The organism is Flagellimonas maritima (assembly GCF_003269425.1).
In the GTDB taxonomy this organism is placed as follows: Bacteria; Bacteroidota; Bacteroidia; order Flavobacteriales; family Flavobacteriaceae; genus Flagellimonas; species Flagellimonas maritima.
This window is the reverse complement of the sequence record NZ_CP030104.1, coordinates 2,885,001-2,942,671: the sequence shown is the minus strand read 5'-3', so window position 1 is coordinate 2,942,671 and position 57,671 is coordinate 2,885,001. Positions and strand designations below refer to the sequence as shown.

General features: G+C 37.0%; 52 protein-coding genes and 1 pseudogene (2 of these 53 cut by a window edge). 29 read left to right on the top strand and 24 right to left on the bottom strand.

What is annotated here, in order from left to right:
• The 3 genes from HME9304_RS13055 to HME9304_RS13045 form a co-directional block, all read left to right on the top strand.
• Positions 1-1,409, top strand: partial view of an amidohydrolase gene (locus HME9304_RS13055; RefSeq protein ID WP_112379005.1) — the 3' portion only. 19 nt of this gene lie to the left of the window's left edge; the window shows 1,409 of its 1,428 coding nt (coding positions 20-1,428); the start codon falls outside the window, past its left edge; the stop codon is at positions 1,407-1,409.
• 65 nt (positions 1,410-1,474) lie between these two features.
• Positions 1,475-1,969 carry an RNA polymerase sigma factor gene (locus HME9304_RS13050; protein WP_112379004.1) on the top strand — a complete coding sequence of 165 codons (495 nt, stop codon included), beginning with the start codon at positions 1,475-1,477 and terminating at the stop codon, positions 1,967-1,969.
• A 6-nt stretch (positions 1,970-1,975) separates the two neighbouring features.
• Positions 1,976-2,617: a hypothetical protein gene (locus tag HME9304_RS13045; RefSeq protein ID WP_417935257.1), complete on the top strand. Its 642-nt coding sequence runs from the start codon at positions 1,976-1,978 to the stop codon at positions 2,615-2,617.
• Here the strand turns inward: HME9304_RS13045 and HME9304_RS13040 are convergent.
• Positions 2,614-3,426 (bottom strand): lysophospholipid acyltransferase family protein, encoded by an 813-nt coding sequence (locus HME9304_RS13040; RefSeq protein ID WP_112379002.1) that lies wholly within the window; start codon positions 3,424-3,426, stop codon positions 2,614-2,616. The two genes, HME9304_RS13045 and HME9304_RS13040, sit on opposite strands and share 4 nt — an antisense overlap.
• A gap of 36 nt (positions 3,427-3,462) precedes the next feature.
• The gene (locus HME9304_RS13035; RefSeq protein WP_313789977.1) at positions 3,463-3,975 is read right to left on the bottom strand and encodes an NUDIX hydrolase; all 513 of its coding nucleotides are present in this window, start codon (positions 3,973-3,975) and stop codon (positions 3,463-3,465) included.
• 127 nt (positions 3,976-4,102) lie between these two features.
• Between HME9304_RS13035 and HME9304_RS13030 the strand changes: the two genes are divergently transcribed.
• Positions 4,103-4,816 carry a peptidylprolyl isomerase gene (locus tag HME9304_RS13030; protein ID WP_112379000.1) on the top strand — a complete coding sequence of 238 codons (714 nt, stop codon included), beginning with the start codon at positions 4,103-4,105 and terminating at the stop codon, positions 4,814-4,816.
• On the opposite strand, the gene HME9304_RS13025 is transcribed toward HME9304_RS13030, so the two are convergent.
• Positions 4,817-5,428: a trimeric intracellular cation channel family protein gene (locus HME9304_RS13025; RefSeq protein ID WP_112378999.1), complete on the bottom strand. Its 612-nt coding sequence runs from the start codon at positions 5,426-5,428 to the stop codon at positions 4,817-4,819.
• Between the two features lie 2 nt (positions 5,429-5,430).
• Positions 5,431-6,156, bottom strand: a complete 726-nt coding sequence (locus HME9304_RS13020; RefSeq protein WP_112378998.1) for an RDD family protein — start codon at positions 6,154-6,156, stop codon at positions 5,431-5,433.
• Between the two features lie 35 nt (positions 6,157-6,191).
• Here HME9304_RS13020 and HME9304_RS13015 point away from each other — a divergent pair, with 35 nt between their 5' ends.
• Genes HME9304_RS13015 through HME9304_RS12990 form a run of 6 tightly spaced genes read left to right on the top strand, consistent with a single transcriptional unit; the run spans position 6,192 to position 12,367 of the window.
• Complete coding sequence (locus tag HME9304_RS13015; protein WP_112378997.1) at positions 6,192-7,166, top strand: stage II sporulation protein M; 975 nt, start codon at positions 6,192-6,194, stop codon at positions 7,164-7,166.
• Positions 7,141-8,082 (top strand): hypothetical protein, encoded by a 942-nt coding sequence (locus HME9304_RS13010; protein ID WP_112378996.1) that lies wholly within the window; start codon positions 7,141-7,143, stop codon positions 8,080-8,082. Before HME9304_RS13015 ends, HME9304_RS13010 begins: the two co-directional genes overlap by 26 nt.
• On the top strand, positions 8,079-8,798 hold the full coding sequence (locus HME9304_RS13005) for a hypothetical protein (RefSeq protein ID WP_123877485.1): 720 nt from the start codon (positions 8,079-8,081) through the stop codon (positions 8,796-8,798). The genes HME9304_RS13010 and HME9304_RS13005 overlap by 4 nt, the downstream gene beginning before the upstream one ends.
• Positions 8,799-8,803: 5 nt before the next feature.
• The gene (locus tag HME9304_RS13000) at positions 8,804-10,015 is read left to right on the top strand and encodes a DUF4350 domain-containing protein (protein ID WP_112378994.1); all 1,212 of its coding nucleotides are present in this window, start codon (positions 8,804-8,806) and stop codon (positions 10,013-10,015) included.
• Between the two features lie 4 nt (positions 10,016-10,019).
• Entirely contained in the window at positions 10,020-11,021 is a 1,002-nt protein-coding gene (locus HME9304_RS12995; protein ID WP_112378993.1) for an AAA family ATPase, read from the top strand.
• Between the two features lie 11 nt (positions 11,022-11,032).
• Positions 11,033-12,367: a DUF58 domain-containing protein gene (locus tag HME9304_RS12990; protein WP_239023277.1), complete on the top strand. Its 1,335-nt coding sequence runs from the start codon at positions 11,033-11,035 to the stop codon at positions 12,365-12,367.
• Here the strand turns inward: HME9304_RS12990 and HME9304_RS12985 are convergent, their stop codons facing one another.
• The 3 genes from HME9304_RS12985 to mnmA are packed head-to-tail and all read right to left on the bottom strand — an operon-like array spanning position 12,368 to position 15,029.
• Positions 12,368-12,862 (bottom strand): YfiM family lipoprotein, encoded by a 495-nt coding sequence (locus tag HME9304_RS12985; protein WP_206170475.1) that lies wholly within the window; start codon positions 12,860-12,862, stop codon positions 12,368-12,370.
• Between the two features lie 27 nt (positions 12,863-12,889).
• Positions 12,890-13,834 carry an NAD(P)H-dependent flavin oxidoreductase gene (locus HME9304_RS12980; protein WP_112378991.1) on the bottom strand — a complete coding sequence of 315 codons (945 nt, stop codon included), beginning with the start codon at positions 13,832-13,834 and terminating at the stop codon, positions 12,890-12,892.
• Positions 13,835-13,838: 4 nt separating this feature from the next.
• Positions 13,839-15,029 (bottom strand): tRNA 2-thiouridine(34) synthase MnmA, encoded by a 1,191-nt coding sequence (gene mnmA / locus HME9304_RS12975; protein WP_112378990.1) that lies wholly within the window; start codon positions 15,027-15,029, stop codon positions 13,839-13,841.
• 434 nt (positions 15,030-15,463) lie between these two features.
• Between mnmA and HME9304_RS12970 the strand changes: the two genes are divergently transcribed.
• Together HME9304_RS12970 and HME9304_RS12965 are read left to right on the top strand one after the other, a co-directional pair.
• Entirely contained in the window at positions 15,464-17,353 is a 1,890-nt protein-coding gene (locus HME9304_RS12970; RefSeq protein WP_112378989.1) for a fasciclin domain-containing protein, read from the top strand.
• 75 nt (positions 17,354-17,428) lie between these two features.
• Positions 17,429-19,927: a fasciclin domain-containing protein gene (locus HME9304_RS12965; protein WP_112378988.1), complete on the top strand. Its 2,499-nt coding sequence runs from the start codon at positions 17,429-17,431 to the stop codon at positions 19,925-19,927.
• A 293-nt stretch (positions 19,928-20,220) separates the two neighbouring features.
• On the opposite strand, the gene HME9304_RS12960 is transcribed toward HME9304_RS12965, so the two are convergent.
• The 3 genes from HME9304_RS12960 to HME9304_RS12950 form a co-directional block, all read right to left on the bottom strand.
• The gene (locus HME9304_RS12960) at positions 20,221-20,781 is read right to left on the bottom strand and encodes a DUF6515 family protein (protein ID WP_112378987.1); all 561 of its coding nucleotides are present in this window, start codon (positions 20,779-20,781) and stop codon (positions 20,221-20,223) included.
• Positions 20,782-20,872: 91 nt separating this feature from the next.
• Positions 20,873-22,741 (bottom strand): membrane protein insertase YidC, encoded by a 1,869-nt coding sequence (yidC, locus tag HME9304_RS12955; RefSeq protein ID WP_112378986.1) that lies wholly within the window; start codon positions 22,739-22,741, stop codon positions 20,873-20,875.
• A gap of 69 nt (positions 22,742-22,810) precedes the next feature.
• Positions 22,811-24,445 (bottom strand): CTP synthase, encoded by a 1,635-nt coding sequence (locus HME9304_RS12950; RefSeq protein WP_112378985.1) that lies wholly within the window; start codon positions 24,443-24,445, stop codon positions 22,811-22,813.
• A 228-nt stretch (positions 24,446-24,673) separates the two neighbouring features.
• Between HME9304_RS12950 and HME9304_RS12945 the strand changes: the two genes are divergently transcribed.
• Positions 24,674-25,567: a lipocalin-like domain-containing protein gene (locus tag HME9304_RS12945; RefSeq protein ID WP_112378984.1), complete on the top strand. Its 894-nt coding sequence runs from the start codon at positions 24,674-24,676 to the stop codon at positions 25,565-25,567.
• A gap of 15 nt (positions 25,568-25,582) precedes the next feature.
• On the opposite strand, the pseudogene HME9304_RS12940 reads toward HME9304_RS12945, so the two are convergent.
• Positions 25,583-25,813: pseudogene (locus HME9304_RS12940) on the bottom strand (DUF3820 family protein); the annotation flags it as partial.
• A gap of 44 nt (positions 25,814-25,857) precedes the next feature.
• Between HME9304_RS12940 and HME9304_RS12935 the strand changes: the two are divergent.
• Positions 25,858-26,715, top strand: coding sequence for a hydroxypyruvate isomerase family protein (locus HME9304_RS12935; RefSeq protein WP_112378983.1), 858 nt, complete (start codon positions 25,858-25,860; stop codon positions 26,713-26,715).
• Between the two features lies 1 nt (position 26,716).
• Here the strand turns inward: HME9304_RS12935 and HME9304_RS12930 are convergent, their stop codons facing one another.
• From HME9304_RS12930 to guaA, 6 genes are all read right to left on the bottom strand, one after another.
• Entirely contained in the window at positions 26,717-27,787 is a 1,071-nt protein-coding gene (locus tag HME9304_RS12930) for a serine hydrolase domain-containing protein (RefSeq protein ID WP_112378982.1), read from the bottom strand.
• 67 nt (positions 27,788-27,854) lie between these two features.
• Positions 27,855-28,667, bottom strand: coding sequence for a helix-turn-helix domain-containing protein (locus tag HME9304_RS12925; protein ID WP_112378981.1), 813 nt, complete (start codon positions 28,665-28,667; stop codon positions 27,855-27,857).
• 51 nt (positions 28,668-28,718) lie between these two features.
• Positions 28,719-29,249, bottom strand: a complete 531-nt coding sequence (locus HME9304_RS12920) for a DUF922 domain-containing protein (RefSeq protein WP_112378980.1) — start codon at positions 29,247-29,249, stop codon at positions 28,719-28,721.
• Complete coding sequence (locus HME9304_RS12915; RefSeq protein ID WP_112378979.1) at positions 29,237-29,641, bottom strand: OsmC family protein; 405 nt, start codon at positions 29,639-29,641, stop codon at positions 29,237-29,239. The genes HME9304_RS12920 and HME9304_RS12915 overlap by 13 nt, the downstream gene beginning before the upstream one ends.
• Positions 29,631-31,769: a PBP1 and LysM peptidoglycan-binding domain-containing protein gene (locus HME9304_RS12910; protein WP_112379824.1), complete on the bottom strand. Its 2,139-nt coding sequence runs from the start codon at positions 31,767-31,769 to the stop codon at positions 29,631-29,633. Before HME9304_RS12910 ends, HME9304_RS12915 begins: the two co-directional genes overlap by 11 nt.
• Positions 31,766-33,298 (bottom strand): glutamine-hydrolyzing GMP synthase, encoded by a 1,533-nt coding sequence (gene guaA / locus HME9304_RS12905; protein ID WP_112378978.1) that lies wholly within the window; start codon positions 33,296-33,298, stop codon positions 31,766-31,768. The genes HME9304_RS12910 and guaA overlap by 4 nt, the downstream gene beginning before the upstream one ends.
• 267 nt (positions 33,299-33,565) lie before the next feature.
• Here guaA and pgmB point away from each other — a divergent pair, with 267 nt between their 5' ends.
• Together pgmB and HME9304_RS12895 are read left to right on the top strand one after the other, a co-directional pair.
• Complete coding sequence (pgmB, locus tag HME9304_RS12900; RefSeq protein WP_112378977.1) at positions 33,566-34,225, top strand: beta-phosphoglucomutase; 660 nt, start codon at positions 33,566-33,568, stop codon at positions 34,223-34,225.
• An 11-nt stretch (positions 34,226-34,236) separates the two neighbouring features.
• Complete coding sequence (locus tag HME9304_RS12895) at positions 34,237-36,273, top strand: glycosyl hydrolase family 95 catalytic domain-containing protein (protein WP_112378976.1); 2,037 nt, start codon at positions 34,237-34,239, stop codon at positions 36,271-36,273.
• A 144-nt stretch (positions 36,274-36,417) separates the two neighbouring features.
• Here the strand turns inward: HME9304_RS12895 and HME9304_RS12890 are convergent, their stop codons facing one another.
• Both HME9304_RS12890 and bshC read right to left on the bottom strand, forming a co-directional pair.
• Positions 36,418-37,791 (bottom strand): glycosyltransferase family 39 protein, encoded by a 1,374-nt coding sequence (locus HME9304_RS12890; RefSeq protein ID WP_164674842.1) that lies wholly within the window; start codon positions 37,789-37,791, stop codon positions 36,418-36,420.
• Positions 37,792-37,793: 2 nt separating this feature from the next.
• The gene (bshC, locus tag HME9304_RS12885; protein WP_112378974.1) at positions 37,794-39,398 is read right to left on the bottom strand and encodes a bacillithiol biosynthesis cysteine-adding enzyme BshC; all 1,605 of its coding nucleotides are present in this window, start codon (positions 39,396-39,398) and stop codon (positions 37,794-37,796) included.
• Positions 39,399-39,556: 158 nt separating this feature from the next.
• On the opposite strand from bshC, the gene HME9304_RS12880 reads away from it, so the two are divergent.
• The 8 genes from HME9304_RS12880 (at position 39,557) to HME9304_RS12840 (ending at position 49,937) form a co-directional block, all read left to right on the top strand.
• Complete coding sequence (locus HME9304_RS12880) at positions 39,557-42,031, top strand: M14 family metallopeptidase (protein WP_112378973.1); 2,475 nt, start codon at positions 39,557-39,559, stop codon at positions 42,029-42,031.
• A gap of 178 nt (positions 42,032-42,209) precedes the next feature.
• A complete protein-coding gene (locus HME9304_RS12875) occupies positions 42,210-42,776 on the top strand; it encodes a hypothetical protein (RefSeq protein WP_123877482.1) in 567 nt (188 codons plus the stop codon).
• A 329-nt stretch (positions 42,777-43,105) separates the two neighbouring features.
• Positions 43,106-44,209, top strand: a complete 1,104-nt coding sequence (locus tag HME9304_RS12870; protein ID WP_112378971.1) for a helix-turn-helix domain-containing protein — start codon at positions 43,106-43,108, stop codon at positions 44,207-44,209.
• An 83-nt stretch (positions 44,210-44,292) separates the two neighbouring features.
• Complete coding sequence (locus HME9304_RS12865) at positions 44,293-44,796, top strand: lipocalin-like domain-containing protein (protein ID WP_112378970.1); 504 nt, start codon at positions 44,293-44,295, stop codon at positions 44,794-44,796.
• Positions 44,797-44,991: 195 nt separating this feature from the next.
• Positions 44,992-46,236, top strand: a complete 1,245-nt coding sequence (locus HME9304_RS12860) for a carboxypeptidase-like regulatory domain-containing protein (RefSeq protein ID WP_239023276.1) — start codon at positions 44,992-44,994, stop codon at positions 46,234-46,236.
• A 127-nt stretch (positions 46,237-46,363) separates the two neighbouring features.
• Complete coding sequence (locus HME9304_RS12855) at positions 46,364-47,416, top strand: S66 peptidase family protein (protein ID WP_112378969.1); 1,053 nt, start codon at positions 46,364-46,366, stop codon at positions 47,414-47,416.
• Between the two features lie 251 nt (positions 47,417-47,667).
• Positions 47,668-48,843 (top strand): type III secretion system chaperone family protein, encoded by a 1,176-nt coding sequence (locus tag HME9304_RS12845; protein WP_112378967.1) that lies wholly within the window; start codon positions 47,668-47,670, stop codon positions 48,841-48,843.
• Between the two features lie 17 nt (positions 48,844-48,860).
• Positions 48,861-49,937, top strand: a complete 1,077-nt coding sequence (locus HME9304_RS12840; protein WP_112378966.1) for a trypsin-like peptidase domain-containing protein — start codon at positions 48,861-48,863, stop codon at positions 49,935-49,937.
• 232 nt (positions 49,938-50,169) lie between these two features.
• Here the strand turns inward: HME9304_RS12840 and rocD are convergent, their stop codons facing one another.
• A complete protein-coding gene (gene rocD / locus HME9304_RS12835; RefSeq protein WP_112378965.1) occupies positions 50,170-51,447 on the bottom strand; it encodes an ornithine--oxo-acid transaminase in 1,278 nt (425 codons plus the stop codon).
• 232 nt (positions 51,448-51,679) lie between these two features.
• Here rocD and rlmD point away from each other — a divergent pair, with 232 nt between their 5' ends.
• From rlmD to HME9304_RS12815, 4 genes are read left to right on the top strand one after another with little or no spacing between them, the layout of a single operon-like run.
• Positions 51,680-53,092 carry a 23S rRNA (uracil(1939)-C(5))-methyltransferase RlmD gene (rlmD, locus tag HME9304_RS12830; RefSeq protein ID WP_112378964.1) on the top strand — a complete coding sequence of 471 codons (1,413 nt, stop codon included), beginning with the start codon at positions 51,680-51,682 and terminating at the stop codon, positions 53,090-53,092.
• A 28-nt stretch (positions 53,093-53,120) separates the two neighbouring features.
• A complete protein-coding gene (locus HME9304_RS12825) occupies positions 53,121-53,627 on the top strand; it encodes a DUF6452 family protein (protein WP_112378963.1) in 507 nt (168 codons plus the stop codon).
• Complete coding sequence (locus HME9304_RS12820) at positions 53,608-54,381, top strand: DUF6048 family protein (protein WP_112378962.1); 774 nt, start codon at positions 53,608-53,610, stop codon at positions 54,379-54,381. Before HME9304_RS12825 ends, HME9304_RS12820 begins: the two co-directional genes overlap by 20 nt.
• A 38-nt stretch (positions 54,382-54,419) precedes the next feature.
• On the top strand, positions 54,420-54,761 hold the full coding sequence (locus tag HME9304_RS12815) for a VOC family protein (RefSeq protein WP_112378961.1): 342 nt from the start codon (positions 54,420-54,422) through the stop codon (positions 54,759-54,761).
• 28 nt (positions 54,762-54,789) lie between these two features.
• On the opposite strand, the gene HME9304_RS12810 is transcribed toward HME9304_RS12815, so the two are convergent.
• Complete coding sequence (locus tag HME9304_RS12810) at positions 54,790-55,020, bottom strand: hypothetical protein (protein WP_112378960.1); 231 nt, start codon at positions 55,018-55,020, stop codon at positions 54,790-54,792.
• Positions 55,017-56,183, bottom strand: a complete 1,167-nt coding sequence (locus tag HME9304_RS12805; RefSeq protein ID WP_112378959.1) for a THUMP domain-containing class I SAM-dependent RNA methyltransferase — start codon at positions 56,181-56,183, stop codon at positions 55,017-55,019. The genes HME9304_RS12810 and HME9304_RS12805 overlap by 4 nt, the downstream gene beginning before the upstream one ends.
• 55 nt (positions 56,184-56,238) lie before the next feature.
• Here HME9304_RS12805 and HME9304_RS12800 point away from each other — a divergent pair, with 55 nt between their 5' ends.
• Positions 56,239-56,928: a ZIP family metal transporter gene (locus HME9304_RS12800; RefSeq protein ID WP_112378958.1), complete on the top strand. Its 690-nt coding sequence runs from the start codon at positions 56,239-56,241 to the stop codon at positions 56,926-56,928.
• A 5-nt stretch (positions 56,929-56,933) separates the two neighbouring features.
• Here the strand turns inward: HME9304_RS12800 and trhA are convergent, their stop codons facing one another.
• Positions 56,934-57,569: a PAQR family membrane homeostasis protein TrhA gene (gene trhA / locus HME9304_RS12795; protein ID WP_239023275.1), complete on the bottom strand. Its 636-nt coding sequence runs from the start codon at positions 57,567-57,569 to the stop codon at positions 56,934-56,936.
• Between the two features lie 9 nt (positions 57,570-57,578).
• Positions 57,579-57,671, bottom strand: partial view of an amidohydrolase family protein gene (locus tag HME9304_RS12790; protein ID WP_112379822.1) — the 3' end only. Its footprint extends 1,245 nt past the window's final position; the window shows 93 of its 1,338 coding nt (coding positions 1,246-1,338); its start codon lies beyond the right edge, outside the window; it ends in the stop codon at positions 57,579-57,581.

Here is a 57,671-nt window from a genome sequence, read left to right as displayed (position 1 = left end):
TTGGCATTACGGCAGTCTTGTTCACTTTTTCTTCCTATTCGCAAAAAGATAGGGACAATGTTTTAAAAAATTTAGATTCCAAATCTGAGAAATATGGAGCTATCGCTATGGAAATATGGGAGCTTGCCGAAATGGGTTATTTGGAAAATGAGAGTTCGGCATTGTTACAAAAGACATTATCCGATGAAGGTTTTTCCATTAAAAAAGGAGTGGCAGGGATTCCAACGGCCTTTACGGCCGAATATGGCTCTGGTTATCCCATAATTGCCATTTTAGGTGAATATGATGCACTGCCGGGCCTGTCCCAGCAAGCTGTGCCAGAGAAAAAATCGGCAAATAAAGAAGCTGGGCATGCTTGCGGGCACCATCTTTTTGGAACTGCATCTACAGCAGCGGCAATCGCCGTAAAAAATTGGTTGAATGAAAGCAAAACCAAGGGTACTATCCGCTTTTACGGCTGTCCGGCAGAAGAAGGTGGCTCTGGCAAAGTTTATATGGTAAGGGAAGGCCTTTTTAATGATGTGGATGTTGCACTCCATTGGCACCCTAGTTCACAAAATGCGGCCAGTGCAGGTGCTGCCCTGGCAAATAAATCGGCCAAATTCAGATTTTATGGTACTTCTGCCCATGCAGCGGGTGCACCGGAAATGGGTCGCTCCGCACTTGACGGGGTCGAGGCCATGAACAATATGATAAATATGATGCGGGAACATATTCCACAAGAGGCCAGAATACATTATGTAATAACCGATGGCGGTAAGGCGCCGAACGTAGTTCCCAATTTTGCCGAGGTCTATTATTATGCAAGACATAATAAAAGGGATATAGTAATCGATATTTTTGACCGAATGTTGAAAGCCGCTGAAGGCGCAGCCTTAGGAACAGGAACAACGATGGATTATGAAATGATAGGAGGTACTCACGAACTTTTGCCCAACCTCACTTTACAGAAAATAATGCATGACAACTTATCAAAGGTCGGGGGAATAACATACACGGATGAGGAAAAATCTTTTGCTGATAAAATCTCTACCAGTTTGGGCTATAAAGAATTGAACATGGACAGAGCAACCAAAATTCAACCTTATAAAGAAGAAGCAAGAGCTTATGGATCTACAGATGTAGGGGATGTGAGCTATACGGTGCCAACGGTAGGTATGGGAGCCGCCACATGGGTTCCAGGCACCCCTGCCCATAGTTGGCAAGCTGTTGCCGCAGGTGGAATTTCCATAGGAACCAAAGGGATGATGGTTGCCGCCAAAACACTTACACTAACAGCTATAGATCTTTATAAAAACCCAAAAGTAGTTGAGCAAGCAAAAGTGGAACTGGAAGAAAAAAGAGGCAAAGATTTTGAATACATACCCCTTTTGGGCAATAGACCACCTGCACTGGATTATAGAAAATAAATTTTCTTTGTGATTGTAACAATTTCGACTTTGCGGGTACTTATAAGACAAACTTACCAACCTTAGTGAATAAAGAACTTGAACATCGCTTTGTAACGGAGCTTGAGAACAATCAAAATATTGTTCACAAAATATGTACGCTCTACACAAACGATAAAAGTTCCCACAACGACCTATTCCAAGAAATAACGATTCAACTTTGGAAGGCGTATCCCAAGTTCAGGGGGGATGCGAAATTTAGTACTTGGATGTACAGAGTAGCATTGAACACAGCCATAACACTTTATAGAAAATCGAAAAAAAGAATTCAAACGCAAGATTATGATTCAGTAATTTATAAGATAAAGACGGACGACTATGATGATACCGAGGAACAACAGTTAAAGTTAATGTACGATGCGGTAAAGCAGTTGGGAGATATTGACAAAGCTTTGGTTTTTCTGTATTTGGAGGACAAGAACTATTCCGAAATATCTGAAACACTGGGAATCACCGAAGTTAATGCAAGGGTAAAAATGAACCGAGTGAAAAACAAATTAAGAACCATACTTAATCCTTAGAAGATGATGGATGAACTGGAACTCTTAAAGAAAGACTGGCAGAATAAGGAAGAACATCTTCCCAAACTGTCATATGACGAAATTTATAAGATGATTTGGAAAAAATCGTCATCCATAGTAAAATGGATATTCTATATAAGTCTTATCGAATTTATATTTTGGGCGGGAATAAATATCATCTTCAGTGATCCAGAATCAATGCAAGACTTGAAAGCTATGCACATTTACAATGCTATGATGGTTTTGAACTTTGTCAATTATGCGGTAATTCTATATTTTATTTATAAGTTTTATAGGAACTATAAGAAAATCTCTTTTACAGATTCTTCTAAAAAATTGATGAGGACCATATTAAATGTCAAGAGAACCGTAACTCAGTATGTATGGTTCAATCTTATCATTTTCACAGCCACCATGGTAATAAGTATTTATGGTGTGCTCATTTACGGGGAACAAGGTAAAGAAATTATGGATATTGCACTGGAGCAAGGCAGTGAAACCACTTTTTGGTCTCTTGTAATCCTTATCTCAATTGTTTTTATAGCTATTTTGCTATTGCTGATTTGGCTTTTTTATAAACTGCTTTATGGAATACTTCTCAGAAGATTGAAAGCCAATTACAATGAGCTTAAAAAATTAGAAGTTTAGTCGCCCTTATAACTGTATGTTCTTTTCTTGTGATCAGCTTCGTATTCGGCAAGTTCTTCTTCTGGGATAACTTTTAAGAAAGATGGATGCTGCTCAATAGCATATTCCAGTTTTTCCATTATCGCTTCTATGGATTCATTCTCGTAATCAATTTCCAATGGCTCCTTTATATGCATGGATTGAAGTATTCCCTTCTTTTTTACACGCAATCCCTTTTTGTCGAATGAACGTCTAAATCCGTCGATTACAACAGGAACAACAACAGGCTTATATCTTTTTATAATATGTGCAGTTCCTTTGCGTAGCGGTTTCCAAGGTGTGGTTGTTCCTTGTGGAAAGGTAATTACCCAACCATCTTCCAAAGCCAGGGCTATGTTACTTATATCACTGAATTTTACCTGTCTTTTGACATCCTTTCCGTCTGCCCTCCATGTTCTTTCAATACTTATGGAACCTGCATAGGCTAAAATCTTGGCCAGAATACTTTGCTTCATGGTTTCCTTTGCCGCAACGTAGTAAATATTCAATTTGGGGTTCCACAAGTATCCCAAATTTTTTATGGAATCATCCCTTCCTTTTAAACTGGCATTAAATACATGGAACATGGCCACTACATCGGCAAAATAGGTTTGGTGATTACTTACGAACAGCACGTTCGTTTCAGGTAAATCACGTATTATTTGCGAGCCTTCTATTTCCAATGTATTGAATCCTTTGTAACGTTGGTGGGTAATCATACCCGCTATGCGGATCAACCATCGCTTTAAAAATAAAATATGCCCAAAAGGATTTTCTTTAAATAGACCCATAGATTGTCTGTTGCTAGCTAATTTACAAAATAGCCATTAAAGCACTTGCTCTAAAAGCTCTTTGATTTCACTCATCATCATCGCGGTTGCTCCCCAAACTGTATAACCATTTAATTTATAGGCAGGTACATCAATCTCATGCGCATAAGAAGTACTTAATTTTTCTTCTATCAGGTTGGAGGAATCCAAAAAATCACGCAAATATACCTCTACTATGTCTTCAACCTCGCTTTCCTGTATCACAAAAGGGCGTGGTTTTGAATAAATACCAATAAAAGGCTGTACTATAAAATTACTGGGGGGAATGTAGACTTCGCTCAATTGTTTTAATACCTCTATGGTATCTGGGACCACCCCAACTTCTTCGTATGTTTCACGTAATGCAGTGTCCAAAAGATTTCTGTCCTCCTCCTCCACTTTTCCACCAGGAAACCCAATTTGGTTGGAATGTACTCCCCTATAGGTTTTTCTTAGTATTAACAATAGTTTGGTTTCCTCATTGGTATCTGGATAAAAAAGTGCCATTACACCTGCCTTTCTTGGTTTCATTTTTTCGATCTCTTTTGATTTTAACCATTGGATTCGAACCAAAGGAGACATTTTATAATGTGAATCCATTCCGGGTAGTGGGAGATTTTTTATTTTTAAAGCTTGTTGATAAAACTTTTTAAAATTCATGATACTAAAACAATCGGCTTTACTTACAAGTATACTATTATTTTTTGTTGTCGCTTGCGGCGAATCTCCTAAAAATAATAGGACCGCTACAAAGAAAGCTGAAGTACAAATAGATACCACAAAGGAAAATGGTACGGCCCAAGTAAAAGAAGAGAAAGATACTTTTCTGTTAAGTGAAGAAAATGCCATTGACTTCTTTTTTGAATATGCCAAAAATCTAAAAGTAGATAAGGTCAAACTGACCACGAGCATGGGTAGCTTTACGGTACAGTTATATGATGATGTTCCCTACCACAAGGCAAATTTTATTTATTTGACACGAAAGGGATATTTTGACAATACCCAATTTCATCGAATAGTCAAAGACTTTATTATACAAGGTGGCAATTCAGATGATATAGAAACGCCCAGAAAACGAAACAAAATAGGAAAATATCTTCTTCCGCCCGATGCGAAAAAAGGTCACAAACATCACAGGGGCACTATTTCGATGCCCAGCAGTGAGCGGGACAATCCACATAAGTTGGCATCTCCCTATGAATTCTTTATCGTTGTAAAAAAAACCGGCTCTTACCATTTAGATGGTTCATATACTCCATTTGGGAGAGTAATACAGGGAATGGATGTTGTGGATGCCATAAGCAATGTTCCCGTAGGTGATGGTGATTGGCCATGGCAAAACGTTTATATTCTAAAAGCAGAAGTTCTTTGATCAGATTTCTTTTTTATATATGTTTGGCAATCGTATTTTAAATTTTACGGCGACAAGCCTTAAGGAAATCACAATACAAATAGCGGCTACATATGCGTAATCCTCCTTTATGGGAAATCGGGTAAACAAAAAGTAACTGGCCCCACCCAAAATACAAGCAGTCGCGTATATCTCCTTTCTGAATATAACCGGTATCTCGTTACAAAGTATGTCTCTGATAACTCCCCCAAAACTGGCAGTCATGGTCCCCAGGGCAATACATATAATTGGCGAAAGATCTGCTTGCAGACCTTTTTCAATACCAAGCATCGTGTATAGGCCAATACCTATGGTATCAAATAAAAACAAGGATTTTCTGAAGTATTTTAATTGATTTACAAAGATGACCCCAATAATTACAGTAATAAGTATAGTCGCCACATATGTTAAATCACGCATCCAAACTACAGGCGTATTTCCTATGAGCAAATCTCTTAGAGTTCCGCCTCCTATTGATGTAACAAAGGCTATAATAACAACTCCAAATAAGTCCAATCGTTTTTCCATGGCAACAAGAACCCCAGAGATGGCAAAAGCTACCGTACCCAAAATATCAATGGTTTGATAGAACATAATTACATTTTTTGAGTGTAGTAGCTATAATCCTTTAGAACTGTATCCAAAAATGGAATGTCATATAGCGTAGAATTTGTGTTTAAAATACTTTCAACTTTAACCCTTAGTGCTGTAAGTGTTTTAAAATCATTGCTTTTTCTCGCAATTCGGAACGTATCTTTTATAAGTCTCACATCCTTGTCCGTAAGTAAGGTAACATTAGTAAACTGAGGAACGTAGGTTTCATTTACATCTTCCAAAATAGTATGGGATACCTTGGTTTTATTTTTGGTACTAGTTACAACCGTACCCGCCGCTGCATCTCCTACACGTTGTCTTTTTTCGGAAAAAAGTATGGAGAGTATGCCAATAGATCCTAAAAATATCCAAATATCGACCAAACGAAGCATCCATCTAACTAAATAATTGCTCCAGTGGACCGGCGTACCATCCAATCGGACAACGCGCATTTTAAGAAGCATTTTTCCCACTGTTCTTCCATTAAATATACTGTGCATTAATAGCGAATAGCACATAGCCGGCAAAAAAATGAAAGCTGCCAAACCTCTTTGTGTCCATGTATCCTCATAAATATATCCAAGGGCATCACTTATTATGTTCACAAGAAACGCATACATATAAAGGATGAGTCCATCAATCAAAAATGCTACTATTCTTTCACCAATACTTACAATTTTATAATCTAGGTTAACATTTTGCGTTGTATTGATTTGGAGGTTACCCATATAACAGTAATTTTAGCTTTACGAATCTATTACATATGCGCGAAGCGGCCTTTGTAAAACAAAATAAGGAAAAATGGATAGCATTTGAAAAAGCTATTTCATTTAGTTCCAAAACCAATCCTGATGTTCTGGTAGATGGTTATATTCAACTTACAAACGACTTGGCATATGCACAAACGTATTACGAGGAAAGTAAGACTTTATTGTACTTGAATTCTTTGGCGTCGCAAGCCCACCAAAAAATTTATAAGAACAAAAAGGAATCCGGTAATAGGATACTAAATTTCTGGATGCGTGAATTTCCGCTATTTTTTAGGCAATATCACAATACTTTGGGCATCACTTTTTTGATTTTCTTTTTGGCTTCTGCCGTTGGATGTATTTCCGCTTTAAATGATTCCACTTTTGTACGCCTGATATTGGGAGATGGTTATGTAAACGAAACCTTGAACAATATTGCTAAAGGTGAGCCAACGGCCATTTATAAAAGTGGAAGTGAGATAGGAACTTTTTTGGGGATTACCATTAACAATATTAGAGTTGCGTTTTTAGCATTTGCCTTTGGTGCAATTACAAGCATAGGAACGGTATATATTCTTTTTAGTAATGGAGTCATGTTGGGAGCCTTTATCACGTTTTTTTATACCAAAGGCGTTTTTTTTGAAGCAAACAAGCAGATTTGGTTGCACGGTACCATAGAAATATCGGTAATCATAATTGCAGGCTGTGCAGGTCTCATTATGGGTAATAGTATTTTGTTTCCAAAAACATTTTCCAGGCGTGTTTCATTTATGAAAGGCGCAAAAGATGGACTAAAAGTTGTAGTGAGCACCATTCCCTTCTTCATAATTGCGGGTTTTATAGAAGGGTTTATTACCCGTTATTCCAGCATGCCAAATTGGTTGGCCTTTGCAATAATTGGCCTCTCGTTTTTGTTAATAGTTTTTTATTACATCCTATATCCCATTTTAGTAAAGAGAAAATATGAAGGACAAGTACATAGAACTTAGGGTAAACCGTGACTTTGGTGATATCCTAACCACTTATTTTGATTTTTTAAAACAGAACATAAAGAAGTTCACCAATGTCTTTATCAGCTATAATGGAGTATTTCTTATTGGTTTGTTGATTACAAGCTATCTTTTGGTCTCTGGATTTGTAGGGCTTATTGCCGCTGAAGGTGGGTTTTATGGAAATAGCATTCCACAGAATAATGACGATACCTATTGGATCTATATTATTTCCGGTGGTATTCTGTTTTTTGTAATTCTAATACTCGTTGCGGGACTAAACTTTAGTTTAAGTTCATCCTATTTAGTGCAATATGAAAGATCAAAGGGATTGAACTTTGATAAAAAAGAAGTCTGGAACCTTACTAAAAGTAAGTTTGGTAATACCCTGGTTTTTATATTGCTCCTTTTCCCTATTTATGGGGTGTTTTTTGTTATAGTATTGATTACTGCCTTTATACCATTAATAGGGCTGTTTGCACAGTACATTCTTCAGTTTTCCCTTGCAGCATGGGTCGGAGTTTCTTTTTTCAGTATGTTGGAACAAAATAAAGGTGTAACAGATGCTTTTGGTGAAGGTTGGAAATTGGTGAGCAAAAATTTTTGGAAATCCATTGGGGTAAATTTTATTCTTGGTTTGTTAAATGGACTTCTGTTTTTCATCGTATTAATTATTCCGGGAATTATATTAGGTGTTTACACTTTCCATGTTGTTGAAAATAATGTTGATGTTGGAAGCTCTGTAGTATCCACTATTGTATATACACTTGGACTCTGTCTATTGCTCATTTTATCCATCTATGGACAGTGTCTCTCCCAAATTGTGAATGGTATTCTTTTTTATACCCTACATGAGAAAACTTATAATCTGAACATAAGAAGCAAAATTGAGCAAATAGGACAATCTAACCAGTGATAAGAACCATCTTCTATTTATTCTCTTTGCTGGGGATATCCGCAGTATTCTCCCAGAATGACTCTATAGTGCTCCCCATAGATGAAAACTCTGGGCTCCAAGAACGTAAAATGTATAGGGACTTGAATGAAAAGTATACTGGAGATGAGTTTAATTATGAAACCAACACAGGGGAGTCCCAAAATCTACTGGCTTGTTTTTTAAGATGGTTTTTTCAAGGAATTGGTGATGCCATTGGAATAAATATTCCACCAAATATTCTTCAAATACTTGAATATACGATTTATGGATTAATGGGGCTCTTGATCATTTATCTTTTGATAAGGGTGCTCATCAATGAAAAATTTAATTCCATATTCTCAAAAAAAGCAACGTCCATTGTTGATATTGACCTATCGGGACATCATATAGAAGCTATAGATTTAGATGCTTTAACGTGTTCTGCCCTAAAAAATAAAGACTACCGTCTTGCCATACGCTATCAGTATTTAAAAATTTTAAAACTACTATCCAAAAAAGAGATTATTGAATGGCATTTTGACAAGACCAATGCGGATTATGAAAAAGAGATTGGAGAACCTCAAATAAAAAATGAATTTAAAAAGGTTTCTTACCTATATGAATATATCTGGTATGGTGAGCAACGTATTGACGAAGCCATTTACTCAAATGCAAGTTCTAGGTTTGTCCAATTAAACAAAATAATATCGCAATAACTGCTATGGATAGAAAATCTAAAATAGTATTGTTTGTCTTTTCCCTAGTGGTTGTGGGCATTATTGTGGCGGAAATTGTTAGGCCTAAACCCATAAATTGGAAACCTTCATACACTGCAAATTCAAAAATACCGTTCGGGTGTTATGTGCTGTATAATGAGTTGACCACTATGTTTGATAATAGTGAAATTAATACCGTTGAAGAAAGTGTTTATGACATCCTTGTGGATAGAGATAAATCAATAAAATCCAACTATCTGTTTATCAATGAGTTTATTGACCTTGACAAGCAGGAAACCAACCAAATCTTGGATTACGTAAACGAAGGAAATACAATTTTTATTTCTGCGACCGGCTTTGGTGGTTATTTATCCGATACGTTAAATATTAGCATAAACTCCGATTATAATTTAAAAGAAGGTTCATCTAAATTAAGTCTTACACACAAAAAATTTAAATCAGAAGAATTTGAACTCTCACGCGGAGTTTACAATAATCACTTTACCAGTTTAGATTCTGCCAATACAACTATTTTAGGGCATATAACCTATCTAAGAGAGGATTTTCTGGACGAACAGCCCAGTCAAAGCCATAAAAGAGTCAACTTTATAAAAACAAAATTTGGAAATGGCCATTTCCTTTTAAACACAACCCCACAAGCGTTTTCCAATTATTATATCCTAGGCGGAAACCAAGATTATGTTTCCCATACTTTTTCATATTTAGAAGACAGGGATATTCTATATTGGGACAACTATAAAAAAGCGGGACGTGCCATCATCAATTCGCCAATGCGATTTGTCTTAAATCAACCAGCGCTCAAATGGGCCTATTATTTAACGATTATAGGAGTTTTACTATTTGTTTTCTTTAAAAGTAAAAGGGAACAAAGAATTATTCCAGTGATTGAGCCATTAAAAAACTCATCTGTTGAATTTGCCCAAGCCGTAGGCTCATTATATAACCAAAACAAAGATTTCACAGACCTAATACATAAAAAACTTAACTATTTTCTAGAACATTTAAGAAGTAATCTTCACATTGATACTTCAATATTGAATGAAAAAACGATTCAGGTTTTAGCCTCCAAATCTGGAAAAGGAATGGAGGAAACCAAAAGCTTGATAAACTATATCATTGTGTTAAAAAACAAAACAACGCATACCGAACAGGATAGCATTGAACTAAATAAAAAAATAACTGCTTTTAAGCAATAATAGTATGGAAGAAAAAGAACAACAAGGGGGGGATTCATTGCAGTTTGATTCAAGAATAGACTTAACCAAACTGCAAGAGGCCGTTTCCCAAATAAAATCCGAATTGGGAAAAGTGATCATTGGCCAACAAAATATGATTGAACTGCTTATCGTTTCAATTCTTTCCAATGGTCATTCCCTAATAGAAGGTGTTCCGGGAGTGGCAAAAACAGTGACCGCGAAACTGCTGGCAAAAACCATGAATGTCGATTTTAGTCGCATTCAATTTACACCGGATTTAATGCCCAGTGATATTTTGGGGACTTCAATTTTTAATGTGAAAACTTCTGAATTTGAATTTAAGAAAGGTCCTTTGTTTTCCAATATCATCCTAATTGATGAAATCAATCGCGCTCCTGCCAAAACCCAAGCTGCCCTATTTGAGGCCATGGAGGAAAGACAAATTACAATCGATGGAACCCAATATAATATGGAGCCTCCCTTTTTGGTATTTGCTACTCAAAACCCCGTTGAACAAGAAGGAACCTATAGATTGCCAGAAGCCCAATTGGACCGTTTTCTTTTCAAAATCAATGTACACTATCCTACTCTCGAAGAAGAGGTGAAAATCCTTGAAAGAAAACACGAACAGAAAAATACCCAAATAGAAAAATTGATCACTCCTGTCCTATCAGCTAAGCAAATCGCAGAATATCAAAATACCATAAAAAAGATTATAGCGGAAAAAAACCTTATAAAATACATTGCTTCCATAGTGGACAATACCAGGGTCAATGCCAATCTTTTTCTAGGGGCATCACCAAGGGCTTCCATTGCTATCATGGATGCTTCCAAGGCATTGGCCGCTATAAATGGACGTGATTTTATTACACCTGATGATATTAAAAAAGTTGCAACACCGATCCTGGCGCACAGAATTATATTAACCCCGGAAAGGGAAATGGAAGGATTGACAGCGGAACAGGTAGTGGAACAGATAATAGAAGGTCTAGAGATTCCTAGATAACAACACTGATTTTGAAAAAATTCTTTAAACATATCTACTTACAAAAACGTTTTTTTATAGCGATTTCCATCATTGTTTTTGGCTTTTTACTCTCCTATATGGTAGAGGATATATTTGGTGCTGTTAAGCTATTATTTTATGTTTTCTCGCTTTTATTAATTGTTGATGTGCTATTGCTTTTTGCCTCAAAAGGTAAATTAGAAGGGCAGCGCGTCTTGCCGGATAAACTCTCTAATGGTGATGAGAATTTAATACTGCTGGAATTAACCAACAGTTATCTTTTTAAGGTCAGTGTCAAAATAATCGATGAAATTCCATTTCAATTTCAAAAAAGGGATTTTGGCCTGACCAGCAAAATAAAAAGTGGTGGAAGTAAAAGCTATGAATATATTCTTAGGCCAACAGAACGTGGCGTATATTCTTTTGGCAGCTTAAATCTATATGCCAGTTCCCCAATTGGCTTTCTAGCAAAAAAAAATGCATTCAATATAAACCAAGAAGTTCCGGTATATCCATCCTTTCTTCAACTTCAAAAATATGACCTGATTGCCTTTACCAACCGTTTGCACGAATTTGGCCTAAAAAAAATTAGACGTATTGGCCATACCATGGAATTTGAGCAAATTAAAGAGTATGTACAAGGTGATGATATTAGGAACATTAATTGGAAGGCAACAGCCAAGAGAAACCAATTAATGGTCAACCAATATCAAGATGAAAAATCGCAACCCATATACGCTGTTATTGATAAAGGAAGGGTAATGAAAATGCCCTTCAATGGACTGAGTCTTTTGGATTATGCCATTAATGCAACATTGGTAATTAGTAGCATCGCATTAAAAAAACAGGATAAAGCGGGTATGTTTTCATTTAGTGATAAAATTGAAAACCGCGTTGTAGCCGAGCGTAGAAGTTCGCAAATGCACCTGATCTTGGAAACACTTTATAATTTGGGAACTGACTTTATTGAAAGTGATTTTAGTAGACTGTATGTTGATGTCAAAAGAAATCTGAATCAAAGAAGTCTCTTGCTACTTTATACAAATTTTGAAACGTTGGATGCACTTCATAGACAATTACCGTATCTGCAGGCCTTAGCCAAAATACATCTATTGGTAGTCATATTTTTTGAAAATACGGAACTCAACTCCTTCGCCGAAAAAAAAGCAGAGACCGTTCAACAAATTTTTGAACAGACCATTGCTGAAAAATTTATATATGAGAAAAAGTTAATTGTAAATGAGCTCAGAAAGTATGGCATACAAACTATTTTGACCAAACCAGAAAATCTGACTATCAATACCATCAATAAATATTTGGAAATTAAGGCAAGAGGACTACTGTGATTACTGTTCTTTTAATTGAACAAAACCACTTCTTAAAAATGTTGTAGATAGACCAAATGAACTTAAACTAGGTAATTTTTCATTTGTAGTAAAGGAAGATTCATATTTTATGGCACCTCGTAAATCATCTATTTTCAAATCCTTGTTGGCATAATTTCCCCTAATTTTTTTATTCCTTTTCTTTGAAAAAATTTCTATGGCCACTCCTACGGTTATTCCACCGAGAATGGTTGCCGCCAAATCATCATTGTCCCATCCATTCGTTCTCTGGCCTGCATCAACAGCTTCTTTGGCAATACCAATAAGTGTACTTCCCGCAACTGCTCCAACAAAGGTCCATACTCTGTCACCATCAGAAGCATTTTTAGCGATACCGGCACCGGCAAGACCAAATAGATTGCCACCTAAAAAATGAAGCGCCTTATCACGTTCTATCTGACCATACGAATTAATGGACATAAGAAATAGTACAACTACGGTTATCAGCTGTTTCATGGCACTATAAAAATAAAGAAAGTAAGGTTATAAATTCCTGATTTCTTCTTTGGCCTTATTGAATTCCAAAATCAAATCATCGACAATTTCTGAAGCTGGCTTGATCTCGTGAATCAAACCTGAAACTTGTCCAATTTCCAGTTCTCCTTCGACCATATCGCCCTCGAACATACCCCGTTTCGCCCTTGCCCTTCCCAATAGGTTTTTTAAATCCTCGGTTGAAGCTCCTTTTGAATAAGCTTCCTGTATATCGTTATAGAATTTATTCTTGAGCAAACGCACAGGTGCAAGTTCCTTTAAGGTCAAATGTGTATCTCCTTCCTTTGCGTTTACAATCTGTTCCTTGAACAGATTATGCGATGAACCTTCAATGCTGGCAGCAAAACGACTTCCCACCTGAACACCGTCAGCTCCTAAGACCATAGCGGCCAGCATGGCACGACCGGTCGCGATTCCGCCTGCGGCCATCAATGGAATCTGTATCCTCTCTTTAACCGATGGAATCAGGACCATGGTTGTGGTTTCGTCCCTTCCGTTGTGACCTCCAGCTTCAAACCCTTCGGCAACTACCGCATCCACTCCTGCATCTTCGGCTTTTAGTGCAAATTTTACACTGCTCACCACATGTGCGACCGTAATTCCGTGGCCTTGCAAATAATTGGTCCAGGTTTTTGGATTACCCGCCGATGTAAAAACTATCTTAACTCCTCTTTTTAAGATGATTTCCATTAACTCCTCAATATTGGGATACAACATGGGAACGTTTACACCAAAAGGTCTGTCGGTTGCCTTTTGACACTTTTCAATATGCTCTTTCAACACATTAGGATACATACTGCCCGCTCCCAGCAAGCCCAATCCACCTGCATTTGAAACCGCAGATGCCAATCGCCATCCACTGGTCCAAACCATTCCGCCCTGTATGATGGGATATTTTATTCCGAAAAGTTGGGTGATTTTATTTTGGTCCATAAAGTTAGGAAATGACCCCTGAGCCGATAAGTTCATCATCAATATACCAAGCTACGAACTGCCCTTCGGTAATAGCCGATTGTTTTTCCTGAAAATCCACATAAAGTCCACTATCCGTTTTATGAAGTGTGGCTTTTTGCAATGGTTGCCTATAGCGAATTCTTGCTTTGACCTCCATAGTATCATCAACCTTCAAGGCTAAATCCTCACGAACCCAGTGCACTTCGTTTTCTTTCACAAAAAGTGTATTTCTTAAAAGTCCAGGATGTAATTTTCCTTGACCTGTATAAATAATATTCTTGTTCACATCTGTATCTATTACAAAAAGTGGCTCCTTGGTTCCCCCAACATTCAATCCTTTTCGCTGTCCTGTAGTAAAAAAGTGCGCACCTTGGTGTTCGCCAACTACCTTTCCATCTGTAAGGACATATGCTGGTTTCTTGGCTTGGAATTCCAATGCTGCCACCCTATCGTCAAAATGAGGAGTCTCTTTGGTAAAATATGGAGCATTGTTGGGCACCTCAACTATTACACCCTTTTTGGGCTTTAATTTTTGTTGCAGAAAGTCTGGCAGGTGTACTTTGCCAATAAAGCAAAGTCCCTGTGAATCTTTTTTATCAGCAGTTATCAAATCATGATCTGCTGCAATTTTTCTGACCTCGGGTTTTGTTAGATAACCAATAGGAAACAATGTTTTTGACAATTGCTCTTGAGAAAGCTGACATAGAAAATAGGATTGATCCTTATTATTGTCCAATCCCGATAGAAGCCGATAAGTTTCGGTTCCATCAGCATTTTCAATGATTCCTTTTCTACAATAATGTCCAGTAGCTACAAAATCGGCTCCCAGTTGCAAAGCTATCTTTAGGAATACATCAAATTTTATTTCACGGTTGCAAAGCACATCAGGATTTGGGGTCCTCCCCCTTTCATATTCATAGAACATATAATCCACAATACGTTCTTTATAGACTTCACTCAGATCAACTGTTTGAAATGGAATTCCAAGCTTTTCAGCTACAATAAGAGCATCATTGCTGTCCTCCACCCAAGGGCATTCATCGGAAATGATTACAGAATCGTCATGCCAATTCTTCATAAAAAGACCGATGACCTCGTAGCCTTGTTCTTTTAATAAATGTGCGGTAACGCTAGAATCAACCCCACCTGAAAGTCCTACAACAACTTTTTTCAACTTGTTTTCTTATTTAAAATGCAAAATTACAAATTATGCGTTGATTCCAATCTCAATAAAAATATCACCGCTTTCTCCAAATTTAGTGACCGTAAGCATCTCAGATTTACCTTAAAGGAAAGCATTTGTAAATAGCTACTTTGCATATACATGATATTGGTGACATCGTTTCATGTGAATACCGATTTAGATATTAATAAGGCTACCAGTAGCTGTATTATTCATAGAATATACAAAAATTACTTCCTAGAATCTTAGTGTTTTCTTAAAAAAAATATGGATTTTCTACGCAATAGACCTCATTTTTTTCGGAATAGAGCACCTTTTCATATCAATGTTGTTAAACTTTTTATAAATATAAATAAACAAAAGCAACGTATTTTGTTTAATAACATCTTTGAGGTGTTAAACAATATAAATCTAAAAATTATCACATGAAAGCACTGATTAAATTTTCTAAGTTTACTTTATTGGCATTTGCCTTTATATTTACATCCTGTTCGGATGATGACGATAATGGTCCTGATAATCCTGGACCAACTGCAAACATAGTGGTCACTGCACAAGCCACAACAGAATTGAGCAGCTTGGTGAGTGCATTGCAAAAAGCTGATGAAAGCGCCGACAGTGATTTAATTGGTGCTTTAAGTGGTGACGGTCCTTTCACGGTCTTTGCACCTACCAATGCTGCCTTTACTGATTTACTTGCACAATTGGATGGATATTCTTCTTTAGATGATTTTAATACGCAAGAATTACAAAATCTTTTGGCAGTAATATTAAAATACCATGTAATTTCCGGTGATGCTGCATTTTCCACAGATTTAAGCGATGGTCAGACCTTGAACACTTTACAAGAAGGAGCAACTTTACAGGTCTCAACTCAAGGTGGGGTATTTATTATCGATGCTACAAACGTAGATGCCGAAGTAACTACCGCTAATGTCGAAACTACAAATGGAGTAGTCCACATTATCGACAAAGTTCTTTTGCCACAAGCTATTTTGGATGAATTGGCCGATATTATTTTAGTTTCAATAACTGACTTGGCTATCGGTAACGATAACTTAGAAAACTTAGTTGCCGCTTTAATCGCTGCAAATGAAGATTTACCTACTGTATTGAGAGGCGATGGTCCATTTACTGTACTTGCACCAACAGATGAGGCTTTTGAAAATTTCTTAGGAGGAGATGAACTTGGTGATATTCCTGTTGAAACATTGACCAATGTACTAAAGAATCATGTAATCAACGGAGAATTGTTCAAAGCTGACTTGGAAGCTGAAGGTTCAGGGTATGCAAATACTCTTGCCATAGGAGCAGGAGATCAGAACATAAGTCTTTTTTACGAAGTAGATGGTGATGATGTTGAATTCAACGGAGGTCCAAATGTGGAAACAGCAGATATAAAAGCTTTAAACGGTGTTGTACACATTGTGGATGAGGTTATAGATTTACCAAATATTGTAGATCATGCACTTGCCAATCCAGAATTGGCAGATTTGGTTACTGAATTAACTGACGGCGGAAACACCACATTCACGGATTTACTTTCTAATGAAGAAGAAGTATATACTGTGTTTGCACCGGTCAATGCTGCATTTGATGCATTCACCAATCCCAATTCCAATCCTATCGGTGATGTGCTTTCCAATCACGTTGTAGTTGGTGCTGCCGCATTCAGTAGTGGATTGACAAATTCTTATGTAAACACATTTGCAGAGTTTGACACAGATGAAAATTTGAGCCTATATATTAATACAGATGATGATACCGTAACATTAAACGGTTCAAGTGAAGTTGCCATCGCGGATATCGTTGCGACCAACGGCGTAATCCATGCCGTAGATGCTGTAATCGACTTGCCAACAGTTGTGACATTTGCAACCGCTGATCCTAATTTTACTACACTCGTACAAGCACTGACCACATTGACGCCAGGTACTGATTTTGTAGATATCCTATCAGCACAAGATGGAAACGGGGATGATCCATTCACCGTATTTGCTCCTACCAATGATGCTTTCACTGCACTTGCTACAATTCCAGCTGAGGCTGATTTGACGCCAATTCTTCAACATCATGTTATCGATGGCGAAAACATAAGATCAGGAGACTTGACCGCGAATGGTGTAACCGTTACCCCAGCTACTTTAGAGGGCGATACCTTCTCTATTACGCTCCCAGGTACTGATAGCAATATAGCCGATATTACTGATGGAGCAGGAAATACAGGAATAGGTATTGATGCAGTAGATGTACAGGCAATCAATGGTGTTATCCATGTAGTGGACACTGTTTTGATTCCAGATACAGAAAATTAAAATTTAAAAAAAGCGGATCGCTAGAACACGGTCCGCTTTTTTATTCACAATTAATAACCCTAAGAACACTTTAAAATGAAAAAAATTTTACAATTTAGGAGCTATCTCTTTCTAATGGCTCTCATGGTATTTTCGTTTTCTTCTTGCGATAATGAAGATGACGGAGCAACGGACAAATCAGAAGAAGCGCAGAGTACGATTGTAGAAACTGCACAAAACACAGATGCCTTGGCTTCCTTGGTGGCAGCACTTACAAAAGCTGACGAAAACGATGATTCAGATTTGGTTGCCACACTTAACGGAAAAGGCACATTCACCGTCTTTGCACCGACCAATGATGCTTTTACAGACTTATTAAATGATTTGGATGATTTTGATTCTTTAGATGATTTTAATACTCCTGAAAAAAGGGCGATACTGGCAACTATTTTAAAATATCATGTCGTTTCCGGTATAGCAGCTGAATCTACAGATTTAGAAGATGAACAAAAAATTTCAACGGTTCAAGGAGAGGACGTTACTGTACGTCTTGAAGACGGACGTGTATTTATAGATGATGCAACGGATATAGATGCCGAAGTAATCATTGCAGATGTAAATACTTCAAATGGAATTGTTCATGTAATAAACAAAGTGTTGGTACCACAGGAAATCATCAATGCCCTTAACGGCAATGAGTCAACTTTGGTGGATATCGTTGTTGCAACGGAAACATTGTCAATATTGGAACAAGCTGTAATAAAAGCAGGTCTAGTGGATACGCTCAACAGTGAAGGACCATTTACAGTATTTGCACCTACCGATGATGCTTTTGAAACATTATTTATGATATTAGGAGATACTTATAACACTCTTGATGATTTTGATTCTGAGGAAGAGATGGAATTGCTCAAGAATGTTCTTTTATATCACGTTGTTCCAGCCAAAGTATTGAAAGCAAATTTAGAAGCGGGCGATGTTCCCACAGCTTTTACAGACAATTCATTGACAATAATAGAAAAGGATGGCACTTTTGTGATTGGAGATGCTTCGGAAATTAAAGCCAACATTACTGCAACGGATATTTTGGCATCCAACGGAGTCGCACATACCATAGATAAAGTATTATTGCCCCAAGCAGCAATTGATTTTGCTGCATCCATTCAGTTAAAAAATATTGTGGAAATTGCTATTGAAACTGAAGATTTAAGCCTTTTGGTCAAAGCACTGCAAACCGCAAATGCCGGTTTGGTAGAAACTTTAAGCGGAAAAGGACCATTTACCGTATTTGCACCAACTAATGCCGCATTTGCAGATTTATTGGATGTACTAGGTGATGGTTACAACGGCCTTTCCGACTTTAACTCTCAAGAAGAAATTGACCTTTTGGTAGATATTCTTACTTATCACGTAATTTCAGGTACTGCTGCCTTTTCATCGAATTTGGAAGATGAACAACAAATACCGACTGTATTTGGGGATGTATTGGAAATCGATTTAGATGGGGATTCTATAGAAATTATTGATGCAAGTGATAATAATGCTACTGTTGTCATAAAAGATGTGGCAGCGAGCAATGGTGTAGTTCACGTAATAGATAAGGTTTTGCTTCCTCAAGTGGCTTTGGATTTTGTTGCTAAGCTCCAATTAAAGAATATCGTTGAGATTGCCATTGAAACAGATGATTTGGATTTACTTGTTCAGGCCTTGCAGACAGCAAACGCAGGACTTGTAGAAACCTTGAGCGGGGATGGACCGTTTACAGTATTCGCACCTACCAATAAAGCTTTTAAGAATCTCCTAAATCTATTGGGTGACGACTTCAACAGCCTTTCTGATTTCGATACGCAAGATGAAAGAGACTTATTGGTAACAGTTCTAACATATCATGTAATTGCTGGTAAGGCTGCATTTTCTGATGACTTAAATAATGGAGATCAAATTGCGACTTTTCAAGGAGAGAATGTAGGTATTAATATTAAAAATAGTACCATCCATGTCGAAGATGCAACAGATGCCAATGCAACCGTTGTAGTTGAGGATGTTGAAGCAAGTAATGGTGTGGTACATATTATTGATAAGGTGTTGCTTCCACAAGCTGCTTTGGACATACTTTTTCCACCTACGCCCAACATTGTACAATTGGCACAATCTGTAGATGATTTAAGCCTATTGGTAGCTGCGCTGATTCAAGCTGATGCAGGTCTGGTCGATGCACTTAGTGGAGATGGACCGTTTACTGTTTTTGCACCCACGAACGAAGCCTTTGAAAATTTGTTACATAATTTAGGAAGTCAATACAATAGCCTGGAAGATTTTGATACTGCTGAAGAAAGAGCACTTTTAGCAAAATTATTGACATACCATGTAATCTCAGATCAAGCCATCACTTCATCTGAACTTACAGGTCATAAAGTCCTAAAAACATTACAGGGAGAAAATATTGAAGCGATAGGAGGACATCCTATAAAAATTAGGGATAAAACCCACGATTTAGCCAAAGTTATCGGAGCGGATAATGAAGCTAGTAACGGCATCGTCCATATTATTGATAAAGTGCTCGTGCCACAAGAGATAATAGATGCATTACATTAAATAAATATTTCAAAAACTTATTTTTTGTAAGTCTAATTCTACTAAAGAACCCCCATATTTAAAAATATGGGGGTTCGTTTATCTATAGGATTTGCTGTTCGTCGATGAGACATCAAAAGGGGTGTCTTTACCATACAAAAACAGCTCCTTTACAACTATTAATTTTTTTCGACTTTTTTATGCAGCATCTTTGGAGTCCCAAATCTTACCAAACTATACCCTTCAGTGGTAAAAGCTCTCCCAAAATTACGGGAGAGTTTTTTATTAAAAAATAGTGATAATCGTAATTTTTGTTATTCTTCCTCTTCCTCTTCAAGAATGTCTATAATCTCATAACCATCATCAACAGCCTGGTATACCGCTTGGTTCAGTTCGTATGCTGAGACACCTTCAAAATCTATTTCTTCAGCATCTTCAGGAAGTTCGTTAACTACTGCACCAATGGGGGGAAGCGTAACCTCATATTCATCCTCTATCGGTTTATAGAAAACTCCATCGGCATATTGGTAACCGACACCTCTCACCGTCAAAGCTATTGCGGTAGCGGGTAAAATTCTTCTACGAAAACCTCTTGGTGGAAAGGTTCTTACATATATATTGTTTCTTTGAACAAAATACATTCCGCCAACAGGATAATAACTGGCTCTCCTAAAAACGATTGGGCGGGTATTGGCGGGTAAACGTCTCAATGTTCTTCTGGCAACCCTTCTATTTTGCCTCCTAATTTTTCTTTTGACTCTTCTTTCTTTGCGAACAGTTCTGACTGTTGTGCGCCTTACTTGTGCTTCAACATATTCAGTAGAACCAACAAAGATAAAAGCAAAAATAAAAAGCGCTAGTTTCAGATTTTTCATAGTATTGTATTGATTATTTCACAAGTTTAGACCACAAATTAAACTAAAGGTTTAAAACTGTAATGAAAATAATAATTACCTAGATACTATTTTATCTTTTGCCTGTCTTCTTTTGAGCTTCGGCCTGTTCCATCATCTCGCGCATTTTTTTCTGAAACTTATTCTCCTTCTTTGGCTTCTTTTTGTTTTCCTGAATCTGCGCGTGAATCTTGTCCTCATCCAAAATATAATTTTTAATGGCGAGCATGATAAAAATTGTTATCAGATTGGAAACAAAGTAATATAGACTAAGACCACTGGCATAATTATTAAAGAAAAACAACATCATTACCGGAGACAGGTACATAATGAATTTCATGTTGGGCATACCTGGCTGTTGTTGCATCTGCATGCTCTGTCCCGTGGTCATCATCATATAGAAAAAAATCGCGACCGATGCCAATATTGGAAATAGACTTACATGGTCTCCATAAAAGGGAATGGCAAAAGGTAAATTAAAAATGGTGTCATAAGAAGATAAATCTTCAGCCCATAAAAAAGATTTTTGTCGCAACGCAAAAGAAGTTGGAAAGAACATGAACAACGAGTAGAATATAGGCAATTGTAAAAGTGCAGGCACACAACCGCTCATGGGGCTTACCCCTGCTTTATTGTAAAGCTTCATGGTCTCCTGCTGCTTTTTCATGGCATTGTCCTTATACTTCTCGTTTAATTCCGTAATCTCTGGCTTTAGAACTTTCATTTTTGCCTGGGAAAGATATGATTTGTACGTAACCGGAGATAAGGCCAAACGAACAATAATGGTCATAACGATTATCGCTATCCCATAGGGAAGAAAAGAACTCAAAAATGTATAAAATGGTGTAAAGACATATCTGTTTATCCAACCAAATATGCCCCATCCAAAAGGAATGGACTCAACCAGGCCCAAATCCTCATAATCTTCCAGAACCTTTACATCCGTAGGGCCATAATACCAATACATATTTTGTGAGAACTCACCTGCCTGCAGCTCCAAAGAAGCTTTTGTGGAGTATTGCTTTGTAAACAATGTTTCCTTGGTTTCCTCTTCAACTAAATTTTTGGAGCGTAGTTGCGCGCTTTTAAAACGATCGTCCGTAGCAAGAATCGAACTAAAAAAATGTTGGCGGTAGGAAAGCCATTTTATCTCCTCTTCTGTTTCCTCGTCCAGTTCACTGCTTTCTGAAAGCTTGCTTATCTTCCCATCCTCATGATTGTAGGTCAGGCGCGTATACCTATTTTCATATTGTACACTCTTATCATGGCGCATTGCTTTTAAGTCCCATTCCAGTTCAACAGGACGGCTTGAATTGATTACCCCGTTAAGTCCCTGGGAGCGTACCGTAAAATCTACCAAATAGTCATTTGGCTTCATTTCATAACGATATTCCAAAAATTGGTTCTCGGAAATCTTCGCTTTCATCGACAATATTTGATTGTCACCGCTTTTTGATAATGTGGGTTCAAAAAACAAATCCAAAGTATTCAACACCCTATTGTCAGAAGTAGAAAAATTAATTCCGAACTTGGCATTGGAATCTTTGACCAAATAGACAGCTATGGAGTCATGGTTTACAAAATTCTTCATTTTGGCCTCCACTATTTGGCCTCCTTTATTGTCAACTTCCAAAAGAAGTAACTCGTTCTCCAATATAGTTGTTCCCGCTGAAGCTGTGGTAAATCCAAAAGCCCCAACTGTACTTTTATAATTGGCAAGTGCTGTGGAATCCTGCAAGTTTATTGGTTTTTGCTCTTCCACTATAACAGGTTCCGAAATTTTTTCCTTTTTTTCTGCTGCAACATCAATTTTCTCTTGTTCAGCTTTTTGAGCTTCGAGCTCTTCTGGTGTGGGCTGATTTTGGTAAAACATAAAGACAAGTATCCCAAAAATCAATACAAAACCTATGATGGAATTGATATCCAGCTTTTTTTCTTCCATGAAAGTTATTTAGTGAAAAATCCTCTTTTCCGCCTTTTCAGGTGGCAAATATATGTCCAAAACTGGAGTTTATGCCAAACTGGCATTAGTTTGTTTCTGTTTTTGTGCTAAAACTGCTTTTACAAAACCAACGAACAAAGGATGCGGGTTTGCAACGGTACTTTTATATTCTGGATGGTACTGAACACCAATAAACCATGGATGTGAAGGTAGTTCAATGACCTCTACCAAACCGGTTTTTGGATTTAGGCCCGTAGCCATCAATCCTGCGTCTTCCATTTTTGCCCTATATTCATTATTGAACTCAAATCGATGTCTATGACGTTCGGTAATATCGGTTTCTCCATAAATTTTATATACCAAGCTATCTTTTTTGAGCTCACAGTCCCAAGCACCCAATCGCATGGTCCCGCCCATATCCGTTACCAATTTTTGTTCTTCCATAAGACTAATTACAGGATGCTGGGTTTCTTCGTCCATCTCAGTGGAATTGGCATCAGGTAAGTTTAAAACGTTGCGCGCAAATTCTATTACCGCCATTTGCATTCCCAAACAGATGCCCAAAAAAGGAATATCGTTTTCACGCGCATAGGTTACTGCATATATTTTGCCTTCAATACCACGTTCGCCAAATCCCGGGGCGACAAGAATACCATCGAGTCCTTGCATTTTCTTCTCAACATTTCCTTTGGAAATATATTCGGAATGAATGGATTTTACTTCGACATTGACTTCATTGGCCGCTCCTGCATGAATGAAAGATTCCAATATGGATTTATAAGAATCCTGAAGTTCTACATATTTGCCCACAAGGCCTATGGTAACTTTATTTTTGGGATTTTTGTGTTTTTTCAAGAATTGCTCCCACTGCTCAAGATTGGTTTCTGTATCCTTGGCCAGGTCCAATTTTTCTAAAGCAACAATATCCAATCCCTCCTCTTGCATAAGAACAGGAACGTCATAAATGGTGGATGCATCGATAGATTGTATTACTGCTTCTTTCTTTACGTTACAGAAAAGCGCAAGTTTTTGCTTAATTTCTTCAGATATTTCATGTTCCGTCCTACACACCAATATATCGGCCTTTATACCGCTTTCCATTAAAGTTTTTACGGAGTGTTGTGTCGGTTTTGTTTTTAGTTCGCCCGCAGCAGATAAATAAGGGACCAAGGTCAAATGGATTACGATTCCGTTATTGTCGCCCAATTCCCATAATAATTGTCTTACTGCCTCAATATAGGGAAGCGATTCAATATCGCCCACGGTTCCTCCTATTTCCGTAATAACAATGTCATAGTCGCCACTGTTGCCCAATATCTGAATACGTTCTTTTATCTCGTTGGTAATATGTGGAACAACCTGTACGGTCTTTCCCAAAAACTCGCCCCTCCGTTCTTTTTCTATTACGCTTTGGTATATTCTACCTGTAGTTACATTATTAGCTTGCGATGTACGGACATTCAGAAAACGTTCATAGTGCCCCAAATCCAAATCGGTCTCTGCTCCATCATCGGTCACATAACATTCGCCATGTTCATAGGGATTGAGCGTACCTGGATCAACATTGATGTAGGGATCAAGCTTTTGTATAGTAGTTCGGTAACCTCTGGCCTGTAAGAGCTTTGCCAAAGATGCAGCAATAATTCCTTTACCTAAAGAAGAAGTTACACCGCCCGTAACGAAAATATACTTTGTCTGTGACATATTCGGGATTTCTATTACGGGGCGTAAAGTTACGAATTGAAGAATAAAACGAATGGTAAATCCCTCAAAAAAATGTTTGAAGATGAAACATATAAATCCTTGATTAAATTTGAGATAAAACCTGCGCGCACAAAATCCAAAGTATGACAATAGAACGTATATAACCCATGGAAATCTCAGTAATCGATATTCTATTTATAAATCAACACAAATCCTTTAGCGAAATTCATGAAACTAAATTTAAATGTAGTAGCCCTATTTCTATGTTTGTTCGTTCTTTCCATAAGTTCCTGCAGCGATAGTTTTGAACCCTCAGACATCTTAATAGATGAAACCAATGAGGAACTGAGTGTAGATGATGATGATGATACATCTTCAGATGATGATTCTAACGATGATGAAGACAATTCATCAGATGATGACTCAGATGAAGATAGGGATGATTCCTCAGATGACGATTCAAACGATGGCGAAGAAGAAAATGACGATGATTCTACGGAGGATGATTCAGGTGATGATGAAGAAGAAAATGGAGATGGTTCTTCAGATGATGATGATTCTACAGGCGATGAATCCGATGATGAAAATACGGATGACCAGACGGATGATGAAACGGACGAAGGCGATGAAACTGATGATGGTGACAATACAGACGATGACGATACAAACGATGATGCTCAACCATTGATTATAGGAAGCTGGGAACTGGTCAGCGCAACCATAGCAGATGGCCGAGCTTCAACCATGGTTCAAAATGCTGGAGTTGTTGAATTTTCGTTTACATCATCTTCAAAAGATGAAAATGCACAGATTACATTTTCAGGCAATCCAAATACAGTGAACGGTAGCGGTCAATATACCAATGTGATTTCTTATACACTTTTTGGTCAAGCTTTTACAGACGAGTCATTTTTAGAGAGCCCAATAACCAATGGGACATGGCAATTGGAAAATGATAACCTGACCATTAATGGTGATGAAGATGTACCTAGTGACTATACTATCGTTGAGCTTACCGCCAATAGAATGGTTTTGGAAGTAGTTTTTGATAGAACAATTCCTGTTGGCGAATTGAATGTAGATGCAACAGGCACGTTGGTTATAGTGCTCAATAAGATGTAATGCCTTCCTAAGACTCCTTGGGAAATTGTTTTGAATTTTTCTAATGATATGCTCAAGACCGTTGTCTTTAATATCCAGCATAGCACTTAAATAATCGCCCAACTTTCCCTTGGGGAAACCTTTTTGTCTAAACCATATTAAATAGGGCAAAGGCAAATCCACCAAATACATATCCTTGAATTTACCAAATGGCATTTTGTAGTGTGCAAGTTCCATTAATTTCTCTCTATCTGGCTTAATTTCCATTTGTATGTCTAAAATACTATCTTTCTGTTAATAAATTCCTCATAGTGAAGCGAAGAAATTTTATTACAGCGGTGGCTGCCAGTTCTGCAGGTTTAGTATCTACCACATCAATGGCACAAATGCAACAAAAAGATTTTGCCCTAAAAAACAATCTGAACCATAGTGTATGCCAATGGTGCTTTAATTATCTACCACTGGAAGAATTTCTCCAAGTATTGAATAATTTAGGTATAAAGGCAATCGACCTCATCGCACCAAAAGATTGGCCACTTCTAAAAAAATACGATATTCATTGTTCCATGTGCAGATGCACGGAAATCAGTTTGACAGATGGATGGAACGACCCAAAATACCATGAGAAGCTCATCGAAGATTATAAAAAAACCATTCCACAAGTTGCAGAAGCAGGTTATACAAACTTAATCTGCTTTAGTGGAAATCGTAGGGGAATAAATGATTATGTAGGTTTACAAAACTGTGTGGACGGACTCTCTAAGATTATCCCTTTGGCAGAAAAACACGGAGTTGTAATTCAAATGGAACTCTTTAACCAAATTGACCATCCGGATTATATGTGCGATAGTTCCATTTGGGGCGTTGAACTTTGTAAGCGTCTGGGAAGTGACAATTTTAAACTCCTTTTTGATATTTACCACATGCAAATACAAGAAGGAGATATTATTCGTAGCATTCAAAACTACCATCCATATTTTGGTCACTATCATACCGCGGGCGTTCCTGGAAGGCATGAAATAGACGAAAGCCAGGAACTTTACTACCCCGCTATAATGAAAGCTATTCTGGATACAGGTTTTAAAGGGCATGTGGCCCAAGAATTCATCGTAACGTGGGAAGATAAAATAGCAGCATTAAAAGATGCCTTTTTACGATGTGACGTCTAAGTCACTCCAATAAAGTTGGAACAATATAATCGTTCATCAACTCATCAGTATAAGCATGTGCTTTTCTGTTGCCATAATTGGTAGTTGTAATTACTACGACAGCATCAAGTGACGGAATTGAAAGTACTTTCTGTCCGCCATTCCCGGACATATAGTATGCATTATATTTGGTTTCCTTTCCAAAAGATTTTATCCAAAGTAAATAACCATAATCAACATTTTCCCTAGCGTTAACTTTTGGTGTGGTAGCTTTGGCTATCCATTCTTTGGAAAGAACTTGCTTACCGCTCCATTGACCGTCTTGCAGAAACATTTGAATAATTTTTAAAAAGTCACGACTTTTATATTCACTTCCACCGGCAGTATTTAAAGTTTTGGACGGGTTATAGTGTAATTTGTAATCCTTAATATCCAAAGGGTCAAACAGATTTTCTTTTGCAAAATTATCCAGCGGCATTTTTACTGCACTCTCAATCACCTCTGCCATTGCCGCGGCCCCTGCAGAACAATAGCTCATTATTCTCGCATAAGGAGAATCTTCAGGTTTTGGCCCAAAAGGATAAGAACGAATGGGTAAATCCAGAAAAAACTGTAGCCAATCCTCCACTATATACATACGTTCCTCATTTCCCCTTGAAAACATATTACCATCATCACATTCCAAGATGGAACTCATGGTAAGTAAATCTTCTATAGAAATATCTTGTTTTCTTGGATCTTGATTTTTTAAAGGTAGTTTTGCTTCAACATAATCCAAAATCTTATCCTTTTCCGATTTAATGTAACCTTTATCTATGGCAATACCGGTTAATATGCTGGCCATAGTTTTGGTAACGGACCGGGTGTTGTGCATCGTATTTTGGTTTGCCCCGTTAAAGTACTTCTCAAATAAAAGATTTCCATTTTTGGCAATCAGCACGCTCGTGATTGCTTCATAATCACCGTTGGTTATCTTTTCTTCCATCTGTTTGAACAGCGGATATTCGCTTTTATTTTTTTCTGAGAAATCTATTTGCGCATTCGATAAAAAAGGAATTGTAACAAAAATTGTTAGAAGAGATATTCTTTTCATTATATGGATTTAGATTATCCAAACAAAGAAAGACAACATTTGAGGTTAAAAATAGAACATATTTAACCTAAACATATTCCTTGAATTTTTTCCGATAATTGTTTGGTGTTTCACCAAGATATGATTTGAAGGTTCTCGTAAAATGGCTATGATCGGAAAAGCCACAGATATAGGCAATTTCAGTTAGGCTTAGGTTTACATTTCCCAACAATGGTATTGCTTTTTTTATTTTGTGCATGCGAATATAGTCTCCCAAGGTGGTATTCAGGTATCTTGGAAAGCTGCGGGACAGATGCACCGGATGAACTCCCAGAATATTGGAAAGCGAAGTTAAGTTCAAGTTTTCCACATCGTCATAAATGATTTGCTTTAACTTTTTTATCCAATGTGGTTCCACAACTGTACACACAGGATTCTTTCCCCAAACTTGATCACAGAGTTGAAGCGTCAAAAAATCCAACGATACTTTTGAATATTTATCGTCACATTTAAATTCGTAATAAATCTTGGCCAAGGTTTGGTGCAATCTTGGGTCTTCCAAAAGCTTACTTCCTTCCCAAAGTTCCATGTCCAACCTTTTCTTTAAAAACCAACTGCGATCCAATTCAATATGGAAACCTCTTGCATTGATGCTTTCTTTGGTATTCATATGGGTTTCCTGCCAATTATGGAACAAAAAACTGCCTTGGGGGCACAGTGTTGTTCTTTGGTTATTAATATCTTTCAAGTTTCCATCCAATACATACATAAAGTATGGATTCTCATGATAATGCCAATCGGTTTTTGGTAAATTATAGCCGTATTCAGAGAAAAAAACGCCCGCATTGTCCACTTCTGATTTACGTACACCGTAGTAGTTTCCTTTTTTTAATATTTTCATACAGTATAAAGACTCCAGAATCTGGGCTTTGTTACGGGTTTTAACAACGCATCAATTTTTTGCCAAGGCCTTTGCTACTTTTTTATTCCACTCCAACTGTTTCTTTTCATTTCTGGAAAAATTGGTTTCCCAATCATATAATTCCTGAAAATCTTTAAGCTCTTGTAAAATCTCCTTGTAAATCTTTCGTATTTCGGCCTTTACGTTATCTGAAAAAGAAGTACGCTCAAGTTTGTCCCTCATCTTGCGGGCAAAAAGTTCTGCAATATCAAAATGCAATTGTTCGTGACTAAGAATAAGATTATCACATATCTCTGGTTTGTACCAAGATTCGTTTGGATAAAAATAGGCATTTACCTCAAAATCCAAATCTACTTCATGATGAATTAAGTTTGCTGAATATTTATAACTGATTCCACTTGCGGTGGTAGCTGCAGGAATGGCTGCAGGTGGTATCTTACCCTTAAAGTCAGCCCAAGTGAGTCTTTTTTCCGGTGCCCATAGCATACTCTCCCCAAGTTCTTGGGCTTGACCCAAAAAAATAAAGAAACAACAGAATGCTATCGCTATTATTTTACCCAATTAAATTGAATTACTTTTTCAATGTCCGGGTGTAAGCTGTAATGGACAGGGCATGTGTTCGCTGTGTTCTCCAAAATTTTCCTATGTTTCTCGGAAACATCTGCCCGGAACTCCATGGTAACCTCTATTTTTGAAATTCTTCTTGGGTTTGCTGCCATGTGCTTGGTTACTTCTGCTGTGGCTCCTGTTAAATCCACATCCAAATCCCTAGCCTTAATTCCCATCATGGTCAACATACAACTTGCCAAACCTGTTGCTACAGTATCAGTAGGTGAAAATGCCTGTCCCAAACCATTATTGTCAACGGGAGCATCCGTAATAAACTCACTATTGGAACGCAAGTGCAAACAAGTGGTCCGTAATTCTCCTGTATAAGTTACTTTAGAGGTCATCGTTCAATTTTATTTCTTTTATTCTTAAGCTATCGTATTCCATCAAATAAGAAGCCTTGTTATAATATCCTGAAGATAAGTCGTTGTAATAATTAAAACTATTGCCGGCATATTCCGTAAGGCCTATGATTTTTGAAGTCTCGAAAAGATTGTTCTTATGTGCCAATTTCAATAAGATATCAAATGTGACATCGAAACCTCGTACGGCGTAACGATCCGGTTTTACACCATTGTATTTTTTTTGATAGGCCTTTGTAAAAGCATCATTAGCGACCTCCCTATAAAATGATGGATACGTAAACTTTAAGTTGGAAAGATGGGTTTTGGAAATAACATCACTTTCAAATGCAGGATTGAAATTGGTCGTAAACATCCGTACAACAATCTCTTCAGTGTTAGCAGAATTTAGAATTGAGGTTACACTGGAAACCATATTGGGTTGGTCAGTCTCTAAGAATACCCAATTTTCTTTAGTTTCTGAAAGTTTTACCAAAAACCTATTTAGATGTAGCGACTTGTTGTCAATAATGGTCGCTATTTGTGCTGATGGAAATTTTGACAAAATAGAATCATGCGCGACCTGATGCGTTGAATCTGCAATAATGATGACATTTTGATTCTTATATTCCTTACCTAGATACGATAACATTTTATCGCGAAGTACAGCATCAGTTGGAACGGAATAATACACGTTTCCGTGGCTATAACCGCTATTGGAACCTATTGGAGAAATTACAGGTATATTTTTTGATGCCGCCTGAACGGCAACTTCATTCAATGCGTTTGAGGATACAGGGCCTATTATAGCATTTACCCCGAACAGATTCTCCCTTGATAAAATATCTTTGACCTTTTTTTGGTCAAGCTCAGTATCAAATGTCTTCACATCTACAGACACACCCATTTTTTTAATGGAATCCAAAGCCACGATTGCTCCCGAATAAAAACCAAGACTCAAACTTATATCTTTCCTGATTTTTATCTGTCCCTCTGTTTTCTTTTTATCGTTCAAATCTATACGGTCCAGCCTAAACGGTAGCATGAAGATCAATTTTGGTCTATTTTTTACATTGATGCTATCCACAAGATTGATTTTATCCAGGACCAGCGCATTTTTAACTTCAAGTCCAGACGCTTTTTCTTTGGGCAATTTTAAAATCATCCCAGCTTTTAGACCATTTTCCAAATCGGGATTCATTCTAAATAATTCATCTCTGGTTACATTGAGATTTTGGGTAAGCCTAAATATATTCTGTTTGGGTTTTACCTCATAGAAAATAAAATTTTCGGTGTTCACTTCACCGGAATTGTCCCTCTTTTTTGGCAAACGTAGTACCATACCTTCTTTAAGCCCGCCTAGCTTCATGATTTCTGGATTCAATTTTACGATCGAATCCGAAGAAATTCCATATTCCTTGCCCAAACTGTAGAGCGTTTGCTTTGGTGGTACTGTAAAAGAGGTGAATAAGTTTATTTCTTGGTTTTCAAGACTGTCCCCTTTGGGTCTGGGCAATTTTAACTCTTGACCTACGGCCAGATAATCCGAGCTTTCATTCAGTTCAGGATTTAGAACTACCAAGCTATCTACTGTAATACCGTATTTATGGGCAATGCTCCATCTGGTTTCTTTGGGTTGTACGGTATAGGTTTCAAAATCAAGCTCTCGTTCATCTTCTTCTTCTGGTTCTGGGAATTTTGGTATTTGAAGTACCATTCCCTTTTTTAAGGGTTCTGAATACAAATTCCTATTATAGCGCTTTAGCTGCTCTTCGGTAATTTTATAACGTTGCGTAAGACCGAACAACGTTTCTCTTTTCCTGACCCGATGTCTTGAAAATCCCAAAGGTTTTTCCTGTAAGCTTACTTTTTCTTCTTTTGGTTGGCTCTGTTCGTTGATAACAGACCCGCCCAAAGGAATAATCAGAATTGTATTCGGTTTTACATCGGAAGCAGTTTTAATTTCCTTATTGGACTGGAGTATTGTAAAAGGTGTTACCCTGTACCTTTGAGAGATACTTCTTAAGGTTTCTCCTTCTTTGACCGCATGGGTCGTATACTCTTGAGCGGAAACTTGGATTGAAGCCAAAAAAAGAGCGACAAAACCAAGTCTTAATATAATTTTTTTCATTCCCATTCTATAGTTGCAGGTGGTTTTGAGCTAATGTCATATACTACTCTATTAACGCCTTTGACTTTATTTATTATATCGTTGGAGGTCTTTTGCAAAAACTCGTAAGGTAAATTTACCCAATCTGCCGTCATTCCATCCGTACTTTCAACTGCTCTTAGCGCAACACATTTTTCATAGGTACGCTCATCGCCCATGACACCTACACTATTTACGGGCAAAAGCATAGCACCCGCCTGCCATACTTTGTCATATAGGTTCCATTTTTTAAGACCTTCTATAAAAATGGCATCGACCTCTTGCAAGATAGATACTTTCTCCTTGGTGATGTCGCCTAAGATACGAATTCCCAAACCTGGACCGGGAAAAGGATGTCTGCCCAATATAAAGTCTTCCATGCCAATGCTTTTTCCTACTCTGCGTACTTCATCCTTGAACAAAAGATGCAAGGGCTCAACAATCTTTAAATTCATATAATCCGGCAATCCCCCAACGTTATGATGGCTTTTTATTACTGCTGAAGGACCACCACTTGCTGATAAAGATTCTATTCTATCAGGATAGATGGTGCCCTGCGCCAGCCATTTTACATTTTCAATCTGGTGTGCCTCATCATCGAATACTTCAATAAATACCCTACCAATTATTTTCCTTTTCTTTTCAGGGTCGGACTCCCCTTCCAAGGCATCCAAAAAACGTGCCGAAGCATCTACACCCTTTACATTAAGGCCCATATCCTTATATTGGTGCAGTACATCCTCAAATTCATTTTTACGCAATAATCCGTTGTTCACGAATATGCAGTACAAGTGCTTTCCTATTGCTTTGTGAAGCAACATTGCCGCAACGCTGGAGTCAACGCCTCCAGACAATCCCAATATTACTTTATCATCGCCTATTTTTTGCTTAAGCTCTTCTACAGTAGTATCTACAAACGCATCTGGTGTCCAATCTTGTTCAAGACCTGCAATATTGACCAAGAAATTTTTAAGCAATTGTGTTCCATCTTTGGTGTGGTAGACTTCTGGATGGAATTGAATTCCATAGGTATTTTCTCCGCCAATTTTAAATGCGGCATTTTCAACATCATGGGTACTGGCCAATCTAACGGCTTTCTCCGGTAAATCTTTAATTGTATCACTATGGCTCATCCAAACTTGGCTGCCTTTGCGGATACCGTTCAAAAAATGTTCATCGGCTTTTATATAGGATAGATTTGCCCGCCCATATTCCCTGGTTGCGGAAGGTGCTACGTTTCCTCCATTGGCATGTGCTAAATATTGTGCTCCGTAACAAATGGCCAACAAAGCTTTTTTTCCTTTAATTTTCGACAAATCAGGACAAGGAGCATCTTCCCCCCTCACTGAAAATGGAGAACCCGATAGAATTACCGCTCCATATTTCGATAAATCTTCCGGTAGCTTGTTATATGGCTTTATTTCTGAATAAATATTGAGCTCCCTAACGCGGCGCGCTATCAACTGTGTGTACTGGGAACCAAAATCAAGGATAAGTACGTTGTTGTGCATGGGCAAAAATAGCAATTTGCAGGAGTTGGAAAAGTATCTTTAAGGGATATTTATAACAACTTATCCGAAAAAAATTTCACCTTTTGGTTTCATTCTATTTCTGTGGCTATATAGGGCGAGCTTATAGCATTTTTTAATAATCAATATTAATAATCGATACCAAAGCAATAAAAAATCTTCATGAGAAACATTCTTGGAGAATATAACGCCAAGTAGCTTTTTTCTTAACAATTTTCATCATTTATTTGCATTGTTAAACACGAGACCATGATCAAGGGATTTATTTTTGATTTAGACGGAGTCATTACCGACACCGCAGAACTCCATTATACGGCCTGGAAAAATCTTGCCGACAAAATGGATTGGGAATTTGATAGAACGATCAACGATAAACTTCGTGGTATTTCCAGGATGGACTCTATCAAGGTTATATTGGACCACAACAATGCCAAGCTCAACAAAGAAACCCTAGTCGAGCTAGCCAAGGAAAAGAACGATATTTATGTGGAAAGTCTCAATACAATGACCCCTGATGATTATCTGCCTGGAATAAAAGAACTCTTGACCAATCTCAGAATTGAAGGCTTCAATGTAGCTTTAGGAAGCGCTAGTAAAAATGCCTTGAAAGTATTGGAGCAATTAAACGCAACTGCCTTTTTTGACATAATAGGTGATGGCAACAGTGTTTCCAAAAGCAAGCCCGAACCTGATATTTTTCTATATGGTGCCGAAAAATTGAAACTACAGCCCGAAGAGTGTATTGTAGTGGAAGATGCTGAAAGTGGAATAGATGCCGCAAAAGCTGGAGGCTTTCATAGTATTGGCATCGGCCCAGAAGAACGATTGGGTCACGCTGACCTACGTTTTGATTCCACAAAAGAAGCTACATTATTCGAAATAAAATCATACTTTAAGGACTTGTTTTAAAAGTCGTTAAGATGAAAAATAGTATTTGTGCGTTTCTTGCACTCCTTTTGAGCATATTAAACCTATCCGGTCAAAAAGATGGTTGGAAAATTACCTCAGAAAAAGTAGAGAAATATACGGGAATCGTAACTGCAAACGGCAGAATAGGAATTTTACCTGAGGACAAACCCTTTAAAACCAAATCGATAATCCTCAACAATGTTTACGATAAGGAATCACCTTTGGGCGTAAGCAAAATATTGTTGGGAATAAATTTCGCAAATCTAGATGTTGAAATCGATGGTGAGGAAATCAATGGGAACAATATTTCGGGTTGGAGCCAGACCTTAGATATGAAAACCGCCGGTTTTACGACCAACTTCACTTTTAAGGACAAAGCAAGAGTTTCATACACCATATATACACTACGGAATGTTCAATATTCAGGTTATATCGATGTTGTAATAGAGCCGCTAAAGGATATTACCATCAAAACAACGGGTGTTATCACTACACCGGATGAATATCACAGTCCAAATAGTACATTTAGAATTTTGCAAGATTTGGAAACTACTATGCCAGTGCTTCAAACCGTGGCAGAAAGCAGAATGGGAAAACATGTGGTTGCTACCTCCGCTACTTTTATCTGGCATGCCATCAACTCGACCAGAGAGCACCAAAGACCAGAACTTAAGCACGAGCAGGTTTCGGCTTATGACAATAGACTTTCCTTTAAAAAAACTTTAAAAAAGGGAGAAAAATTTGAGTTTGCATGGACAGGAGCGGTATGTACGACCCAAGATTTCGATGATCCACAAACTGAATCTGAACGATTTGTGATTTTCAATCTGTTGACACCCAGCACAGATTTATTGGGTCAACATAAAAAACTGTGGGAGGAACTTTGGGAAGGCGACATTATTATTGAAGGAAATGTACAAGACCAGTTGGATGTTCGCCTTGCTCTATATCATTTGTATGCTTTTTCAAGAGGAGATTCAGATTTGAGCATAGCCCCCATGGGATTGTCTTCGCAAAACTATAACGGACATATTTTTTGGGATACGGAACTTTGGATGTTCCCTCCCTTGCTTATGCTCAACCAAGATATAGCTCGCTCTTTGATGAATTACCGTTCAGACAGATTGGATAAAGCCAAAGAAAAAGCCATCAATTTTGGATATAAAGGAGCTATGTTCCCTTGGGAAAGTGACGATACCGGTGAAGAAGCTACACCAGCCTGGGCGCTTACAGGTACATTTGAACATCATATCACCGCAGATGTGGCGATTGCCTTTTGGAACTATTACCGAGTATCTAAAGATAAAGATTGGTTGAAGTCCAAGGGATATCCACTAATGAAAGAAGTTGCCGATTATTGGGTAAGCCGTTCCACGAAAAATGATGATGGCAGCTATAGCATCAAAAACGTAGTAGGCGCAAATGAATTTGCCCCAAACGTAAATGATAATGCCTTTACCAATGGTTCTGCAATCACTGCCCTGCAGTATGCAACCGAGGCCGCAAAAGAAGTTGGGGAAATTGCTAACCCAAAATGGAACAAAGTTGCCTCAAAAATCAGAATATTGAAATTTCCGGATGGCACCACAAGAGAACATGCTAGCTATGATGGAGAGATTATAAAACAAGCAGATGTGAACCTGCTTACCTATCCATTGAATATTGTAAATGATGAGGCTACGGTGGTAAAAGATTTAAAGTACTACGAACCTAAATTATCTCCTGAGGGGCCTGCTATGGGTCAATCCGTTTTTGCAGTAATCTATGCCAGATTAGGTGATGCCAAAGAGGCGTATCGTCTCTTTCGTAGAAGTTATGAACCGAATAAACGCCCACCTTTTGGAGCTTTGGCCGAAGCAGCAACAAGTGACAACCCTTATTTTGCAACAGGTGCAGGGGGAATGTTACAAGTTGTGTTATTTGGATTTGGAGGGCTGGACATTACGGAAGAAGGTATCGTTCAAAAAAATCCTATCCTGCCCAAAGAATGGAAGTCCTTAACATTGAAAGGTATAGGGCCAAAACGGAAAACATATACAATCAAATAAAAAAAGCCCCGGGAACCACTCCGGAGCTTTTTAATAAAATCAAAACCAACCTAAACATATGAGTTTGACCACTCATATTTTTGAAAATTTCAAAGCAATTTTCAGTACTAAAACACCTAGCTTAAAAGAAACCCTACCTTAAAATCAATTTTTTTGAAAAATATATATATTTTCTTTATCAGGGCCATAATTTAAAATACTGTCTTTGGGCTGTATGTTTTCAAAAACATTTTTCAGATTTGATACGACAACATGATTCTTATCTATCTTTCTGCTATCTGGAATTGAGAAATCATCTAACGTAAAAAGCTCTTTATCTGGATTTAACAATTTAATTTGGCCACCATAGGTTACATTGGGCAAAATCCATACTGCGTCACTATAGTCTGTATTTAGTTTTTTGGATAGCTGTCCATAATCAAAATGAACAGCTGAAAATATCCCAAGGAAGCGTTCAACCGGAGTACGTAGTACTTGGAACATGATAATCAGTAAAAACAAAACAATTCCTGTTTTTTTGATATTTTTTTTATTGATGTCAATGCTCTTCATAAAAACCACTATGTAGGGCAATACCAATGGAAGTAGCCAGCGTGTTTGGACATCTTGAATGTTTATGAGTATAAAACATAGAACCAACAACAAAAGCTGTACAATCATTAGTTTAAAAAGCCAACTTGAACGTTCTTCTTTTCGCCATTGCACTATTTTAGATAAGAACAGTAAAATAAACACTAAGGCAAAAGGGGCGCTAATATCAAAAAGGGTTTTAATACTTTCAAGTAAAGGTGTAAAAATGATTGTTCCGTCTGCTTCTATACCCAACTTTATATACACGCTTTCTTGCACATTGCGAAAATAACTTTTGGTGGTATACCAATACAGGTGAGGCAGAAAAAGTATGAAGGCAATACTATATGAAACCAGGATTTTTTTGTTCCAAAAAACATGTCTGATAGTCAAATCAAAAAATGATGTGGCAATAACTGCCAACAGGAAAAATGCATAATTATATTTAGAAAGCATTCCTACACCAAAACAAATTCCCAACAAAACATAATCCCTAAAATCTCTTCTTTTAATTAGTCTAGCAACAACATTGAGAGTAAGCAATACTACCAAGCAAAGCAGCAGTGTATGGGACAGCCTCCTAAAAGTAAAATCAATGAAGACAGGAATCAATAAAGAACTTAAAACAACCAAATGGGCCTTGAAGCTATCTTTCAATATTTTTTCTGCAAATTCATAAAGAGCCAAAAGTGTAGCTGCGAAAAAAATACCCCTTAAAAAAGAAAAAGAAAATTTTGTGACACCAAAGATAGCGTTTATCACTTTTTGCAACCAAGTATATAAAGGAGGTTGATCATCGTAGCCCCATCTCCACCACTGTGAATAATAAGCTTGTTCAGCATCCTCCAATTCCAAAGATGTTTTAAGGTAGCTGATTACAATTATGGAAATAAAGGAAACAAGTGCCAAAACCCATTGTAATGGTAAGTTTTGTATCCTTCTTAGCACGTCTAAGACATTTTTACTATGAGAAATTCATGAGCCAGAGGTTGTAAATGCTCAATTAAATTTGGAATAAGTTGTTCTCCAAACTCCAAATACAGCGTTGAAAAATTAAGTTGGCGTTCTTGCAATGATTTGTTTGGAAAAAGCTCGTTTTGGATATCGGTCATTCGCACGACATGGTCCTTTAATTTTCGCTTTTGCGCTTTGAGCAATCGTTTTTCCAAGGCATCCAATCCTTTTTTTTGCTTCACTTCTTGGGCCTTTACAGCACCAATAAACGTTTTATCAGTTTGTTCCGCAAGCTGGTAAAGATTCCGGAACTGTTCTTCCAAATGCTTTTTTTGTGGTGAAAAGTCAATATCGATATTCGAAATTTCCCGAATCTTTTTATTGATGAAACTGTTCTGTTTCAAAAAAAGGTCGGCAACCTTTAAATCCAGTTTTTCAATTTTTTTTAACTCCTTTTCCGTAATCAGTAAAGCTGAATTTCTAAGCAAGAGCATTGGAAAAGTAATATCCATAGAATCGAAATAGGATTTCAGCTCCAACCAATAGGCCAACTCCCCTCCCCCACCAATGTAGCATAGATTTGGGAGGATTACCTCTTGGTACAATGGCCGTGCAATAACATTTGGTGAAAATCTTTCGGGATAACTTTCAAGCTCTTGAAGCAATTCACTTTGAGAAAACTCGATTTCGGTATTGTTTACATAGAAATTGTCATCCTTTTTTACGATGCGCTCTCGAATCCCGTTCAAAAGATAAAAATAATTGATTTCCCTGGGGTTTACTTGAATGGTATAATCCGAAGAAATAGTGGACAGGGCATCTATACTTTCAGAAACTTTATGAAAAGGTTCATGGCCAATAATATCTTTTTTGGCGAAAGGAACCAATAATTGCTTTAGTACGGCATCATCGCCATCAACAATGACCAATCCATATTTCCCAAAAAGCTCGTTAGCTAGGTAACGTGTAGCATCTGAAAGGTTTGAATGCTCTACGTATGCACTCTTAAACATGGATTTTAGTCTATTCGCATTGTCGGTATTTCCTATTTTAGAAGCAAAAGTATCCATTACCGAGTCGAGTCCTTCAGTACTTAGAGAACCTACTGCCCCGGAAGCATCCTTGTTCCATTGAACCTTTTGTCCATTAAAATTAAAATAGTTGATTTCGTCAAAATCATGATCTTCGGTGGCCATCCAATATATGGGTACAAAATCATGTTCTGGATATTCGCTTTTCAGCTGTTCCGATAGATTTATCGTGGAAATAATCTTGTACAAAAAATATAGCGGGCCCGTAAATAGATTTAGCTGATGCCCCGTAACCACCGTAAATGTTTTTTTTTGCTCCAGTAAAGTAATTTTCTCTGCTGTAGCATCGGAAACTTGGAAACCCACATATTGCCCGTTCAAGGCATTTACCAAAATTTTTCTATTGGCCACTGGATAGTTTGCAGCCTTTTCCTTTAATTGATCTTTGAAATTATCAAGGTTGGGAAACCTATTAAAAAAAGGGATTAGCTCCTTTTTTTGGTCAAGATAATCACAGATGAGTTTGGAAAAATAACCAGTTTCTCTAAAAGGGATACAATCTACTTCCATTAAAGCTTCAATAAAGTGCTAAAGATAAATGTCTTCTTTTTTTCTACCGCTAAAAATACGTTAATTACTTTTTAACGGATTTGCATGTTCTCCATCAAAACTAAAATGGTGATTTTGGAATTTATTGCTAGATTTGATTTTAGCTAATATACCTTTGCATGACCAGAATTTTACTCTCTTTATTTGTATTTACTACATATTCAATATCCGCGCAACAATTAAAATCACCTTCAGAGTTTTTGGGCTATGAACTTGGTACTGAATTTACCAGACATCATGAAGTCGTGGATTATTATCAATATTTGGCCAAGGAAGCATCTGATAGGGTTCAATTAACGGTCTACGGTAAAACCAATGAGCGTAGACCTCTTTTGTTGGCTTATGTATCATCTGCGAGCAATATCTCCAATCTGGAAAATATCAGAAAAGAACATTTAAAGGATACGGAGGGAGCGGGAAACGCATCAAAAGCAATTGTATGGCTAAGCTATAATGTTCATGGCAATGAAAGTGTGAGCACGGAAGCTTCCATGCAGACCATTTACGATTTATTGACGTCCAAAAGTTCTTATTTGGAAAATACGGTCGTCATTATAGATCCTTGTATAAATCCTGACGGTCGCGATCGTTATAGCAACTGGTACAATCAATATAAGAATTCGCCCCATCAAGTAGATCCCAACAGCAAAGAGCATCATGAGGGTTGGTGGACAGGACGAAGCAATCATTATATGTTCGATTTAAATAGGGATTGGGCATGGTTGACCCAGATTGAAAGCCAACAGCGCATAAAAGTGTATAATCAATGGCTGCCTCATGTGCACGTAGATTTTCATGAACAAGGTGTAGACAATCCATATTATTTTGCTCCTGCAGCGGAGCCTTATCATGAAGTCATCACAGACTTTCAACGTGATTTTCAAGTGACTTTGGGTAAGAACCACGCAAAATATTTTGATAAGAATGGCTGGTTTTATTTCACAAAGGAAATTTTTGATTTGTTTTACCCAAGTTATGGGGATACCTACCCTACCTATAACGGTGCTATTGGAATGACCTACGAACAAGGAGGAAGTGGTCGGGCCGGTCTGGGAGTGATTACAAAAATTGGCGACACCTTGACCTTAAAGGATAGAATAGCCCATCATTATACTACTGGAATGTCAACCATAGAAGTTTCATCCAAAAATGCAGATAGGTTAAATGATGAGTTTAGAAAATTTTATCAGAATCGAAATTTTAAATATAAGAGCTACGTTGTTGACGGCAACCTCGACCACATGCTCTCCATACTTAAACTTCTTGATAAACACAATATAGAATACAATAAAGCTTCAAGTGGTACTATCAAAGGTTATAATTATAATACAAATACTAATGAAACTATTAAAACCGATATAAACAGTGTTGTAGTCTCTACGGATCAACCAAAAGGTACCTTGGTCAAGGTACTCTTTGAGCCCAATGCGAAATTAAGCGATTCGCTTACCTATGATATTACTGCGTGGTCCTTACCTTATGCTTATGGGTTAAATGCTATTGCTTCCCAAACACAAGTTCCAGTAGATGGTAAAGAAAATAACAGATTATTTTTTTACGCTGGAAAACCATCAAAAGAATCATTTGATAACAATGATAACTACGCCTACATAACAGATTGGGACAGCATGAAAGATGCCCGGTTTTTAGCAGCATTGTTAAAGGAAGGTATACGGGTTAGGAAAGCTGACCATCCTTTTGCCATTGAGGGAAAGTCTTTTGAAAGAGGAAGCCTAATCATCATGAAGGCAGACAATCAGAATAAAACCGATTTTATTGAAACTTTACAAAAAGCCTCCAAAAAATTCAATAAAAAAATTACCGGTTCAAAAACAGGTTTTGTGGATACAGGAAAGGATTTTGGTTCTTCCTATGTCAAAATGATTACTAAACCTAAAATCGCAGTACTATCGGGAAAACCAACCTCAACCTTACGTTTTGGTGAAATATGGCACTTTTTTGAACAGCAACTGGAATATCCCCTTTCTGTAATCGATAGTGACTATATGGATAAAATAGATTTGAACGATTATCATATTTTTGTATTACCAGATGGGCGTTATGGTAAAGTTTTCAATGAAAAACAATTAAAAAAACTAAAGGGCTGGGTTAAAAATGGAGGCAAACTTGTCGCCTTTGGTGGGGCCATTGATGCAATAGATGGTGAAAATGGATTTGGCATCAAGAAAAAAGAGGTCGTTAAAGATTCTGTCAAAAATATTCCAAAACCGCACATGAATACGCAACGAGAACGAATTAAAGAAGCCATTACGGGAGCTATTTTTAAAACTAAAGTAGATAATACCCATCCTTTGGCCTATGGATACGGAACGGATTATTTTACGCTAAAATTAGGAAGTTCAAGCTACGATTACCTTAAAAACGGTAATGTTGTTTACCTTGAGAAAAATATTGAGCCTGTTTCTGGTTTTGCTGGAAGCGAGGCTCAAAAGAAGGTGGGCAACTCCCTTATTTTTGGCGTTGAGTTGCATGGTAAAGGCAAAGTTATCTATATGGTCGACAATCCATTGTTCAGGGGATTTTGGGAAAACGGCAAATTATTTTTCGCCAATGCGCTTTTTATGGTAGACTAGAAATTTCCTTTTTGAAATCCAATATTTAAAATATTCACATTTAGTTTTAAAGGGTTTATTTCATTTTGTTGAACAAATATGAAATCGAAAAAAATTAATTAAATATATGTCGATATTGGATTTTTCTTTAGTTGAATGTTCCAAAAGATTTCCATTCTACACAATATAACACAAGAAAATGAAACTGATTATTAAATATTTATTTCTGATTTTTTCACTGTCGCCGTTAATGGATTATGCCCAAAAAACATCAATTGAGTTTGAATCAAATGGTAGGACGCAAGAAGAAACAAAAAAAAATCCTTTCGAAAAGTTTATAGGGGAATGGACTCTCAAAAATGACGATTGGACTCATAACTGGGGAAATGGAACTGAAAAATTAAAAATTCCAAACCATCATACTATTTCAAAAGAAATCAATACAAGTAATAGTTTGTTATCCATAATCGACGGACCTCAACCTAATGGACATATATTTTGGTCTTATAATCCAAATACATCAGAAATTTATCATTTATCAAGTTTTGGGAGTATTAGGGCAGGAAATGGAAAAGGAACTATTAACGCAAATGGAGATGTAAAATTAAAACTATCATTTGAAGGAGAGCCAAAAGGAACGTATAGAATTTATAATTATAAGTGGATAAACGATAATGAATATCATATGAAATCTGTTCAATTCTCAAAAAAAGATATTCCGACTGGACAATTTTATGAAGGAGTTTTTATACGTATAAAAAAATAGCGCAGTGTATAACATGGTATATGAGATATAGCTAGTACAGACTTTCCAACAAGTTTCTGTATATTTTGAAGAATGCCAAATTTAAAAATTGGGCATTTGACTATCCGATACGAAACTTCGTATTTTCTTCACTATGTTTCATATACAAGACCGCTAAAGATAACGCTCAAGCATAAAGATTCGTCCAATACAAAGGCCAATATTGGAAAACTAGTGACAGTAATCAATCCTTATAATTTAAGAATAAACTTCCAATTTTACTGTATCTCCCTATAATAAGAGACATCAAAATTTACTGTAAATGTATCTTTGAAAAACAAAATAGAAACATGGCCTGGCATATTGTACTTTTTCTTTTTTTTGCAGTTTTTGGCATAGGAATAGGTTTGCTTTTTTTTCTTAAAGAAAGGGGAAATCGGTTTGCGAACGCACTACTGGGAATTTATACTTTGCTTTTCTCTTATGAGCTTTTGTACAATTGCTTAAAATGGTCGGGGAATCTTATTGAACCCCGGTTCGTTCATCTTGCTATTACCCATTTTCCCCTTTGGGTGATATATGGCCCGTTGGTCTATCTTTTTATAAGGGCCGTATTAAAACAAATCACGTTTAAGATAAGTGACCTGTTCTTTCTAGTTGCCCCGTTTCTTATTGTAATACTTAATATTCCATTTTATCTCTTAAAAGCATCAAATAAAGTTGAAGTACTGCTTACAGGAACTCTGAACGACTATTCTTGGATGCCCAATGGTACTATTTGGGTCATAATAGTAATTATGTTTTTTTATGCATTCTTGACCTATCACCATTTTGGACCCCACAGAAATATTGGCTTTAGGGAGTATAAATGGTTGAAGTGGTTTTTAGGTTCCTACCTTGGGTTTACCGTATTATTTTCTTCCTACATCTTTCTCACAAGATTTGGCCTTATGAATCCTGCATACGATTATTTAGTGGACATTGCCATTGTGTTTTTCATCGCAGTTCTGAGTTTCTTCGGTTTTGTACAACCAGAGGTTTTTGAAGGAAAATCGATTAAGGACATGATTCCTTTTGTAAAATACAAGAAAACTGGCCTGTCCGACACCTTATCAATAGAGATGAAAGATAAGCTTTCTGAAATAATGAACCGCAATAAACCCTATCTTGAAAGTACCCTGAGGCTAGATGACCTATCCCGTCAATTGAACCTGTCCAGAAACCATACTTCCCAAATTATAAACCAGCACTTTAATCTATCATTTTTCGATTTTGTCAATAAATACAGAGTGGAGGAGGCCAAAAAGCTACTCGCACAAAACCCGGAAAATTTTACGATTACCCAAATCGCCTATGATGCAGGGTTCAATAATCGTGCTTCATTTTATAAAGCCTTTAAAAAATTTGAAAACCAAAGTCCCACACAATACCTACAGCCCTCCAAAGCATCTTAATCCATAATTATTTGTAAAGGTTTACACAAAGAGACACTTGCCCGTGCCAAAGAATCTAAGTTTACCAGTAAAACAAAGTACATATGACCAACAGTTTAAAAATCGTACTTGCTTTAGTCGTAATCTTGACGGGATGTAATAAAAGAATAGAAACATCCAATCTGTTGTTGGGATCATGGTCAATAGAAGAAATTCAATGGATTTCCAATGATACCACGGTACAGAGAAAACCAGAGCAAAAAGGCCTTTTATTGATAACACCTGAACGATACAGTCTCAGTTGGACTCCCATAGAAAAACACCGAAAACCTTTTCAAAGCTTAAGTAATCCTACAGATAATGAGGTGTTGGAAGGGTTTAAGACCATAGTATTCAACATGGGAAGTTATAACGTCTCAAATTCCGAGTTTGTTACTAAATCACATCTATCAAAAGTTCTAGGGTTTGAAGGCGGGATGCAATACTTTAAGTTTGAGGTGACAGATAATAAAATGGTGTTGATTTTATTTGATGAGACCTATCCGAACGGAGAAAAGCCGGATTGGTATGGAAAATGGGAAACAAAATTCAGTCTCGCCAGATTATAGAAAAAGACATCGAACTTATAAATTTTTAAAATCGAAAAACCTAGATAATTCGTTATATATCATTAAAAATCATTAATTTAGAATATTGGTTTTTTAACTAAAAAAACAATGGCTATGCAAAAAAAATGTAAAAAAATTCGAAAAAAGGGGGTATCGGTTGTATTCACAATGATATGCATTCTGACAGTGGGAACAATGGAGTTGTTTGCATTTCAGCAACAGGAAACAGCTGAAAAATTCACACAGTATAAAGGGGAAGTTGTCGATGAAGCATCTAAAAAGCCATTGGTATTTGCATCACTGGCCGTAGAGGGTACAAATATTAGTACCATCACCAATACAGAAGGTAGCTTTATTTTAAAAGTCCCAAATAATATTACAGATGGTACGGTCGTTGTCTCTTTCTTAGGATATAAGAGCAAAGACATCGAGCTTTCAGAATTAAAGCCCAATAAAAATAAAATTTCGCTTCAAGTTTCTCTCACCGAATTATCTGAAGTAAATATAAACGTACCTAAAGATGCTGGAGCCCTAGTAAGGGAAACCCTTGCAACCAAAGGCGACAATTATTTTGAGGACCCTACACTGATGACAGCATTTTATCGTGAAACCATAAAGAAGAGAAGAAAAAATGTATCGCTATCAGAAGCTGTGGTAAATATCTACAAAACACCATACCATTCGCAACGTAGAGATGCAGTTGAACTTTATAAAGCCAGAAAAAGTACGGATTACAGTAAACTGGACACTGTGGCCCTCAAATTACAGGGAGGTCCGTTCAATACTTTATATGTAGATATCATGAAGTATCCTGAATATATCTTCGCCGAAGAATACCTTTCAGACTATAAGTTCAGTTTCAGCCGCTCCACCAGGATAAACGATAAATTAATTTATGTTGTAAAATTTGAGCAATTGGAATCCATAACAGAGCCTTTGTACGCCGGTGAGCTATTTATAGACGTAGAGAATAAGACATTGACAAGTGCCATATATTCCCTTAATATAACGGACAAGAACAAGGCCGCTGCACTTTTTGTGCGCAGAAAACCTGCAAATGTAGACGTATGGCCAACCGAAGTAGCATACCGTGTTGATTATAGGGAAAAAGGAGGGAAATGGTATTACGGATACAGCAATGTATTGATGGAATTCAAGGTAGATTGGAGCAATAAATTGTTTAACTCGGTGTATAGTATGACTGCGGAAATGGCCGTTACCGACTGGGAGAAGAATTTGGATGGCAAGTTTCCAAAAAGCAGGGAAAGATTAAAAAAATCCATTATTTTAAGTGATGAGGCCGTAGGCTTTTCAGACCCTGATTTTTGGGGTGAATATAACATCATCGAACCGGAAAAATCAATAGAATCAGCCATAAAAAAGATACAGCGTCAGTTGAAAAGATCAAAATCCAACGGTAGTAGTGCATCTAAACCATAATAGATTCACACAAGATTTTTAATAGAGGCCACCAAAACAATGGTGGCCTTTTTGTTTCTATTTTATCAACAATTTTTGGTCATCGGCCTAAAGGTTTTAACTTCAAGGCATGAAAAATCCCATTTAAATGATAAAAAGGAGAAAATTCATCAACCTAACAGCTTTACTATCTACGACGGCACTCTTACCGAATATTACTTTTCCAGAAAAAAAAGATTTAGATAAAAATTCCAGATTACTACCAAAGCATTTAGAAAAAGGCAATACCATTGGCCTTATTGCACCGGGATATGCCGTTAGTCCAGAAACGCTCAAAAGAATAAAGAAAGAGGTGAAAGAAATGGGATTTATACCCTTTCATACGGACCGTATTCATGGCAACCACGGTTATTTTAGTAACACTGATAAAGAAAGGGCAGCAGACCTAAACGAAATGTTCGCCAACTCAAAAGTAGATGCAATTCTTTGTGCACGGGGTGGGTATGGCTGTACTCGTATTATGCAAATGATAGATTATGAGAATATAAAACTGAATCCCAAAATACTTGTAGGATTCAGCGATATTACAGCTTTATTGAACGGCATTCAAAAAGAAACCGGACTTATTACCTTTCATGGTCCCGTAGGTAGCACAATTGAGGATGATTACAGCCAACAAGAGTTTACAAATACATTGATGCAACCCAATTACCCACAACCAATCACCAATGTTCTGTTGAAGGATCAGGAAATGATAAATAATCCAGAATACGAACGCTATACCATTACATCGGGCATATCCACCGGAAAATTGGTTGGCGGCAGTCTTACCCTCGTAAATGCGCTTGTAGGAACACCACATGAAATAGATTTTACTGATGCCATCGTTTGTTTGGAAGATGTTGAAGAAGCTCCTTACCGAATAGATAGAATGCTAACACAACTCATTGAAGGCGCTAGCTTCAAAAATGCCAAAGGAATTGTTTTTGGAGTTTTTGCTGGTTGTAATTCAAGCTCCAATTCCAAATCTTTTACACTAAAAGAAGTAATTATGGACAGAATAGCGCCTTTGCAAATCCCTGCGGCCTACGGCATGAGTTTCGGACATGTACCAAATAATTTTACTTTTCCCATAGGCATAAATGCAAATTGGGATGCCGATAAAATGACTTTGGAAATTTTGGAAAAAGCAGTGTATTGATTACTATTGTAATAACGGAGAATGATCTTCATTTTTTAGTTCAAAATTTAAAGGCACAATGTTGCTGCCAAAAAAACAGTTTACCTCCCTGTTTACAGTGATGAAAATTTCCCATATTTAGGAGATTCTTCCTTACAAAATAAAATATTTGCTTAAATCTTGATGAACGTTTAAAGAGATAATCAATATTAACAAAATCAATAGCCCCAATTTTATTCATTTGTAAAGTTTAACCAATTATCCAGTATTCTATGAAAAACGTAGTACCACATTTTCAAAGACCCATTAAAAGCAAAGATGAGCCCCGCATCGATGTTTCTTATTGGGATAAAGCTATGGATGCTTACGATGCCAAAAATTATAGGAATGCATTGCTAGAGACCATAAATTATATCAATTCCAATCTATTGCAAGGCAAAGATACCGAGGGAGATATCGATATTGTACAGGGACAGGGATCGGCAGAAATACAAATTACCATTACAAAAGATAACTTTTTGGTTAAGGCACCGTTCGTAAAAATTACGGATGATTCCAATAAAGTGGCCTTGTTCCGAAGGGTTGCCGAAATCAACTTTAATCCGTTGACATTGGCACAAATCCATCTTATTGATGGTGCATTGTGGTTTGAATATGAAATGCCCATAACGCTATGCCAACCCTATAAAGTGTATGATGTGCTACGGGAAATAAGCGTATACGCCGATAATTATGACGATGAGTTTATAGATAAGTACAAAGCCGACTTTTATCAAGAACCAAGAGTAACGCCATTGACAGAGACAGAAAAAGAAAAAGTATGGCAACAAATCAGCAATATCCTGGAAGAATATAAACAATACAGCAATTTTTTTAAAGAAAAAAGATGGGACGATTTTCAGTGGGACATTGCTGTTCTTTCTATCCTAAAAATAGTGAACATGCCCTATGTGCATGGCACACTAAGGACCAAATTAGAAGAATATGTGGGCAATCTCTTCAATGGCCAAATCGATTTTAAGTACAGAATAGACAAAGGCGTAAGTTTCATGCAAAAGCTATGTGCCAAATCAAAAGAAGAACTTATGCAGGACATCTACCATGCAGAAGCATTTATCTCTTTAAAATGGCGTAGTTCTACCCAAATACTTCAAAACGATGCCAAGAATATGGAGAATAACGTAAACAAATATGTAAAAGATGGCAACAATATGATGCTTTGCTATTATTTACAATACTCGTTCCTGCACATCATCTATAATTTCAACTTGGAAGAACATCATAAAAATGCCATTTATGATGTTCTTGAGAAAGTCTCTGAAAAAGAGCTCCACCAGGCCGCGCCCATGCTTTTGAAAACCTATCATGGATTTTTAGATGGTAACATCAAAAGTGCCAATACTGCTAAAAGTTCTAAAAAAGGGCTGTTCTCAAAACTATTCGGTTAATCTACAAAGAATAAAAAATGGAAAATATAAGAAAATCAGTTTTCAAAATTGTAACTGCATCTGGTACCGGTACTGGATTCACAGTAAGCGGACACAACCAGGTAATTACGAATTACCATGTGGTCAAAGGCGAAAAAGTGGTAGCCGTAGAAGATTATAAAAAAGATAGGTTTGTGGCCAATGTGGTTATGGTAAATCCTGAAGTAGATTTAGCATTCTTAAAGATTGAAGGTTTTGAAAACAAAGAGACCGATATTTCCCTACAGGAAGAAATCATTGTGGCCAACACCCAAAAGGTATTTATAAATGGTTATCCCTTTGGCATGCCCTATACCATAACAGAAGGTATTGTTTCTTCTAGTAGTCAACCTATGGGAAATAGAAATTATATCCAAACAGATGCTGCCGTAAATCCAGGTAATTCCGGTGGCCCAATGTTGAACGAAGCTGGAGTCCTCATCGGTGTAACGACTTCAAAGTTCAACAACGCGGACAATGTAGGATTTGGAATAAAGCATTTGGACTTGATTAAGGAAATTGAAGACTTTTCCTCCGTTGAAAATCCGGTTTACAGTGTAAAATGTAATTCTTGCGACAGTTATACGGAGACAGAATCTGAATTTTGCAACAACTGTGGAAATAACATGGATATTTCCATTTGGGAAGAATTTGAAAAGAGCCATTTTGCACAGTTTGTAGAAAATGCCCTTACAGAGCTGGGAATAAATCCCGTTTTAGGAAGAGCAGGTAGAGATTATTGGGAATTTCATCAAGGCAGTGCCCTAATTCGAATCTTTGTTTTTAAACGGGATTACTTAGTTGCTACATCGCCATTGAATAATCTACCCAAAAAGAACATTCAAGAATTGATGACTTACTTACTAGAAAAAAATGTAGAACCTTACTATTTGGGAATACATGAAAACAAGATTTATATCTCTTACAGGGCACATCTTTCTGATATTTTTACGGACCACGTAGATACCGTGAAAGAGAATTTGAAGAATTTGGCCCTTAAAGCAGATGATTTGGATAATTTCTTTGCGGACAATTACGGCTGTGAAATGGCCATAGAAGCCAAGGAAGATATGTAAGTTTTCCATTGACCAATCATAAAAGCCCATCCAAGAATTTTGTATGGGCTTTTTTATTAAAACAATTCTGGAATACAATAGTTTAATCCTATGGCTATGCTGAACTTAATTGCCTGACGGAGTAGCCAACTTTCAACATCCAACTATTTTCCAATCATCATAATGTAATCCTGATGTAAATTCAGGATGACGTATTACCTTCAATCAAGTATAAGTATACAAAGCCGCCGTACTATTTATCAAACTCTTTAATCGTTTTTACAATAATATCAACACAATCCATCAATTCTTCTTTGGTCATCACCAAAGGTGGAGCAAAACGTATGATATTACCATGGGTCGGTTTGGCCAATAGACCATTTTCTTTTAGAGCCATACAAATATCCCATGCTGTGGAACTATCTTCAGAATCATTGATTACTATTGCATTGAGCAGTCCTTTACCTCGTACCAAACGTACTAAGTTGGTCTCTTCTATTAGTTTTTCCATTTCTTCACGAAACAACTGACCCAACTCAAAAGCATTTTCCGCCAAATTCTCATCCCTAACTACTTCCAGAGCCGCTATGGCCACAACACAGGACAAAGGATTTCCTCCAAATGTTGAACCATGGTTTCCCGGGCGGATTACTTCCATTACATCACTGTTTGCCAAAACAGCAGAAACGGGCAATACACCACCAGAAATTGCTTTTCCCAAAATCAAGACATCTGGTTTTACATCTGGAGTACCGGAGCAATTTTTATCTGGACATGAACAATTACCACAGGTAGCCAGTAAGCGTCCAGTACGTGCTATACCTGTCTGTACCTCATCGGCCATAAAAAGTACGTTCTTGGATTTGCATAGATCAAAGGCTTCCCTAATATAATTATCGTCAGGAACGTAAACCCCAGCTTCACCCTGTATGGGCTCAACCAAAAATGCCGCAACATTTTCATCTTTTAAAGCTTCCTGCAGGGCATTGATATCATTATAACGAATTGAAACAATACCAGGAGTGAAGGGTCCAAAATTTTCCGTTGCAATAGGATCATTGGACGCAGATATGATTGAAATTGTACGCCCATGAAAGTTGTTTTGACAGACAATTATTTTAGCCTGGTTTGCTGGAACCCCCTTTTTCTCATATGCCCATTTTCTAGCCAACTTCATGGCAGTTTCAACGGCTTCGGCACCCGTATTCATAGGCAATAGTCTGTCATAACCAAAGAAATTGGTCGCAAATTCTTCGTATTTGCCCAATACATCATTATAGAATGCCCTGGAAGTAAGGGTCAAATTTTCAGCTTGGTTTTTCAGAGCCTCAATAATTTTTGGGTGACAATGCCCTTGGTTTACAGCAGAATACGCGGAAAGAAAATCATAATACTTTTTGCCTTCAATGTCCCAAACATACACACCTTCTCCCCTGCTTAAAACAACAGGTAGTGGGTGATAGTTTTGTGCGCCATATTTGTTTTCTAAATCTATCGCTTGTTGCGAAGTCAAATGTTCTAAAACAGCCATTTTAAATGTGTTTAAATTGATAAAATAACCATTCCTGCAATACCTTTATCCTTTCGAAGTTTCGAAAATTCAGCGTGGGAGAGAAATCATCCCTTGGAGAACCTGCAAATTACAAATTATTGTATCAACCCAAAATTTTATTGTTAAATTCTAAATAAGGGCAACATAAAATTTAGATACAATTTAAGAGCAACGCCCACTACAAATTCTGAAAAGAGGTTATTTTTGCCAGATGCGAAAAAAGAACAGGCAACAAACTTTTGAAAATGTTGAGGTTGTAGATGCGGGTGGCAAAGGAAAATCAGTGGGTAAAGCTCCTGATGGAAGAATTGTTTTTCTATCCAATGCAGTGCCCGGCGATGTTGTGGATGTAAGGGTTACCAAAAAACGAAAAGCATTCTTTGAAGGAATTGCAACTCGTTTTCATCACTATTCAGACAAAAGAACAACGCCGCAATGTGAACATTTTGGCGTTTGTGGTGGATGTAAATGGCAACACATGGGTTACGAGCATCAACTCAATTTTAAACAAAAAGAGGTCGAGAACAAACTAAAACGCATAGGACACCTTGAAATACCGACCGTGACTCCTATCCTAGGGTCAAAAAAACAATACTTTTATCGAAATAAAATGGAGTTTTCGTTTTCGAGCAATCGTTGGTTGACAGAAAGCGAAATAAATTCAGAAGTTCAGATCGAAGATAAAAATGCGCTTGGTTTTCATATACCGGGAATGTGGGACAAGATCTTGGACATAAAAAAATGTCATCTGCAAGAAGACCCTTCAAACACAATTCGCTTGGAAGTAAAAGATTTTGCAGTCAAAAATGGACTTTCATTTTTCAATCCAAGAAAACAGGAAGGATTACTTCGCACAATGATGTTGAGGACTGCATCAACAGGAGAAATTATGTTGCTCATTCAGTTTTTTGAAGACAACAAAGAAAAACGCGAGCTACTTTTGAATCATATTGAAACTAAATTTCCTGAGATTACATCATTACAATATGTAGTGAACCAAAAACAAAATGACACAATCTATGACCAAGAGATAGCATGCTATGCAGGTCGCGACCATATTTTTGAGGAGATGGAAGGATTGCAATTTAAAATAAATGCCAAATCTTTTTATCAAACCAACTCAGAACAAGCCTACGAACTGTACAAGATCACTCGTAATTTTGCTGGGCTTACAGGAAATGAGTTGGTTTATGATCTATACACGGGCACGGGTACTATAGCACAATTTGTTGCCAAAAATGCGAAACATGTTGTTGGAGTAGAATCCGTTCCTGAAGCTATTGAAGATGCAAAAGAAAATGCCGTTCGCAATGGTATTTCCAATGTCCAATTTTTTGTGGGTGATATGAAAAATGTTTTTAATAACGCATTTATCGAAGAGAACGGTAAGCCCGATGTTGTAATTACGGACCCCCCCCGTGATGGAATGCACAAAAACGTAGTTGATCAGCTTCTTAAAGTTGCCCCGGAAAAAATAATTTACGTTAGTTGTAACAGTGCAACACAGGCTAGGGATTTAGCATTGTTAAAAGAAAAATATCATGTTGAAAGGGTACGGCCCGTTGACATGTTTCCACAGACCCATCACGTTGAAAATGTTGTACTTTTGAAAAAGCGGGTATAATTTTTGTTTAAATCTGTTCTACATTAAAATGAAGAAAATACTTCCCATCTTACTTGTAAGCTGCTTAATCGGATATTTCGCATCGTGCGAGAAGGATGATATTTGCGTTGATGGCGACACCCCCCTGCTTGTTATCGGTTTTTTTGATGCGATAGATACAACATTATCCAAAGACGTCCCCTCACTTAGAATTAAGGAAGTGATTTTGGATACGGTCATTAATACGATAGTGGATAGGTCCAGTTCTTTGGATTCCATCGGTATCCCGCTCCGCATTAATGCTAGCAGTACCACTTTTGCGTTCATTACAGATTCTGCAGACGATTCGGACGCTGAAACCGGTAATATAGACACGTTGACAATCAATTATGAAACTCGAGAAGCTTTTATTTCCAAAGCATGTGGTATTGTTGCCAACTATAATAATTTAAATATTACACTGCCTGAAAATGAGGATAACTGGATTCAAGATATCAGTATCTCACAACAAACTATAGAAAATTCCAATAATATCCATGTCAAGATATTTCATTAGTCTTTTTTTCATTTTTATTTCCTTTGTGCTCAGCGGCCAAGATAAAACTATTGACCTTCAACCAAAGGACACAGTTGAATATAAACAAGAATATGGATTAAGGGTTGGAGCCGATTTAAATAGATTGTTGTTTTCTTTTATTGATGAGGATTATACTGGATTTGAACTGGTCGGTGATTATCGCCTTACACAGAAAATGTATCTGGCAGCTGAACTTGGAAACGAACAAAAAACCCAGACAGAAGGTGTGGGCAACAGCCCTCTTTATAATTTCACTTCTTCCGGCAGCTATATAAAGCTTGGTGTAGATTTGAATACCTATGAAAATTGGTATGGCATGAACAATGCCATTACTATAGGTGGGCGTTATGCTTTTTCGAGTTTTAGCCAAACTTTAAATGAATACAACATTTTTAATAGCAATCGTTTATTCAATCCTGATGGGTTTTTAGTAGGAGCACAGGAGGGTGAGGAATTTAGCGGTCTAAGTGCTTCTTGGTTGGAATTTGTGTTGGGTTTGAAGGTAGAACTTTTTGCCAATATTTACGTTGGCATGAGTGCACGAATGGGCTTTTTGATTACGAATACTGAAGAGGAGCGTTTTCCCAACCTTTGGATTCCAGGATTTAATAGAGTAACGGATGGCAGTAACTTTGGGGTTAGCTATAACTATTCCATCTCCTATTTTATTCCCCTTTACAAAAAATCAAAAAAGAAGAAAGATGATAAACCAGAAAAAAAGGATGAGTTTTAAGTTCCATCCCTTCTAAAAATCTCATAAAGGCCGTACAAATGAAAAATACTTTAATTAATTATATTGAATTTAAGGCCAGAGACCTTGGAGCAATCAAAGAGTTTTACCACAAAACCTTTGGATGGGTCTTTACCGATTATGGACCTACTTATACTGCATTTTCCAAAAGCGGCATTGAAGGAGGTTTTGAAACTACTGAAGAAGAAATAACAAATGGCGTTTTGGTGGTTCTCTACCACGAAAATCTTAAGGAGATTAAAAACGATATTATTGCTGAAGGAGGAAAAGTAACTCTGGATATCTTTTCTTTCCCTGGTGGTCGTAGATTTCATTTTACAGATCCATCCGGTAATGAACTGGCTGTCTGGTCAGACAAATAGTAAATTTTCGATTTTCTTCAAAAAGGTTTTATATTTCCCGCACTCCCTTAATAAAAATCCACTTCATCAAAACTTTTTCACCTTTATCGGTTTTAATGGCACCAAATTTTGGTGCTAATACATTCGCTATAATAGCAGATGTTACAGCTAAGAATATAGGATTGATCGGCAAATAATACCCCAAAGCCAAACGGGCGATAAGAAATAAAATCACAAAGGCCATAAAATTATATAGCAAAGCTTTATGTTTTGGTTTCATAACTTATCCGTTTTATACTTGGCTTTTTTGCTGCCTTCGTACATCTCATACTTGACCAATCTAGATTCCAATTTACCGTTGAACGTCTTTATCTTTCTGGAAGGCCTAAGACCCACGTGTTTTAGAGCTTCAAGATTGGACGTAATTAACCATGCGTTTGTACCTGGATAGCTTTGCTTAAGCGTATTTCCTATCTTGGCATAAAAATCTTCAACATCAATCTGAAGCCTTTCACCGTACGGGGGATTAAAAACCATATGTAATTTGGTATCTACAGGCTTTTCTGTCCTAAAGAAATCTTTGCGCTCAATGGTCACATATTCGGTCAAATTAGCATTATCTACATTTTCTTGTGCTTTTCTTGTAGCAGAAGGAGCTTTATCATAACCAATTATCTTATGATGGAACTCTCGGGTTTTATTGAGACTTGCCGCAACAATCTTTTTGTGCAGTTCTTGATTATAATCGTTCCATTGCATAAAAGAATAAGATTCTCGATTAATGTTTGCTGGAATATTGCAAGCAATCATACCCGCTTCTATTAAAAAAGTGCCACTCCCACACATGGGATCTAAAAAATTTGTATTTCCGTCCCAGCCACTTGCCAATAAAAGACCTGCTGCCAAAACTTCATTTATAGGTGCAATATTTGTTGATATGCGATAACCTCTTTGATGCAAAGATGCACCGGAACTATCCAAAGAAACCGTACAAGAGTTTTTATATAGGTGAATGTTGATTCTGATATCCGGATCATGTGTATTGACACTGGGTCGCTGTCTTGTTATGTCTCTAAATTTATCAACAATAGCGTCCTTTGCCCTTTGCGAAACGAATAAAGAATTATTGAATACTTCAGAATTCATTGTAGTATCGATGGCAAAAGTTTTATTGTAGTCAAAAAAGTGGTCCCAGTCAAGAGCGTAAACTTGTCTATATAGATCTTTCTCATTGAAAACCCTAAATTTTGCAATTGGCTTCATTATTTTCAATGCGGTACGTAAACAGATGTTTGCTTTATATAAAAATCCTGTATCCCCTTCAAAGACAACGTTCCTAACGCCTTCTTCAACGTTTCCTGCGCCAAGATTTCTCAATTCCCTTGCCAATAAAGGTTCAAAACCATAAAAGGTCTTTGCCAACATTTTAAAATTCCCTGTCATCCTCAATAAAAACTTTCAGTAAAAATAGGCTATTTTTACGCCTTCAACCTAGCTTATGAAATTTCCTTATTTATGGATTTTTGGTGTCCCAATAATTGCTGTTTGGGCAAGTTTCGTATTTGTTTTGGTAATTAGACCAAAAAACAAAAAGAACATTAAGCTTTTATTGTCTTTTAGTGGCGCTTTTTTGTTGGCATTAACTTTTTTTGAATTGCTGCCCGAAGTTTATGAAGACAATGACCCAAAAGTTATAGCAGTATTAATTTTGGTAGGGATTCTTCTTCAAGTCTTTTTGGAATTTTTTTCCAAAGGAGCAGAACATGGGCATATGCACTTTAATTTAAAAGAGAATAAATTTCCGTTGTTATTATTTTTAAGCCTCTCACTACATGCACTCATAGAAGGTACTCCAGTGGATGTTGGCAATTCTATTATTTACGGAATTATTATCCATAAAATCCCTGTTGCAGTAATTTTAAGCATCTTTTTGATAAATTCTAAAATGAAAACTAGTTTTGTTTTACTATTTATCGGAGCATTTTCCTTAATGACGCCTCTGGGAAGTTTTATTTCCATAAAATCGCCGTGGGTGGATAATTATGGTCATTTGTTGACGGCATTGGCGATTGGCGTATTTCTTCATATTTCCACAATTATTCTATTTGAAAGTTCGCAAGGGCACTCTTTTAATTTACGGAAGATTGTAGTAATTATTTTGGGTGTGGGGATAGCTTATTTAGTATAGAAAGTTCAATGAACTATTTCATAAATCATTAACCAATGACTAAAAGCTCCACCAAGTACAAAAAAGTGCCAGATTAAGTGATTAAGTGGTATTTTTTTTATTGCATAAAAAGTTATACCTATAGTATAAAAAGCACCACCTAATCCAAGAAGTAACAATCCTTCACTCGATATGTTTTCAGAAAGAAACCTGTAATCGATTATAATGAGCCATCCCATTATACCATAAAGTACCAATGAAAAGATTTCAAACTTACCGGTAAAAAACAATTTTAATATTGTTCCAAAGAATGCAATACCCCAAACTAGATAAAAAAGCAACCAACCTTTGGAATCCAATAGTATGGTCAAACAAACTGGTGTGTAAGTTCCAGCTATTAAATAGTAGATACTGATATGATCTAAAACCCGAAGTTTTCTTTTTAGTTTTGGATTCGTTATGCCATGGTATATGGTAGACGCAATGAACAAAAGTAAAAGTGAAACATTGTAAATAATGATACTAACTTTTAAAAAAGGTTCTTTATTTAAATCTTTTTTAAGTAAAATCAGAAATCCAACGATAGCAAGTACCGCTCCAAAAGCATGCGAATATGCATTCCATTTTTCTTCTACCAATAAAGATTTGGGGATGGAAGTCAAAAAATCCTGCTATTTATATTGTTTCCCATGTTTGATAACGATATCCACATTTTGCAATAAGCTAATGTGCCTGAGCACATCCCCTTTTACCGCAATGATATC

Bases quoted from the DNA above. Each gene is read 5' to 3' on its own strand.
- HME9304_RS12930 (WP_112378982.1), bottom strand. From the start codon at position 27,787: ATGAAAAGAATATCTCTTCTAACAATTTTTGTTACAATTCCTTTTTTA.
- HME9304_RS12960 (WP_112378987.1), bottom strand. From the start codon at position 20,781: ATGAAAAATCTGAAACTAGCGCTTTTTATTTTTGCTTTTATCTTTGTT.
- yidC (WP_112378986.1), bottom strand. From the start codon at position 22,741: ATGGAAGAAAAAAAGCTGGATATCAATTCCATCATAGGTTTTGTATTG.
- HME9304_RS12820 (WP_112378962.1), top strand. From the start codon at position 53,608: ATGTCAAGATATTTCATTAGTCTTTTTTTCATTTTTATTTCCTTTGTG.
- HME9304_RS12875 (WP_123877482.1), top strand. From the start codon at position 42,210: ATGAAACTGATTATTAAATATTTATTTCTGATTTTTTCACTGTCGCCG.
- rocD (WP_112378965.1), bottom strand. From the start codon at position 51,447: ATGGCTGTTTTAGAACATTTGACTTCGCAACAAGCGATAGATTTAGAA.
- HME9304_RS13015 (WP_112378997.1), top strand. From the start codon at position 6,192: ATGCGCGAAGCGGCCTTTGTAAAACAAAATAAGGAAAAATGGATAGCA.
- HME9304_RS12950 (WP_112378985.1), bottom strand. From the start codon at position 24,445: ATGTCACAGACAAAGTATATTTTCGTTACGGGCGGTGTAACTTCTTCT.
- HME9304_RS12925 (WP_112378981.1), bottom strand. From the start codon at position 28,667: ATGAAAATATTAAAAAAAGGAAACTACTACGGTGTACGTAAATCAGAA.
- HME9304_RS12865 (WP_112378970.1), top strand. From the start codon at position 44,293: ATGACCAACAGTTTAAAAATCGTACTTGCTTTAGTCGTAATCTTGACG.
- pgmB (WP_112378977.1), top strand. From the start codon at position 33,566: ATGATCAAGGGATTTATTTTTGATTTAGACGGAGTCATTACCGACACC.
- HME9304_RS13045 (WP_417935257.1), top strand. From the start codon at position 1,976: ATGGATGAACTGGAACTCTTAAAGAAAGACTGGCAGAATAAGGAAGAA.
- HME9304_RS12805 (WP_112378959.1), bottom strand. From the start codon at position 56,183: ATGACAGGGAATTTTAAAATGTTGGCAAAGACCTTTTATGGTTTTGAA.
- HME9304_RS13010 (WP_112378996.1), top strand. From the start codon at position 7,141: ATGAAGGACAAGTACATAGAACTTAGGGTAAACCGTGACTTTGGTGAT.
- bshC (WP_112378974.1), bottom strand. From the start codon at position 39,398: ATGGAAGTAGATTGTATCCCTTTTAGAGAAACTGGTTATTTTTCCAAA.
- HME9304_RS12880 (WP_112378973.1), top strand. From the start codon at position 39,557: ATGACCAGAATTTTACTCTCTTTATTTGTATTTACTACATATTCAATA.
- HME9304_RS12860 (WP_239023276.1), top strand. From the start codon at position 44,992: ATGGAGTTGTTTGCATTTCAGCAACAGGAAACAGCTGAAAAATTCACA.
- HME9304_RS12870 (WP_112378971.1), top strand. From the start codon at position 43,106: ATGGCCTGGCATATTGTACTTTTTCTTTTTTTTGCAGTTTTTGGCATA.
- HME9304_RS12980 (WP_112378991.1), bottom strand. From the start codon at position 13,834: ATGGACCAAAATAAAATCACCCAACTTTTCGGAATAAAATATCCCATC.
- HME9304_RS12895 (WP_112378976.1), top strand. From the start codon at position 34,237: ATGAAAAATAGTATTTGTGCGTTTCTTGCACTCCTTTTGAGCATATTA.
- HME9304_RS12915 (WP_112378979.1), bottom strand. From the start codon at position 29,641: ATGACCTCTAAAGTAACTTATACAGGAGAATTACGGACCACTTGTTTG.
- HME9304_RS12810 (WP_112378960.1), bottom strand. From the start codon at position 55,020: ATGAAACCAAAACATAAAGCTTTGCTATATAATTTTATGGCCTTTGTG.
- HME9304_RS13040 (WP_112379002.1), bottom strand. From the start codon at position 3,426: ATGGGTCTATTTAAAGAAAATCCTTTTGGGCATATTTTATTTTTAAAG.
- HME9304_RS12845 (WP_112378967.1), top strand. From the start codon at position 47,668: ATGAAAAACGTAGTACCACATTTTCAAAGACCCATTAAAAGCAAAGAT.
- HME9304_RS13030 (WP_112379000.1), top strand. From the start codon at position 4,103: ATGATACTAAAACAATCGGCTTTACTTACAAGTATACTATTATTTTTT.
- HME9304_RS12995 (WP_112378993.1), top strand. From the start codon at position 10,020: ATGGAAGAAAAAGAACAACAAGGGGGGGATTCATTGCAGTTTGATTCA.
- HME9304_RS12965 (WP_112378988.1), top strand. From the start codon at position 17,429: ATGAAAAAAATTTTACAATTTAGGAGCTATCTCTTTCTAATGGCTCTC.
- HME9304_RS13000 (WP_112378994.1), top strand. From the start codon at position 8,804: ATGGATAGAAAATCTAAAATAGTATTGTTTGTCTTTTCCCTAGTGGTT.
- HME9304_RS13035 (WP_313789977.1), bottom strand. From the start codon at position 3,975: ATGAAACCAAGAAAGGCAGGTGTAATGGCACTTTTTTATCCAGATACC.
- HME9304_RS12910 (WP_112379824.1), bottom strand. From the start codon at position 31,769: ATGAAAAAAATTATATTAAGACTTGGTTTTGTCGCTCTTTTTTTGGCT.
- HME9304_RS12985 (WP_206170475.1), bottom strand. From the start codon at position 12,862: ATGAAACAGCTGATAACCGTAGTTGTACTATTTCTTATGTCCATTAAT.
- HME9304_RS12945 (WP_112378984.1), top strand. From the start codon at position 24,674: ATGAAACTAAATTTAAATGTAGTAGCCCTATTTCTATGTTTGTTCGTT.
- rlmD (WP_112378964.1), top strand. From the start codon at position 51,680: ATGCGAAAAAAGAACAGGCAACAAACTTTTGAAAATGTTGAGGTTGTA.
- HME9304_RS13020 (WP_112378998.1), bottom strand. From the start codon at position 6,156: ATGGGTAACCTCCAAATCAATACAACGCAAAATGTTAACCTAGATTAT.
- HME9304_RS12815 (WP_112378961.1), top strand. From the start codon at position 54,420: ATGAAAAATACTTTAATTAATTATATTGAATTTAAGGCCAGAGACCTT.
- HME9304_RS12825 (WP_112378963.1), top strand. From the start codon at position 53,121: ATGAAGAAAATACTTCCCATCTTACTTGTAAGCTGCTTAATCGGATAT.
- HME9304_RS12800 (WP_112378958.1), top strand. From the start codon at position 56,239: ATGAAATTTCCTTATTTATGGATTTTTGGTGTCCCAATAATTGCTGTT.
- HME9304_RS13025 (WP_112378999.1), bottom strand. From the start codon at position 5,428: ATGTTCTATCAAACCATTGATATTTTGGGTACGGTAGCTTTTGCCATC.
- guaA (WP_112378978.1), bottom strand. From the start codon at position 33,298: ATGCACAACAACGTACTTATCCTTGATTTTGGTTCCCAGTACACACAG.
- HME9304_RS12855 (WP_112378969.1), top strand. From the start codon at position 46,364: ATGATAAAAAGGAGAAAATTCATCAACCTAACAGCTTTACTATCTACG.
- HME9304_RS12840 (WP_112378966.1), top strand. From the start codon at position 48,861: ATGGAAAATATAAGAAAATCAGTTTTCAAAATTGTAACTGCATCTGGT.
- HME9304_RS12970 (WP_112378989.1), top strand. From the start codon at position 15,464: ATGAAAGCACTGATTAAATTTTCTAAGTTTACTTTATTGGCATTTGCC.